The following is a 57671-nucleotide window of genomic DNA, read 5'->3' as shown; positions in this document are numbered from 1 at the left end:
CAGTTCACCGCCCCGCCTGCCGCCGATTGGCCGTTACATTCAGCCGGAGGAGGTCGCGGGACTGGTCGATTTCCTGCTCTCTCCGGCGGCGGCGGCGATCACCGGTCAGCAGCTGGTGATGTGCGGCGGCGCGTCGCTGAGTTAGCGCACAGGCCGGGTGACGCTGGTCGCCCGGCTGTGATTACCGGACAGGTTTACCATACTGATTAACGAACTGGCGATAGGCGGCGATCACCAGCAGGAAGTCTTCGATACCGCAGAACGAGAGGCTCTCTTCGTCGTAGTAGTTCATCCCCTCCTCCATGCCATCATCTTCCAGCGCCAGCAGATTGGCGCGAATCATCACCTCCTCCTCATCCAGCAGAATGGTGTATTCGCTGCCGATGCGCTGCCACTGACGCACGCTGCCTTTAACATCTTCGATGGCCGCTTCCACTTCATCCAGCAGACCCGGATCGTTTTTGACCTCTTCGTTGAACCAGTGGCCGACCGCTTCATGATCCATCGACATGCGGACCTTAATCTGTCCGGTCACATCGCGTAAAAATTCATATTCCATCGCCCGTTCCTCTCAACGTCGTCGCGTCACCTGATAAGTGTCCGTGCTGCCTGTGCAGCAAAGTGTGACACGTCGCGCATTATTACAGGCTGTCTGGCGAAATCCAGCTTTTGATTGTCCTGCTGCCCGATCGTCAGACGTAAAAAAGGGGCGAATCATCGCCCCTTCTCTCACGCTGTCGGGTGAATAATCAGACCGCAGTCTGGAAAATCACGCCGTCAGCTTTCTCGGTGTACTGCGCCAGCTGGTCGAAGTTGAGATAGCGATAAGTGTCGCTGGCCGTTTTATCGACCTGCGCCATAAATTGCTGATACTCGTCCGGCGTAGGCAGTTTGCCCAGCAGAGACGCGACCGCGGCCAGCTCTGCTGACGCCAGATAGACGTTCGCGCCTGTTCCCAGACGGTTCGGGAAGTTACGGGTCGAGGTAGAGACGACCGTCGAACCATCTGCCACACGCGCCTGGTTACCCATGCAGAGTGAACAGCCCGGGATCTCAATACGCGCACCGCTTTTGCCGAAGACACTGTAGTAGCCCTCTTCGGTCAGCTGAGCCGCATCCATCTTGGTTGGCGGTGCCACCCACAGACGGGTTGGCAGCTGGCCTTTGTGGCTGTCCAGCAGCTTACCGGCGGCACGGAAGTGACCAATGTTGGTCATGCAGGAGCCGATAAACACTTCGTCGATCTTCTCACCCTGAACGTCAGAGAGCAGACGGGCATCGTCCGGATCGTTTGGCGCACAGAGGATCGGCTCTTTGATGTCGGCCAGATCGATTTCGATCACGGCCGCATATTCCGCGTCCGCATCGGCTTCCAGCAGCTGAGGATCGGCCAGCCATTTCTCCATGCTCTCAACACGACGCTCCAGCGTACGGCGGTCGCCGTAACCTTCTGCGATCATCCACTTCAGCAGCACGATGTTGGAGTTGAGGTATTCGATAATCGGCGCTTTATCCAGCTTGATGGTGCAGCCCGCAGCGGAGCGTTCCGCTGACGCATCGGACAGCTCAAACGCCTGCTCGACTTTGAGATCCGGCAGACCTTCGATTTCCAGGATGCGGCCAGAGAAGATGTTTTTCTTCCCTTTCTTCTCAACGGTCAGCAGACCCTGTTTGATGGCATACAGCGGAATGGCGTGAACCAGATCGCGCAGGGTGATGCCTGGCTGCATCTTACCTTTGAAGCGCACCAGCACCGATTCCGGCATGTCGAGCGGCATTACGCCCGTCGCGGCAGCAAACGCCACCAGGCCTGAACCCGCCGGGAAAGAGATACCGATAGGGAAACGGGTATGGGAGTCACCGCCGGTGCCCACGGTATCCGGCAGCAGCATACGGTTCAGCCAGCTGTGGATAATGCCGTCGCCCGGACGCAGTGAGACACCGCCACGGTTCATGATGAAGTCTGGCAGGGTGTGATGCGTGTTCACATCGACCGGCTTCGGATAGGCCGCGGTGTGACAGAAGGACTGCATAACCAGGTCGGTCGAGAAGCCCAGGCAAGCCAGATCTTTCAGCTCGTCACGGGTCATCGGGCCGGTGGTATCCTGCGAGCCGACCGAGGTCATCTTCGGTTCGCAATAGGCACCCGGACGCACGCCGGTTACGCCACAGGCGCGGCCAACCATTTTCTGCGCCAGCGAGAAGCCACGGCTGCTCTCTGCCACATCTTTCGCCTGACGGAATACGGTGCTGTGCGGCAGACCCAGCGACTCGCGCGCTTTGCTGGTCAGGCCACGGCCGATGATCAGCGGAATACGGCCACCGGCACGCACTTCGTCGATCAGCACTTCGGTTTTGAGTTCGAAGTTTGCCAGCAGCTCATTGGTTTCGTGGTTGCGGACTTCACCTTTGAACGGATAGATGTCGATGACATCACCCATGTTCAGGTTGTTCACGTCCACTTCAATCGGCAGAGCGCCCGCATCTTCCATCGTGTTGAAGAAGATCGGTGCAATTTTGCTGCCCAGCACCACGCCGCCGCCTTTTTTATTTGGCACGTTCGGGATGTCGTCGCCCATAAACCACAGCACCGAGTTGGTGGCGGATTTACGTGAAGAACCGGTTCCGACCACGTCACCGACGTAAGCCAGCGGGAAGCCTTTGGTCTTCAGTGCTTCGATCTGTTTGATCGGGCCGATGTTGCCAGCTTCATCCGGTTCGATGCCATCGCGGGCATTCTTCAGCATCGCCAGGGCGTGCAGAGGGATATCGGGACGTGACCAGGCATCCGGTGCCGGAGAGAGGTCATCGGTGTTGGTTTCGCCGGTGACCTTGAACACCGTAACGGTGATCTTTTCCGCCAGCTCAGGGCGTGACAGATACCATTCGGCGTCTGCCCATGACTGCATCACCTGCTTCGCGTATTCATTACCCGCTTTCGCTTTCTCTTCGACATCATAGAAGTTGTCGAACATCAGCAGCGTGTGGGAAAGGGCTTTCGCCGCGCCTGGAGCCAGTCGGCTGTCATCCAGCGCCTCGATCAGCGGATGAATGTTGTAACCGCCCTGCATGGTGCCGAGCAGTTCAACCGCTTTTTCAGGAGTAATCAGAGGAGAGGTTGCTTCGCCTTTGGCGACAGCCGCCAGGAAACCGGCTTTGACATACGCCGCTTCATCGACGCCAGGTGGGACGCGGTTGACCAACAGATCGGTCAAAAATTCTTCTTCACCCGCAGGTGGATTTTTCAGCAGTTCAACCAGCGCGGCCATCTGGGAAGCCTCTAAAGGCTTAGGTACAATTCCCTGGGCAGCACGCTCGGCAACGTGCTTACGGTATTCTTCTAGCACGACGTTATCCTCGCTCTCATTATGTAGGGCTTTCCGACCACCTTGCTCACTTATGGAGAACACACTTCCCTTTCTCGTCCAGGTTGAGGTGCCCGGTTTCGCGGAGGGCAGAATAGCAGGATTCCGGCTGTTTGTTAATCTGTTTACAAAAATACAACATAATCTCCTGTGCTCATTCTGCCCTACTCTCTCGATGCATCCGCCCGATCAGCCTGCCGGAACCAACCCGACACCTACCGATGCACCGACCGGAAATTCCCGGGCAGGCCTGTCCGCGATGACGCAATTTTAGTGAACGGATTCAGAGGAATAGATAACCTGCCGGAATGGAAGCTCGCCCGCGCGGCGCTTATCGCAGCGGTGAGCGCAGAAAGATTCGAACCGCGGATATATCAGGAGAACGACGGCGTCAGTTTGGTTTCATGCCATGCTTCCCGGCCTGCGGCAGCAGACTTTCAGAAAACGGGCAGTGCGCCGACCGTTTTTTGCGGGCAGCGCGAAGGGGTCGTCTGAAACAGATAACAGAAGAGGCCGCCCGGGCCTCTTCTGAATGATGATTAGTTTTTCAGGCTGGCTGGCCAGTCGGCTGGCAGCTGGTCAGGCGGGCAGTCCACCACGCTTTCATTGTTTTCACCCACATCACGAATCAGGGTCAGCGTCGCAAACTCATCAATGATTTCGGTGGGATAAGCCGGGCCCGCTTCGCGTAATGCTGCCATCTCTTCCAGATGATCGTTCTGGAAGCAGACTGTTTTTTCAGGATTATTCATTACCCAGCGCGGGAAGAAGATGGTGCCGTGGAAAATTTTGTCGGTCAGGTTAACGGCCAGGCTGACATCCGTACCGGTTGGCTCAGTCCAGGAGACTTTGTAGACGTCCTGCGCCAGACGAACGACATAAACGTGCTGATTTTTAACCCAGCGGTTACCGACCATGCCGCTGTGAATCCGATAGTCGATGGTGCTGGCGTTTTTAATATAAAGCTCGTAGTTCCAGCCGTTGTCATAGGTATAAACCAGATGTTTGCCGACGATGCCTGACAGGTCATGTTTATCAAAAGTGCTCATGATTTATTCCTCATCTGTTTTCGTTGAGAAGATTATTGCGCGTTACAAAAGCGATTAATAACGCTATTTTTAGCACTAAATTATTCAATTTTTAGATGAGTCAGCATGTATAAAACGACGCTTGAGCAGTGGTATCTGCTCGATGAGGTGGTGAATACGGGCAGCTTCGCGCTGGCTGCAGAGAAGAATCATCGCAGCCAGTCCTCGCTGAGCTACCAGCTGGGCCTGCTCCAGCAGCGACTGGGGATGACGCTGCTGGAGCAGGAGGGCCGTCGCGCCGTCCTGAACGCGGAGGGACATCAGCTGCTTGCTCAGGTTCGTCCGCTACTGGTGGGATTCAGTGCGCTGGAGGCCAGGGCGAATGCGCTGCAACGCGGCGAACGTTCGCGCATCGATCTGATGGTTGACGCCACCCTGCCCAAGCCCCTGCTGTTTGATGTGCTCCAGACCTTTCAGCAGCGCTATCCGCATGTCCGCATCTGGTTAAGCGAAATCGTCCGCAGTGAGACGCCGGACAGACTGGCAGAGTATCAGGCCGATCTCTGGCTGGTCGCGCAGTATGGCGCAGAGCCGTTAGCGGGCGAAAGCCTGATGAGCGTCGATTTCGTCGCCGTCGCCCATCGCGACCATCCGCTGCACCGCGAACCGGCCCCGCTGGATGCGGCCACGCTGGCCCGCTGGCCCTGCGTCACCATTCTGGATCGCCAGCAACAGCAGCAGTCAGAGGTTAATGGCGAGCAGGCGGAGAACTGGTCATTTACCACGCTGTCGGCTGCGATTGAAGCGGTTCAGCATCAGTTAGGTTATGGCTGGCTGCCGGAACAGAATATCGCCGCCCTGCTGGAGAGCGGTGAACTCCGCCCTCTGCCGCTGCGCCAGGGCCGCCGGCGCAGCAGTACGCTGGTGATGCATATGAATGAAGAGAGGCTGCCCGGCAACAGCGCCATTGCTGAACTGGCGCAGATGTTTGTTGAACGGGTGGCGCAGGAGAAGCAAAAGGTTAAGCCTTAAATCGCCCTATTTCGGGGTGCGCAAAAGAGAGACGCCACGGTTGCGATTGTTCGGCTACAGCCGCTAACGCGGTGAGGAGAATGTCCTTTTCAGCGCAATATCTTGCCGGGCAGTAGCTGCGTGACTCACCCTCAGATAGCCATTCGCTTTCTCTGTCTTTTTCAGCCGCAGTGCGGAATTACTTTTCAGTCCTGCCGGACTGAGCCGTGATCCGCTCAAGCGCAACCTGCGCTAAAAAGCCCGAACGACTTTTATATTCAGGCTGTGAAGCTACGCAACGATCGATGCGATCAATCAGGGACTTAGGCAGGGTAACATTGATTTTTTCTGAGCCACCCAGCAAACGAATCACATCAACATCGACCAGGGCCCAGATATAACCCTGATAGTCGGGATGGGTTGCCAGCGCCTCAATCGTCGAGACAGCAGGGATCGCATGTCCAAGCTCGACGCATAATTCGATATGCCCGGTTATCGCCTCTTTTGCATTTTTTATCGCTTCATCCAGCGTCTCTCCGGCAGAGAAACATCCGGGTAAATCAGGCACGATGACGCCATAGGCGTGTTCATCATCACCGGCTTCTATTGCAATGGGATAAAACATATCAACCTCTTCGCGCAGGCGGGATTAAATCTTCGCCTGCTTTCTTATGCTTTTTACCGTACCGATGGGTAAGTCCTTTTTGGGGTGAGGCACCGTAACCAGCCCCGGTTTAGCAGGATGAGTAAAATGGTAATGGCTACCGTTTATCCTTATCAGCATCCAGCCATCAGCTCTGATTTATGCAATTAATCTGCTGCTGTCCATTGCGACGTCCTGTCCGTTGCCCGTCAGGATAAAATAACCCCAATAACTCCTCCGGACAACCCCTTAGCAGCACTGCCTCCTGTGTGACCTGAAAAATTTCAGACATCCCGCCCGGCATCCGGCGCAAAAAAAAGCTCCCGTAACGGGAGCTTTTTTTCACTGCGGCAGAAACTTACTTCTTCTTCGCTTTCGCGTTAGGCAGATCGGTGATGCTGCCTTCGAAGATCTCTGCAGCCAGACCGACTGACTCATGCAGGGTCGGGTGAGCGTGGATAGTCAGCGCGATATCTTCCGCATCACAACCCATCTCAATCGCCAGACCGATCTCACCTAACAGCTCGCCGCCGTTGGTGCCGACAATCGCACCACCGATGACACGGTGAGTCTCTTTGTCGAAGATCAGTTTGGTCATGCCTTCTGCACAATCGGAGGCGATCGCACGGCCAGAGGCCGCCCAAGGGAAGGTCGCTGTCTCATAGCTGATACCCTTCTCTTTCGCTTCTTTCTCGGTCAGACCGACCCAGGCAACTTCTGGCTCGGTGTAGGCAATAGAAGGGATTACTTTCGGATCGAAGTAGTGCTTCAGACCGGAGATCACTTCGGCTGCCACATGGCCTTCATGCACACCTTTGTGCGCCAGCATTGGCTGACCGACGATGTCGCCGATAGCGTAGATGTGTGGCACGTTGGTACGCATCTGCTTGTCGACGCGGATGAAGCCACGGTCGTCCACTTCCACGCCCGCTTTACCGGCATCCAGACCTTTACCGTTCGGTACGCGACCGATCGCCACCAGCACGGCATCATAACGCTGCGCTTCGCCCGGTGCTTTTTTCCCTTCCATCGAAACGTAAATGCCATCGTCTTTTGCTTCAACGGCGGTCACTTTGGTTTCCAGCATCAGGTTAAATTTCTTGCTGATTTTCTTGGTAAAGACTTTAACAACGTCTTTATCCGCAGCCGGGATAACCTGGTCGAACATTTCGACCACGTCGATCTCTGAACCCAGCGCATGATACACGGTCGCCATTTCCAGACCGATGATACCGCCACCCATAACCAGCAGGCGCTTCGGCACTTCTTTCAGTTCCAGTGCATCGGTAGAGTCCCAGACGCGTGGATCTTCATGCGGGATGAATGGCAGTTCGATAGGGCGTGAACCCGCAGCGATGATGGCATTATCGAAGTTGATGGTGGTCGCGCCGCCTTCTCCTTCAACCACCAGGGTGTTAGCACCGGTGAATTTGCCCAGGCCGTTAACCACGGTGACTTTACGCCCTTTTGCCATTCCTGACAGGCCGCCAGTCAACTGGTTGATAACCTTCTCTTTCCAGCTGCGAATCTTGTTAATATCAGTAGAGGGCTGACCAAACACAATGCCGTGCTCTTCAAGGGCTTTCGCCTCTTCAATCACTTTGGCAACGTGCAGCAGCGCCTTAGAGGGGATACAACCGACGTTCAGACAAACACCGCCCAGGGTGCTGTAACGCTCAACCAGTACGGTTTCCAGACCTAAATCCGCACAACGGAAGGCTGCAGAGTAACCTGCAGGACCTGCCCCAAGTACCACGACCTGGGTTTTAATCTCTGTACTCATCATGACCTCTTAATTGATATCCGGCGGGTCAGACGTTCTTATAATGCCCTTGTTCCACCGGGACTTTCACCGCAAGAGTTTACAGAATTGTTAACAAACTGCCAACCGCGGCGCGACGAATCGTTAAAGGAAGGCCGGCATCCGCCGGCCTTCTTTACATTTACATAACTAAACGACGAATGTCGGACAGCATATTGCCAATAATGGTGATGAATCTTGCACCATCGGCACCGTCGATTACGCGGTGGTCGAAGGAGAGAGAAATCGGCATCATCAGACGCGGCATAAACTCTTTGCCGTTCCATACCGGTTCCATCGCCGACTTAGAGACACCCAGAATAGCCACTTCCGGCGCGTTCACGATCGGCGCGAAGTGTGTGGTGCCCAGGCCACCCAGGCTGGAGATGGTGAAACATCCGCCCTGCATGTCGCCCGCCGTCAGTTTACCGTCACGCGCTTTCTTCGAAATCGCCATCAGTTCACGGGACAGCTCGGTGATGCCCTTCTTGTTCACGTCTTTAAAGACCGGAACTACCAGGCCGTTTGGCGTATCAACCGCCACACCGATGTTGATATATTTTTTCAGCGTCAGTTTCTGCGCATCTTCAGAGAGTGAGCTGTTGAAACGTGGCATCTGCTCCAGCGCAGCCGCCACGGCCTTCATGATGAACACGACAGGCGTGTACTTCACATCCAGCTTGCGCTTCTCTGCTTCCGCATTCTGCTGCTTACGGAAAGCTTCCAGCTCGGTGATATCGGTTTTGTCGAAATGCGTAACGTGCGGGATCATCACCCAGTTACGGCTCAGGTTCGCGCCAGAGATTTTCTGGATGCGACCCAGTTCGACTTCTTCGACTTCGCCAAACTTGCTGAAGTCCACTTTCGGCCACGGCAGCATGCCTGGCAGACCGCCACCGCTGGCAGCAGCCGGTGCCGCTTCAGCGCGCTTCACCGCCTCTTTCACGTAAGTCTGCACGTCTTCTTTCAGAATGCGACCTTTGCGACCGGTGCCTTTGACTTTCGCCAGGTTTACACCGAACTCACGCGCCAGGCGACGGATCACCGGGGTGGCGTGAACGTAAGCGTCGTTCTCTGCGAACTCACCTTTGCTGTCCGTTTTCGCTGCGGCGGGTGCAGGCGCTGTGGCTTTCGCTTCAGGTTTAGCAGCCGGAGCCGGGGCAGCATCCTGCTTCGCCGCCGCAGGTGCTGCTGGCGCAGCCCCTTCGACTTCGAACACCATGATCAGGGAGCCGGTGCTGACTTTATCGCCGGTCGCGACTTTCAGCTCTTTGACCGTCCCCGCAAACGGCGCAGGCACTTCCATTGAGGCTTTATCGCCTTCCACGACGATCAGTGACTGTTCGGCCTCGACTTTGTCGCCGACTTTCACCAGAACCTCGGTGACTTCGACTTCATCACCGCCGATGTCCGGGACGTTAACCTCTTTCGCGCCTGCGGCGGCGGCAGGTGCCGATGCCGCTTCTTCTTTCATCGCTGGCTTCGCGTCAGAGGCCGGTGCTGCGCCTTCTGCTTCAAAGACCATGATGGGTGAACCGGTGCTGACTTTGTCGCCGGTCGAGATGGTGATCTCTTTGACCACGCCCGCGAACGGTGCCGGGACTTCCATCGACGCTTTGTCGCCTTCGACCACGATCAGTGACTGCTCGGCTTCGACTTTATCGCCGACCTTCACCAGAATCTCAGTGACTTCCACTTCGTCACCGCCGATATCCGGCACCGCCACGTCTTTGCTGGCCGTGGCCGCAGCCGCGGCTGGCGCAGGTGCCGCATCCGCTTTCTTCTCCGGGGCAGCGGCAGGGGCGGCTTCCGCAGCGCCCTCTGCTTCAAACATCATGATCAGCGAGCCGGTTTCAACTTTGTCACCGGTAGAGATCTTAATCTCTTTCACTACGCCAGCCTGTGGCGACGGCACTTCCATTGAGGCTTTGTCGCCTTCCACGGTGATCAGCGACTGCTCGGCTTCCACCTTGTCGCCAACTTTCACCAGAATCTCGGTGACTTCAACTTCGTCAGACCCGATATCCGGTACCTTAATTTCGATAGCCATTACTCTCTTACCTCTTAAGCCAGACGCGGGTTAACTTTATCGGCATCGATATTGAATTTGGTGATCGCATCGGCCACCACTTTCTTCTCGATCTCGCCGCGTTTAGCCAGCTCACCCAGCGCGGCAACCACCACATAAGATGCATCAACTTCAAAGTGATGACGCAGATTCTCACGGCTGTCAGAGCGACCAAAACCATCTGTACCCAGTACGCGATAATCGCTGGAAGGGACATAGCTACGAACCTGCTCAGCGAACAGTTTCATGTAGTCGGTTGAGGCGACTGCTGGCGCGTCGTTCATCACCTGAGCGATGTAAGGCACGCGCGCTTCTTCTGTCGGATGCAGCATGTTCCAGCGCTCACAATCCTGGCCATCACGCGCCAGTTCGGTGAACGAGGTCACGCTGTAGACATCGGAGCCGATACCGTAATCTTTCGCCAGGATCTGCGCCGCTTCACGCACATGACGCAGGATAGAACCTGAGCCCAGCAGCTGCACTTTGCCCTTGCTGCCCTCTACCGTTTCCAGTTTGTAGATACCTTTACGGATACCCTCTTCCGCGCCCTGCGGCATGGCTGGCATGTGGTAGTTTTCGTTCAGCGTGGTGATGTAGTAGTAAATGTTCTCCTGCGCTTCGCCATACATACGCACCAGACCGTCGTGCATGATGACAGCGACTTCATAGGCGTAAGAAGGATCGTAAGAGATACAGTTCGGGATCGTCAGCGACTGAATGTGGCTGTGACCATCTTCATGCTGCAGACCTTCGCCGTTCAGAGTCGTACGACCCGAGGTGCCGCCGACCAGGAAGCCGCGCGCCTGCTGATCGCCTGCCAGCCACATCAGATCGCCGATACGCTGGAAGCCGAACATGGAGTAGTAGATGTAGAACGGGATCATCGGCAGGTTGTTGGTGCTGTAAGAGGTCGCCGCCGCCAGCCAGGATGAACCTGCGCCCAGCTCGTTGATCCCTTCCTGCAGAATCTGGCCTTTCTCATCTTCTTTGTAGTACGCAACCTGCTCACGGTCCTGCGGCGTATACTGCTGGCCGTTCGGGCTGTAGATACCGATCTGGCGGAACAGACCTTCCATACCAAAGGTACGCGCTTCGTCGGCGAGGATCGGAACCAGACGATCTTTGATCGACTTGTTCTTCAGCATCACGTTCAGGGCACGCACGAAGGCGATGGTGGTGGAGATCTCTTTGTTCTGCTCTTCCAGCAGCGCGCTGAACTCTTCCAGCGCCGGCATTTCCAGCTTTTCAGTGAACTTCGGCTGACGCGTTGGCAGGTAACCGCCTAACTTCTCGCGCTGCGCATGCAGGTAAGTGTGCTCTTCTGAGCCTTTTTCGAAGGTCACATATGGCAGTGATTCGATTTTGTCATCAGCAACCGGCACGTTGAAACGATCACGGATATAGCGCACGCCATCCATGTTCATTTTCTTCACCTGGTGGGCAATGTTTTTGCCTTCCGCGGTGTCGCCCATACCATAGCCTTTGATGGTATGCGCCAGGATCAGGACGGGCTTGCCTTTGGTGTCCTGCGCTTTTTTCAGCGCCGCGTAGATTTTCTTCGGATCGTGACCGCCACGGTTCAGTGACCAGATCTCATCGTCGGACATATCTTTAACCAGCGCCGCGGTTTCCGGATATTTACCGAAGAAGTGCTCACGCACATAGGCACCATCACGGGATTTAAAGGTCTGGTAGTCACCGTCGACGGTTTCGTTCATCAGCTGAATCAGCTTGCCGCTGGTATCTTTGCGCAGCAGCTCATCCCAGCGACCGCCCCAGATGACCTTGATCACTTCCCAGCCAGCACCGGCAAAGATACCTTCCAGCTCGTTGATGATCTTGCCATTACCGGTGACCGGGCCATCCAGACGCTGCAGGTTGCAGTTGATGATGAAGACCAGGTTGTCCAGTTTTTCACGGGTCGCGATGGTGATCGCACCTTTTGATTCCGGCTCATCCATCTCGCCGTCACCCAGGAAGGCGTAAACGGTCTGGGCCGAGGTGTCTTTCAGACCACGGTGTTCCAGATATTTCAGGAACTTCGCCTGGTAGATCGCTGACAGCGGACCCAGACCCATAGAAACGGTCGGGAACTGCCAGAATTCCGGCATCAGTTTCGGATGCGGATAAGAAGAGAGGCCTTTGCCATCCACTTCCTGACGGAAGTTATTCATCTGCTCTTCGGTCAGGCGACCTTCAAGGAACGCACGGGCATAGATGCCCGGAGAGATATGGCCCTGGAAATAGACCAGATCGCCGCCATCCTTGTCACTGCGCGCACGGAAGAAGTGGTTAAAGCACACTTCATAAATCGTGGCAGAAGACTGGAAGGAGGACATATGGCCACCCAGTTCCAGATCTTTTTTGGATGCGCGCAGCACCGACATGATGGCGTTCCAGCGGATTGCGGAACGGATACGACGTTCAAGAGAGGTGTTGCCCGGATAGTCGGGTTCATCTTCAACGGCAATAGAGTTGATGTAGTTGCTGATTGCAGACGAACCTGCAGCCACATTGACGCCGCCTTTGCGGGCTGCACCCAGTACCTGATCGATCAGATACTGTGCACGTTCAACACCTTCTTCACGGATGACCGATTCGATCGCCTGTAGCCAGTCACGAGTTTCGATCGGATCCACGTCATTGTGTAAACGTTCTGACATGGGTGTGTTCCTTATCTGTGTCTAATACGTTGAATAATCGGGAGCCTGTTAAAGCAGATGCCGGCAGGCTCGTCTGATGTCAGTACGATCTGTGTCGCACGTTATTCCTTACGTTGCTGTAAACGACGCAGGGAGCGTTCACGACGGCTCTGCTCCCGACTTCTGTCCAGCAAGATTTCCTCTATGAACGCCAGGTGACGGTGTGAAGCCTCGCGCGCTTTTTCTGGCTCACGGGCCACAATCGCCTCAAAGATTCTGGCGCGGTGACCGCTCACTTTTGCCAGCATTTCCCGGCGCGAGTAGAGCAATTCGAAATTCTGACGGACGTTTTGTTCCAGCATAGGGCCCATTGAGCGTAGCAAATGCAAAAGCACAACATTATGGGCCGCTTCTGTGACAGCGATCTGATACTGCATCACTGCGTCCGCTTCGGCGTCTAAATCGCCGCTGTCCTGCGCCTGCTGAATGTGGAGATGACAGTCGCGAATGCGCAACAGATCCTCTTCCGTGCCGCGCAGTGCCGCGTAATAGGCGGCGATACCCTCCAGGGCATGGCGCGTTTCCAGCAGGTCAAACTGTGATTCCGGATGGTCGGCGAGAAGCTCAACGAGTGGATCGCTCATGCTTTGCCAGAGATTCTCCTGCACAAACGTTCCGCCACCCTGTCGGCGTAGCAATAATCCTTTGGCTTCCAGCCGCTGGATCGCTTCACGGAGGGATGGACGTGAGACATCGAATTGTTTGGCGAGTTCGCGCTCAGGGAGCAGCTTCTCTCCCGGACGCAGGGTCCCTTCCATGATCAGGGATTCGAGCTGTTGCTCGATAGCGTCAGAGAGCTTGGGTTGGCGAATCTTACTGTAAGCCATCATCCCTTCTTATTAAACCAATCGTCCGGAGTAAATTGGTAATACCAATTGCCAGGGGGCGCCCGTAAAGTAACAAAGTATTCACCTTGTGTCTATATGGTACCGGCCACATTCACATCTCCCCAGGCCTTGTGCTGCCGCTAACCTGCGGTTAAAAAAATGAAAATTCAGCGTTGCGGCAAATGTTAAACAAATGCACTTTTACCAAACCTTACACCCGGTTAGCGGCCCAGTGCAGCGGCAGCCATAAGTGAAAACTATTCGTCATGCGCGGCATTTCGTGGCAGAAGTTTCTCTGATCAGACGTGACGGGGACGGCGTTTTTTCAGTCAACTCTCAGCACAAAAGGCGAAAGCAGGTGCAAAGCGATTCGCTTATCACTATTCTTGTCGCCAGGGTAGCGCATGGCAGCATTCAGCAGGCCAGATACCGTAAAATTATCAATACGTTATTGTAACCACTTCATTACAGCGAACTGCGCTGCGAACGAAGAATAAAAACATCACGAGGTTTGTATGGAACAACAGCAAGGCGAAGCGCTGAAACGTGGTCTTAAGAACCGCCATATTCAGCTCATCGCGCTGGGTGGTGCAGTGGGAACCGGGCTGTTTCTGGGCAGCGCATCGGTTATCGAATCCGCCGGACCGGCCGTTATTCTGGGCTATGCAATCGCCGGTTTTATTGCCTTTTTAATCATGCGCCAGCTGGGCGAGATGGTGGTGGAAGAGCCGGTCGCAGGCAGCTTCAGCCACTTTGCGTATAAATACTGGGGCAACTTTGCCGGCTTCGCTTCTGGCTGGAACTACTGGGTTCTCTACGTGCTGGTTGCGATGGCGGAGCTGACCGCCGTGGGCAAATATATCCAGTTCTGGTGGCCCGATTTTCCGACCTGGGCCTCGGCCGCTATCTTCTTCGTGATGATCAACGCCATCAACCTGACCAACGTTAAGGTGTTCGGTGAGATGGAGTTCTGGTTTGCCATCATCAAAGTGCTGGCGGTGATTGGCATGATCCTCTTTGGTGGCTGGCTGCTGTTCAGCGGTCATGCAGGTCCGCAGGCGACCGTGCGCAACCTCTGGGAACAGGGCGGATTCTTCCCGCACGGCATCGGCGGACTGGTAACCGTGATGGCGATTATCATGTTCTCATTTGGCGGGCTGGAGCTGGTCGGTATCACCGCAGCCGAAGCGGATAATCCGGAAGTAAGCATTCCGAAAGCGACCAACCAGGTGCTGTGGCGCATCCTGATTTTCTACATTGGTTCGCTGGCCGTGCTGCTTTCTCTGATGCCGTGGAATCGCGTCACCTCTGAAGTCAGCCCGTTCGTCTTTATTTTCCATGAGCTGGGCGATGCGATGGTGGCGAATGCTCTGAACGTCGTGATCCTGACGGCGGCGCTGTCGGTCTATAACAGCTGCGTCTACTGCAACAGCCGTATGCTGTTTGGTCTGGCACAGCAGGGTAACGCACCCAAAGCGCTGCTGAAGGTGGATCGCCGCGGCGTGCCGGTGTTAACCATTCTGGTTTCAGCCGTCGCTACTGCGCTCTGCGTATTGATCAACTATCTGATGCCAGGCGAAGCTTTTGGACTGCTGATGTCACTGGTGGTCTCTGCGCTGGTGATTAACTGGGCGATGATCAGCCTGGCGCACCTGAAGTTCCGTCGTAAGAAAGATCAGCAGGGCGTCACGACCCGCTTTAAAGCGCTGCTCTATCCGGCGGGGAACTGGATTTGCCTGGTCTTCATGGCGGCGATTCTGGTGCTGATGGCGACCACGCCGGGCATGGCGATCTCCGTCTGGCTGATCCCGGTCTGGCTGGTGATTCTGGCTATCGGCTACTTCATTAAGAACAAAACACAGCAAGCCTGATGCGCTGATGCGGAGTGCAACCTTCGGTGAAGGTTGCACTCTTTCTCGCCGCGCAACCCGCCTTTTCTGGCCTGATCCAGTTCACACTTATTTCTCCGCACCTGTTTAATCCATCTTCACGACGAATTACTCCCGTTCATCCCGCTGACATAATGCCAATAATTCCTGTTCACACTGGATGCGCAGGAAAAATCTCATGAAAGATGGAGCCCTCTCGTTTCGGGAAAAACTGGGATATGGCATGGGCGATGCCGGATGCAACATGATTGGCGGGGCCATCATGCTGTTCCTGAACTACTTCTACACCGATGTTTTTGGCCTTGCTCCGGCGCTGGTGGGCACCCTGCTGCTGTCGGTCAGGGTACTGGATGCGGTCACCGACCCGATTATGGGCGCGATCGCCGATCGTACCCAGAGTCGCTGGGGACGTTTTCGCCCCTGGCTGCTGTGGGTTTCCGTGCCCTACGTGCTGTTCAGCATCCTGATGTTTACCACCCCCGACTGGACGTATCACAACAAGGTCATCTGGGCCTTTGTGACCTACTTCCTGATGTCGCTGACCTACACCGCCATCAACATCCCCTACTGCTCGCTGGGCGGCGTGATTACCAACGATCCCGGTGAGCGCGTCTCCTGCCAGTCGTACCGTTTTGTGATGGTCGGTATCGCCACGCTGATACTCTCCATGTCGCTGCTGCCGATGGCGGAATGGTTTGGCGGCGCAGATAAAGCCCGCGGTTATCAGATGGCGATGACAGTCCTCGCTACCATCGGACTGGCGATGTTTCTCTTCTGTTTTGCGACGGTTCGTGAACGTATCCACCCTGCCGTGCCGAGCAACGATGACCTGAAAAAAGATCTGCGTGACGTCTGGAAGAACGACCAGTGGGTGCGTATTCTGCTGCTGACCTTCTGTAATGTCTGCCCCGGCTTTATCCGCATGGCGGCCACCATGTATTACGTGACCTGGGTCATGGGTCAGTCAACGCACTTCGCCACGCTGTTTATCAGCCTGGGAGTGATTGGCATGATGGTCGGCAGCACACTGGCGAAACTCCTCACCGATCGTTGGTGCAAACTCAAAGTCTTCTTCTGGACCAATATCGCGCTGGCTCTCTTCTCCAGTGGTTTTTACTGGATCGATCCTCACGCCACGGTAATGGTGGTCGTCGCCTACTTTGTGCTGAATATCCTGCATCAGATCCCGTCACCGCTGCACTGGTCACTGATGGCCGATGTGGATGACTACGGCGAATGGAAAACCGGTAAACGCATCACCGGCATCAGCTTCTCCGGCAACCTCTTCTTCCTCAAGGTGGGACTGGCCGTCGCCGGTGCGATGGTCGGCTTTCTGCTGTCGATCTATGGCTACAACGCGGGGGCAAAACAGCAGTCGCCGGAGGCGATTAACGGCATCATGCTGTTGTTCACCGTTATTCCGGGCGTCGGCTATCTGATTACCGCTGGCGTGGTCAGGCTGCTGAAGGTTGACCGCAAAATGATGCTTACTATTCAGCAGGATCTCGCCCTGCGCCGCCAGAATTTCCGTGAGTTGCACTCGGTTCGCCTGCGCGACGAGGCGGTCACCCCAACCGGAGAGGTAAAATGATGACAGCCTGGCCAAACCCCTTTATTACGCAGCGCGCCGACCCCTTTATCCTGCACCATGATCAGCACTACTATTTCGTGGCCTCGGTCCCGGAGTATGACCGGCTTGAGATCCGCCGCGCCACCACGCTGGCAGGCCTGCGCAGTGCCGCAGCGGTGGTGGTCTGGCACAAGCCAGAGAGCGGCCCCTGCAGCGAATTAATCTGGGCGCCCGAACTGCACTACATTGAAGGTCAGTGGGTGATCTATTTCGCTGCTGCTCCCACACGCGACATCAAAGAGGGACTGTTTCAGCACCGGATGTACGCGCTGGTCTGTGACGCCGACGATCCCCTGCAGGGGCCATGGCAGCCCTGCCGCCGTGTCTTCAGTCAGTTTGACAGCTTCTCGCTGGATGCCACCCACTTCGTTCATCAGGGCAAAAACTGGTATCTCTGGGCGCAGAAGGATCCCCTGATTCCCGGTAACTCCAACCTCTATCTGGCCGAATTACTGAATCCCTGGACGCTGAAAGGTACGCCGGTCATGCTGAGCCGGCCGGAATATGAGTGGGAGTGTGCAGGGTTTAGCGTCAATGAAGGACCGGCGGCGATCCGTCACGGCGATCGGCTGTTTGTGACCTACTCCGCCAGTGCTACTGATGAGAATTACTGCCTGGGCCTTCTGTCGATTGACGCTGATGCTGACCCGCTGGATGTTTCTGCCTGGCAGAAATCTGCCCGGCCGGTGTTTGCGTCCAGCTGGGACAACCATCAGTATGGGCCGGGTCACAACAGTTTTACCCGCGATGAAGAGGGGCGCGACGTGCTGGTGTACCACGCCCGCAACTACACGGAAATTGAGGGCGATCCGCTCTGGGATCCGAACCGCCATACCCGTCTGAAATATTTCCACTGGCGGGAAGATGGCACACCCGATTTTGGTGTGCCCCCCGCTGATCACACCAGCGTGCCGTAAATCGTCAGCAACGCCACGGCGACCACCAGCACCAGTGAGGTCCGCTTCGCTAACGCCACGGCAACCCGTGGCGTTTCAACTTTGTCGGTATGCGGGTCGCGCGACAGGGAGAACTGAGCCAGCGTCGTCAGCACCTGATACTGAGAGCGATGGCGGTCGGTCAGCGAGGCAAACCAGGCAGGCAGCGCTTTCTCGCCGTGGCCCAGCAGCGCGTAAGCTACGCCCGCCAGCCGCACCGGGATCCAGTCAAGCAGGTGCAGAATCGCATCCACACCTGATTGCGCACGCGCCATCGGCGTGCCCTGCTTTGCCAGCCAGCTTTGCCAGGCGCGCAGAAATGCGTAGCCCACCAGCAGCACCGGCCCCCAGGGGCCGCCCACCACCAGCCAGAACATCGGGGCCAGATAGAAGCGGAAGTTTATCCAGATCAGGGCGTTCTGAAGTTCACGCAGAAATTCGCGTTCGCTGCACTCCACCGGTACACCGTGGATCAGCGTCAGCTCGGCCGCCATCGCCTGATGCGCCGCCTCATCGTCATGACTGGCGGCTTTCAGATAGTGGTGATAGTGCTGACGAACCGAACCGGCACCGATGCAGAGCAGGCCGGTGACGATCCAGAACAGCAGCTGCAGCACGCCGAACAGCAGCCCTTTCAGGCTCCAGATCACCAGTGCGGTCAGCGCCATCGCCAGCACGGTCATCAGCAATGTGCGCACCAGCGAGAAATGACGGCGATGGCGAAAAACCGGCTCCAGCCGATGGTCGAGCTGCCAGTGCTCGCCCAGTTTAAACAGGCGCTCCCAGCCTAAAACTAACAACAAGGTAAACAACGTCATACTGACTCCGCAAAAATCAGGATGTGGGCTGCGTTAACAGCTGTCTGTAATAGTCCCAGTCAAAAGCAGGTCCGGGATCGGTTTTGCGTACCGGTGCGATATCGCTATGCCCCGTGATACGTGAAGGCGTTAATGGATAGTGCTGCAGCAGCAACTGCGTCACCTGCTGCAGGGCCCGATATTGCGCCCCGGTATAAGGCTCACTGTCTGTCCCTTCCAGCTCGATGCCTATTGAGAAGTCGTTGCAGTTTTCACGGCCCTCAAACTGCGATACCCCGGCATGCCAGGCGCGTTTATCAAAAGAGACATACTGCACGATCTCCCCATCACGACGGATCAGGCAGTGTGCCGCCACTTTCAGGGCGGCGATATCGGCAAAGTAGGGATGGGCATCAGGCGGCAGTGTGCCGGTAAAGAGATGATCGATCCACGGCCCGCCAAATTCACCCGGTGGCAGGCTGATATTGTGGATCACCAGCAGCGAAGGCGCCTCATCGTCAGGGCGTTCGTTGCAATGTGTTGAGGGGACGTGACGCACCCCGGTCAGCCAGCCCTGTTTGATTTTCATACCGGATTCCTTGTTCTGCCTGGATGAGAATAGCATGAATAATAAAGGATTCTTGCCTCTTAGTGTGTCCGGGTTGTTACGAACGGGCGCAGCAAGTTAAGTATACTAAACAAAATCAGCGTCAGATCTGGTACAGCGTGGCGGTTCAGGCTATTGTGACCGCCTCTGTTACTGCACTTTTATAAGGTAAAACGACTATGTCATCTCGTGGTTATGATCCGGACAGCCGCCGTCAGGCATTGATTAAACGCGTGAAAAGTGACATCCCGGATGCTGTCGCACTGGCGTTAAAAGAGGATCTCGGCGGCGAGATTGACGCTGATCGCGATATTACCGCCCGCCTATTGCCAGCCGATACCCAGGCTCACGCCCAGGTGATCACCCGCGAAGACGGTGTTTTCTGTGGTAAACGTTGGGTAGAAGAGGTGTTTATTCAGCTTGGCTCCCACGCGACTCTGAACTGGCATGTTGAAGATGGCGATGCGGTGAAAGCCGATCAGCTGCTGTTTGAGATCACCGGTCCGGCCCGGCTGCTGCTGACCGCCGAGCGTACGGCGCTTAACTTTGTGCAGACGCTTTCAGGCGTGGCCACCGAGGTGAGCCGCTACGTAGCTCTGCTGGCGGGCAGCCAGACGCAGTTGCTCGACACGCGCAAAACCCTGCCCGGCCTCCGTACCGCACTGAAATATGCCGTACTCTGCGGCGGCGGTCAGAATCACCGGCTGGGCCTCTCCGATGCTTATCTGATCAAAGAGAATCATATTATCGCCAGTGGTTCGATCCAGCAGGCGGTGGAACGCGCGCAATGGCTGCAGCCTGATGTGCCGGTCGAGGTTGAGGTGGAGTCGCTGGAGGAGTTACGGCAGGCGCTGGAGGCCGGCGCCGATATCGTTATGCTGGATAACTTCAGCCTGGACGACATGCGCGCCGCCGTCGCGCTCAATCAGGGGCGGACACTGCTGGAGGTTTCCGGTAACGTGACGGAAACCACCCTGCCGCAGATCGCCCTGACCGGCGTGGATTATGTGTCGGTCGGTGCGCTGACCAAGCATGTACGGGCGCTGGATCTCTCTATGCGTTTTAGACAGCAGTAACCTGCCCTGCCGTCATCCGGGACGGCAATTTTGCGACCCTGCTTCCGGCGCAGTTTCGACTGCGCTGCAATGCTGAAATCTCTCTGCAGCCCGCTTTCCGGTTCGCTTCTCGCGCACTGTCTTTCATCACCCGTGATTTTTACCCTGTTGTCTTCTTAATCAGGAGACGATGTGATGATGAATCAACGTGGATTTACCCTGGTGGAACTGATGATTGTGGTGGGGATTGTGGCGATCTTAAGCGCCATCGGCCTGCCCGCGTATCAGAACTACCTGCAACGGGCAGCCCTGACCGATATGCTCCAGACGATGGTGCCCTACAAAACGGCAGTAGAGCTGTGTGCAATGGAACACGGCGGCCCTGCACAGTGCCAGGCCGGAGAAGCGGGCATTCCCGCCGCCCGCGGCTCACGCTATGTCTCCGCTCTTAGCGTGGCAAGCGGGGTGATTACCCTGACCGGTCAGGAGAGTCTGAATGGCCTGAGTGTCGAAATGGTGCCGATCTGGGACAGCAGCGAGGGCGGCATCAGCTGGCAGCGGAGCTGCACCAGCAGCAACAGCAGCCTGCGTGACAATTGTCTGGCGCAGTTCCGCTTCGCGGATAAAGGAGCCAGCGATGGAGAAGCCTGATGCCGCAATTGCGGCTCTGTGTCAGCGCTATCGCGCCGTGGTTCTGCACCATGACGCCAGCAATCTGCGCGTTGCCGTGGCGGAGAGTGCGCCGCCGGGCCTGGCTGAAGCCCTTCATTTTGCCAGCCAGTGCCAGATTGAGATCGAATGCTGGCCGCAGGCCCGGCTCGACCAGCGCCAGCATGCGGATACGCCTCTGGTCGCGCGCGAAGCACCACCGGCAGAGTCAGCCGTTAAGGCGACGCAGCTGATCCTGCGTCAGGCCCTGGAGCGTCGTGCCTCGGATATTCATATCGAACCCGGCCGCGAGGGGCTGCGCGTGCGACTGCGTATCGACGGCGTTCTGCATCCTCTCTCCGCCCTGCCCGCCATTCCGCCTGCGGCGCTGCTGGCACGACTGAAAATCCTCGGCGGGCTGGATATCGCCGAACGCCGGTTGCCGCAGGATGGTCAGTTCAGTCTGGAGATCGCCGGAAAACCAGCCTCCTTTCGCCTGGCTACGCTACCCGTCTATGGCGGCGAAAAAGCCGTGGTCCGGCTGCTGCAGAGTGAAGGCGCAGCGCTGTCACTGGATAAGCTTGGCCTCCCCGCGGCCCAGCTCAGGCTGTTCTGCGCCGCGCTTGCCCAGCCGCAGGGGCTGATACTGGTGACCGGCCCGACCGGCAGCGGCAAGACGTTTACGCTCTATAGCGGACTCAGCGCCCTGAATACCCCGGAGAAGAACCTGTGCAGCGTGGAAGACCCCGTTGAGATCCCGTTACCCGGCATTAACCAGACGCAGATCCATACAAAAAACGGCCTCGATTTTAACCGCGTGCTGCGGGCGCTGCTGAGACAGGACCCGGATGTGATTATGGTGGGCGAAATCCGGGATGCAGAAACGGCAGAGATTGCGGTGAAAGCTGCGCAGACCGGCCATCTGGTGCTGTCGACGCTGCACACTAACTCCACTGCCGAAACTCTGACCCGACTGCGTCAGATGGGCATCCCCGGCTATCTTCTGGGCCCGGCGCTGAAACTGATCGTTGCTCAGCGTCTGGTGCGGCGGCTCTGTCCGCACTGCCGCCAGCCTGCTCAGGCCGTGGCGCACTATCCTCCCGACCTCTGGCCCGGCACACTGCAGACCTGGCGCGCGCCCGGCTGCGACCACTGTTTTTCCGGCTATTTTGGCCGACTGGCCCTGTTTGAACTGCTGCCGATCAATGCCCGGTTACAAAATGCGATCGCCGCCGATATGCCGCTGGATAATCTGCTCACGCTGGCAAAACAGCAGGGTCTGCGTACCCTGCTGGTGTCTGGCCTGGAAGCGGTAAGCCGGGGCGATACCTCGCTGGAAGAGATGCAACGGGTGATTGGACTGGATGATGGATAATACCTGTTTATATCGCTGGCAGGCGGTTGATAGCCAGGGTCAGTTGTGCAGCGGCCAGCTGCTGGCGATCGACAGTGATAATCTGCTGCTGATGCTGGCGCAACGTGATCTTCTGCCGGTGAGCTGGAAGAGAGAGAAAGTCTGGCCTCAGAAAGCGTGGAAATGGCAGCCCAGGGTCGACCTGATCAGGCAACTGGCTACCCTGCTTAAGGCGGGCCTGCCGCTGGCAGAGAGCCTCGCTTTGCTGGCGGAAGGCCATCCGCATCCCGGCTGGCGGGCGCTGATGCGTGCGCTGCATCATCGGGTGCTCAGCGGTGCGCCATTTTCACAGGCGTTGCGGGAATGGCCGCAGATCTTCCCGGCGCTCTATCCGGCCCTGATGGAGGTCGGCGAGCTGACCGGTCAGCTGGATGTCTGTTGCAGCGAACTGGCCCGGCAGCAGAGCCGGCAGCAGCAGTTACGTCATCAGGTCACGAAGGCGCTGCGCTATCCGCTGTTTATCCTGCTGGTGGCAATGGCCGTCACCTGCGGCATACTGCTGTTTGTGCTGCCGGAGTTTGTCGCCGTGTATGCCTCTTTCGATGCGCCGCTGCCCGCCTTTACGGCCGCGGTTATGCAGTTATCTGCGGGACTTCAGGCCTGGGGCGCGGTGGCAGCCACCGGCATCTCGCTGCTGCTGGTGGCCTGGCATCAGCTGCGACGGCGCTCTGCGGGCTGGCAACGCCGTGAGCAGGCTATCTTTCTGCGTATCCCCCTGCTGTCCGGGCTGTGGCGGGGCGCACAACTGACGCAGATCTATACCATTCTCAATCTGACACAGCGCGCAGGCCTGACGCTGTTGCAGGGCCTGACCGCCGTAGAAGTGACGCTCTCCTCCCTGCTGTGGCAGGAGGCGATCGCCGGCCTGCAGCAGCACATTGCTCAGGGGAATCCGCTGCATCAGGCGCTCATCCATCATCCCCTGTTCACCCCGTTATGCAGTCAGCTGATACGGGTCGGCGAAGAGGCGGGTGCACTGGATCTGATGCTGGCCCGTCTGGCGGAGTGGCATGAAACGGAAACCCGTGAACGCGCGGATACGCTGGCGGCCTCGCTGGAACCGATGATGATGATAGTGACTGGCGGCATTGTCGGTACGCTGGTGATTGCGATGTACCTGCCGGTCTTCGGGCTGGGCGATGCGATACATTAAGGGGCGCAAGCCTGCGCCCCCCAATCCTACCGGTTGAAAACGCGGTTTTCCTGCTCGTTAACGCGGATAAAGGTGGTGCGCTTGGTTAGCTCTTTCAGGCGCTCCGCTCCGACATACGTGCAGGCGGAACGCAGTCCACCCAGAATGTCGCGGGCGGTGTCATCCACCGGGCCGCGTAACGGCAGCTTCACGGTCTTACCTTCCGCTGCGCGGTACTGCGCGACACCACCGACGTGACGCTTCATCGCTGACTCAGAGCTCATGCCGTAGAAGAGCATAAAACTTTCGCCATTTTCTTCGACGATCTGCCCTTCACATTCATCATGCGCCGCCAGCATTCCGCCCAGCATCACGAAGTCTGCTCCGCCGCCAAACGCCTTGGCGATGTCGCCGGGCACAGAACAGCCACCATCGCTGACGATCTGTCCGCTCAGGCCATGCGCCGCATCAGCACACTCAATAACGGCCGACAGCTGCGGATAACCGACACCGGTTTTTACCCGGGTGGTGCAGACTGAGCCGGGGCCGATGCCAACCTTCACGATATCCGCGCCAGAGAGGATCAGCTCTTCCACCATTTCGCCCGTGACCACGTTACCGGCACAAATCGTTTTGGTCGGAAACATCTCACGCGCCCGCTGCAGAAAATCGACAAAATGCTGCGAGTAGCCGTTAGCGACATCGATGCAGATAAACTGCAAATCCTGAGACAGCGCCATAATTGCTACCAGCTTACTGAGATCGGCCTCTGAGGTCCCGGTCGATACCATGACCTGCTTCAGTATCGCGGCGGGCACGCGCTGAATAAAGGCGCGCCACTCATCGACGCTGTAATGTTTGTGAACCGCGGTGAGGATATTGAAGCTGGACAGCGCCTCGGCCATCGAAAATGTGCCGACGGTGTCCATGTTGGCGGCGATGATCGGCACGCCGCTCCAGCGCAGTCCCGAATGACGGAAGGTAAAGCTGCGTTCCAGCTCAACTTGCGAGCGGCTTTTCAGCGTGGAGCGTTTTGGGCGGATTAACACATCTTTAAAGCCCAGTTTCAGATCTTCTTCGATACGCATAAACAGTGTCCTGGTAAGTGGCAATGAATCGTTCTTCACGAAATAAGCACAGCTCCAGTGACGTTATGATACGCGCCTCCTGCGTTGCGACAAGACTGCGAATTTCACTTTATTTACGCTACAATCCGTTAAATTTAGTTGTGCTTTCCCGGTGTGATCTGTCGCCCATTTTTGCGTTTTTTTGCCAGATCATTACCCTGAACCCCGGTCCGGATGAGAAGTCAGGTGAAAAACATGCCCTATATCGTCGCGCTTACCGGAGGAATCGGCAGTGGAAAAAGTACCATTGCCCGGGCATTTGCCGCATCTGGCGTGAAGATTATTGATGCGGATTTGATCGCCCGTGAGGTGGTCGAGCCGGGTACCCCGGCTCTGCAGGCCATTCAGGCGCGCTATGGTTCATCGATCGTCACGCAACAGGGGGCGCTTGATCGTGCCCGGCTTCGCGACATTATTTTTCAGCAGCCGGAAGAGAAAAGCTGGTTAAACGCGCTGCTCCATCCGTTGATTAATGCCCGGACACGCGCGCTGATCGCGCAGGCCACCTCACCTTATGTGCTCTGGGTCGTGCCGCTACTGGTGGAAAACCAGTTACAGCACCAGGCTGACAGAGTGCTGGTCGTGGATGTCGATGAAGCAACACAGTTAGCGCGCACGCAGCAGCGTGATGGCCTCACCGCCGCGCAGGCACAACGTATTCTTGCCGCACAGGCCACGCGTCAGCAGCGCCTCGCCTGTGCCGATGACATTATTGATAATTGTGGCGAGCCCGATGATGCCTTGCCACAGGTTGCCAGACTTCATCAGTGCTACCTCAGGCTGGCGGCAACGAAACAGGATTAATACCATGAGCACACCCGTTCTGTTTGAACACCCACTGAATGAAAAAATGCGCACCTGGCTACGGGTTGAGTTTCTGATTAACCAGTTGGATGAGACCACCCCGCTGGATAAGACGGTGAATGCGCTGACCTTTTTCCGTGTGATTGCCGAACTGCTCGACATTTTCGAGCGGGGTGACATGCGTACCGAGCTGCTGAAAGAGCTTGAGCGTCAGCAGCAGAAATTACGTGCCTGGGCTGATGTGCCCGGTGTCGATATGACACTGGTTAATGCCCTCAGTGATAAACTGAGAATTCAGTCAACCCAGCTGATGAATGCGCCGCGAATGGGCCAGCAGCTGCGCGAGGATCGTCTTATTGCCCTCGTCCGCCAGCGCCTGAGCATCCCCGGCGGCTGCTGCAGCTTTGATTTACCAGGTCTGCACATCTGGCTGCATCTGCCCCAGGAGACGCGCGATGCCCAGGTCGAAGCCTGGATGCAGACGCTGGAGCCGCTGCATCATGCGCTGGCGATGGTGCTGGATCTGATCCGTCAGTCCGGCACCTTCCATCTGCAGACCAGCCTTAATGGTTTTTATCAGGATAATGCCGAAGGGGCCGATCTGCTGCGGCTGCAGCTGTCACTGGACGATGCGCTCTATCCCCAGGTCTCCGGCCACAAGAGCCGTTACGCCATCCGTTTTATGCCATTTGACAGCGAGCAGGGTGAAGTCCCGGCCCGCCTTAATTTTCAACTGGCCTGTTGTTAGAGGTAACCATGCAGCAAGATGTTATGACCGTTTCCTGTCCGCAGTGCGGCAAAGATGTCATCTGGGATGAGCTGAGCCCGTGGCGTCCCTTCTGCAGTAAGCGCTGCCAGCTTATTGATTTAGGGGAATGGGCCGCTGAAGAGAAGCGGATCCCCAGCAGCGACGACATGAATGACAGTGAAAACTGGAGTGAACAGGATCATTGATTAAAGAATGGGGCGCACCGCCCCATTCCCTCAGAGTTCGCCCGCGACCAGACGCGCAATCAGCGGGTGATTGGCTGGCGGAAACTCATCTGCCACCAGCGCCTGCTGATCGACCCAGCGCTGCGGCTGTCCCTCTTTGCCCCACGGCTCGCCTTTCCACCCCTCCACCAGGAAGAAGTGCAGCGTCACACGCAGGTCTTCATAGGTGTGGTCTGCATGACCCACCGGACGCGCCTCGGTAACCTCAATGCCGGTCTCTTCATGCAGTTCCCTGATCAGTCCCTGTTCGGCGCTTTCGCCCGCTTCAATCTTACCGCCAGGAAACTCCCATTTATTCGCCATGTAAGAACTCGCCGCGCGCTGGGCAAGGAAAATCTGTTTATTGGCATTACGAATGATGCCTACTGCAACCTGCAGGTGCTTCATGAAGAGTATCCGGTTGTAATCAATGAATGAGTGATGATTTTAGAGCATGCCTCTGCGGAAGTTAACCGCTTTAGCCCGGCGCGGCGCTGTCTGCTCAGGCAGTGCCGGTTCAGGGCAAAGGCGTAAAAAAGGAGCCAGCGGCTCCTTTTTATTCAGCGGTCAGTCTCAGGCGATACGGCCATGACACTGCTTGTACTTTTTGCCGGAACCGCATGGGCAGGGATCGTTGCGGCCCACTTTGCGCTCACCGCTCTGCTGCGGCTCTGGCTCCGCCAGCAGATCTTCTTCGACATGGCTCAGCTGCTGCTGCTGTGCCAGACGCTCGGCCTCTTCACGACGCTGCTGCTCCATCGCTTCTACCTCTTCCGGCATACGCACCTGAACCTTGCTCAGCGTGCTGATCACTTCATACTTCAGTGACTCCAGCATCGCCGCAAACATGGCGAAGGATTCACGCTTGTACTCCTGCTTCGGATCTTTCTGCGCATAGCCACGCAGATGGATACCCTGACGCAGATAGTCCATTGCAGCGAGATGTTCTTTCCACAGCGAATCCAGCGTCTGAAGCATCACGCCTTTTTCGAAGTTGCGCATCATCTCGGCGCCCACGATCTCCTCTTTCCCGGCATAGCTCTCGATCGCGCGGGCCATGATGCGTTCACGCAGCACTTCCTCATGCAGATCCGGCTCTTTATCCAGCCACTCCGCAATCGGCAGATCGAGATCAAAGTCCGCGCGCAGACGCTCTTCCAGGCCAGGCACATCCCACATCTCTTCCAGAGACTGCGGCGGAATGTAGGTGTCGATGGTGGCCTTATAGACATCATGACGAATGCTGTTGATGGTTTCGCTCACGTCGGAGACATCCAGCAGCTCATTACGCTGACTGTAGATAGCCCGACGCTGGTCATTCGCCACATCATCATATTCCAGCAGCTGCTTACGAATATCGAAGTTACGGCTCTCTACTTTGCGCTGTGCGTTGGCAATCGCTTTAGTGACCCACGGATGCTCAATCGCTTCACCCGGTTTCATGCCCAGTTTACGCATCATATTGGAGACGCGGTCCGAGGCAAAAATACGCATCAGCGCATCTTCCATTGAGAGATAGAAGCGTGATGAACCGGCGTCACCCTGACGGCCTGCACGACCGCGCAGCTGGTTATCAATACGACGCGATTCGTGACGCTCGGTCCCCACAATGTGCAGACCGCCGGACGCCAGAACCGCATCATGACGGATTTTCCACGCCGCTTTGATCTCTTCAATCTGCGCATCGGTCGGCGCTTCCAGCTCGGCCACTTCCGCGTGCCAGCTTCCGCCCAGCATGATGTCGGTACCACGTCCGGCCATGTTGGTGGCGATAGTGACCGCACCTGGCCGACCCGCCTGTGCCACGATATCCGCTTCGCGGGCGTGGAATTTGGCGTTAAGCACGTTATGTTTGATACCGGCGCGGGTCAGTTCGTTAGAGACCACTTCCGATTTCTCAATCGAGATGGTCCCCACCAGTACAGGCTGGCCGTTGGCGGTGCGCTCGCGGATATCTTCGATAATCGCATCGATCTTCTCTTTCTCGGTCATGTAGACCAGGTCAGCCAGATCTTTACGCACCATCGGACGGTTAGTCGGCACCACGATGGTGTCGAGCTTGTAGATAGAGCTGAATTCGAACGCTTCGGTATCGGCCGTACCGGTCATCCCGGCCAGCTTCTCGTAAATACGGAAATAGTTCTGGAAGGTGATCGAGGCCAGGGTCTGGTTCTCGTTCTGGATCTCTACACCTTCTTTCGCTTCGATCGCCTGATGCAGGCCATCGGACCAGCGACGCCCCTGCATGGTACGGCCGGTGTGTTCATCGACGATCACCACTTCGCCATCTTTCACGATGTAATCCACATCGCGGGTAAAGAGCGCGTGCGCACGCAGGGCCGCCGTAACGTGGTGCATCAGCATGATGTTGGTCGGCGAGTAGAGCGACTCACCCGCTTCCATAATCCCCTGGCTGACCAGCAGCTCTTCCACTTTCACCAGACCACGCTCAGACATGTGGGCCTGACGCGCTTTCTCATCGACCCAGAAGTCACCCTCGCCCTGATGGGTTTCGGAGTCCTCTTTATCCTGACGAACCAGATGCGGGATGATCTTGTTCACTTTGGTGTAAAGATCAGAGCTGTCCTCTGCCGGACCGGAGATGATCAGCGGCGTACGCGCTTCATCGATCAGGATGGAGTCGACCTCATCCACCAGCGCATAGTGGAGTTTACGCTGTACGCGCTCTTCCGGGCTGAAAGCCATGTTGTCGCGCAGGTAGTCGAAGCCATATTCGTTGTTGGTGCCGTAGGTGATGTCTGCCGCGTACGCTTCACGCTTCGCCACCGCTGGCAGGCCCGACATGTTGATGCCGATGCTCAGGCCCAGGAACTCGAACAGCGGACGGTTGTTTTCGGCATCACGCTGTGCCAGATAGTCGTTGACGGTCACGACGTGAACGCCTTTCCCCGACAGCGCATTCAGATAGGCTGGCAGCGTCGCGGTCAGGGTTTTACCTTCACCGGTACGCATCTCTGCGATGCAGCGATCGTTCAGCACCATGCCGCCAATCAGCTGCACGTCGAAGTGTCGCATCCCGAACACACGTTTACTGGCTTCGCGCACGGTGGCAAATGCTTCCGGGATCAGGCTTTCCAGGGATTCCCCTTTTTTCAGGCGCGCGCGGAACTCGTCCGTTTTCGCTTTCAGTTCATCATCAGAGAGCTTTTCGAAGTCAGGCTCCATTTTGTTGATGACGTCCACCACTTTGCGCATACGACGCAGGGTACGATCGTTACTGCTACCAAAAACCTTGGTTAATATTTTGCTTAACATAGTAAATATATTCTCAATTCAGCCGGCATATTGCGGGCTGCGAAATCTAAACAGAGTGAATAAAACCAAAAAGATTAGCAGAACAATCGGGCAGGCCCGGCGCGAATGCCATGCACGCTGGCATGCCACTCGACCCAGGAGCGGGTAACGGCCATAAAAAGCGGGGGAACAGCAAGCTGCTGCGGTGCAGTGTGCAGCGCAGAGTGTGATGTCAGTAAATTGTGCAGGGAGTCGATCAGCGCCAGCTTTTGTGCTGCCAGCGGTAACGGCTGCTGCTCTGCCTGCGCCTGAGGCGCCAGCGTGAAGGAGAGATGACGGATAACGGTGCGGATTGCGTGCTGGTGCCAGTAGTCGACGCTGAAGCTCGGGCGCCGGGACGCTTCCTGAAGCCGGATCAGGTGGTCAAAACGAGTGGCGTTGCCCAGAAACAGGCTGCTGGCAGGCGATTCAGACGAAGCGTTGAGTTCGGAGCTTTGCGCGCAGGCTGGCAGGCCAAAGCTGGCCGCAACCATCCCCAACAGGAGATGAGGCCAGAAGTAGCGTCTACCTAATTGTCGCCAGCGCTGAAGAATCCCGATCACAACCTTTCCATCGCGCACAGAGTGCTGCGCTCTTGTTTTTGTGTACCCGCCGCGAACCGCAACGGATTTTGGCCTGTAAAAGCGCCTCAGATAGTAACATTAATGTGGGGCATCCACACCTGAGATTAAAGTGGCGGTGTGAGAAAACGCGCGTGATTGCTCAGCAATTCAGCAGCGGAAATCGCGTTTTGCGAGTGCGCTCGCAGCGATCGGGGGGAGAAAGAGGGGATAAAAAAACGGCTGGTGCCGCTGACCGGAGAGGGTGTCAGCATAACCAGCCGTTTCACGTTCCGGAGGCGTTACGCCAGAACCAGATTCGGTGCTTTGAATGCCAGCGGCAGTTCCGCTTCGTCTTCGAAGGTTGCCCATTCCCAGGCTTCCTGCTTCGCCAGAACCGCCTGCAGCAGCTTGTTGTTCAGCGCATGGCCCGATTTGAACGCAGTGAATGCGCCAATGATGTTGTGGCCACACATAAACAAGTCGCCAATGGCGTCCAGCATTTTGTGACGGACAAACTCGTCTTCAAAACGCAGGCCTTCTTCATTCAGTACGCGGAAATCATCCAGGCCTATCGCACAATCTAAGCTACCGCCCAGGCACAGGCCTTTAGACTGCAGATATTCGATTTCACGCATAAAGCCAAATGTACGCGCCCGGCTGATTTGACGAACAAAGGCGTCAGCAGAGAAGTTCATCGCATAGCGCTGTGAGCTGGAGTCGATCGCCGGGTGTTTAAAGTCGATGGTGAAATCGAGCGAGAAACCGTTATAAGGTTTGATCTCGGCCCATTTGTCACCCTCTTCCACACGCACGGCCTGCTTAACGCGCACAAATTTCTTCGCGCTGTTGAGCTGCTCGATACCCGCATCCATCAGCAGATAGATAAACGGTGCTGCGCTGCCGTCCATGATCGGGATCTCTGGCGCATCAACTTCAACAATAATATTGTCGATACCCAGACCCGCAAGGGCGGCATTGAGGTGTTCAACCGTTGAAATACGTACGCCTTCATCATTCACCAGGCAGGTGCTCAGCATGGTGTCGCGCACGTATTTTGCATCAGCCGGAAAATCTACCGGTGGATTCAAGTCGGTGCGACGATAGATGACCCCGGTGTTAGCCGACGCAGGGCGTAAGGTCAGGGTGACTTTCTTGCCGGTATGCAAACCGACGCCAGTCGCCTGAACAATACGTTTTAATGTCCTTTGTTTGATCATCGCATTATCTCGCAGTATCACCTTTCCGACCGCCAGTATACTTTACCAGCGGGCAGACACTTTAGCACAAAGAGCGGAGAATCCCAATTATCGGGTTAATCCTAATCGGCCTGCTTACGTAAAAAGGCCGGAATATCAAGATAATCAGGCTCTTTGTTCGACTGTGCAGGCTGCTCGTTAACCACTTTAGCCGCCGGTTTCTGCTCCTGCGGCAGCGGTGACATACCGTGCTGCTGATAGCGATGATCCATCACTGGCTGGCTGGCTGGCTTGTTGGTCACCAGCGTGATTTCAGGACGCTTGTCCATGCCGATACCGGTTGCCACCACGGTGACGCGCAGTTCGTCATTCATTTCCGGATCCAGTGAGGTACCGATCACGACGGTCGCGTTATCAGACGCGAAGGCGCGGATGGTGTTACCCACGGTTTCGAACTCATCCAGACGCAGATCGAAGCCCGCCGTGATGTTGACCAGCACGCCGCGCGCGCCAGAGAGATCGATATCTTCCAGCAGTGGGCTTGAGATCGCCATTTCAGCCGCTTCTTCCGCACGATCTTCACCGCACGCAACGCCGGAACCCATCATCGCATAGCCCATTTCGGACATCACGGTGCGCACGTCAGCAAAGTCGACGTTCATCAGGCCCGGACGGGTGATCAGCTCGGCGATACCCTGGACAGCGCCTTTCAGCACGTCGTTCGCCGCACCAAATGCATCCAGCAGAGAGATGCCACGACCCAGCACTTTCAGCAGCTTGTCGTTTGGAATGGTGATCAGGGAATCCACATGTTTAGAGAGTTCAGCGATCCCCTGCTCGGCAAACGCCATGCGCTTTTTGCCTTCGAAGTTGAACGGCTTGGTAACCACAGCCACCGTCAGGATACCCAGATCCTTAGCCACTTCAGCGACTACAGGTGCTGCACCGGTTCCGGTACCGCCGCCCATGCCGGCTGCGATGAACACCATGTCTGCCCCTTCCAGCGCAGAACGCAGTGCTTCGCGATCTTCTTCTGCAGAGTTACGGCCCACTTCCGGGTTCGCACCCGCACCCAGACCCTTGGTAATGTTATTACCGATCTGGATGGTCTGGCCGACAGCTGTTTTACGCAGCGCTTGCGCGTCGGTATTCACAGCAAAGAATTCCACACCTTCGATACGCTCGCGTACCATGTGCTCTACGGCGTTACCGCCGCCGCCACCGACGCCGATGACTTTAATCACCGCGTCGTTGGTTAATTCCATAGGTTCAAACATGATTTCTCTCCGTTATGTGCCTGTCGCCTGGAGATCACAAAAGAAAACAGCATGATCCCCTTTCACAAAAATTAAAACTCTTTTTTTAACCAACTGTTAATACGCTTGAACCAGTTGCCTACTGAGACACGTTTTTCGGTCTCTGCATCACCGTTCATGTGCGACTCTTTGCCGTAGTGCAACAGTCCCACTGCGGTGGAGTAGTACGACTCCTGCGCATAGTCAGTCAGGCCGGTAATATTCAGCGGCTGTCCGATACGCACCTGCGTATGGAATACGCGTTGCGCACAGGCCGCCAGTCCTTCGATTTGCGCGGCACCCCCGGTCAGGACAATGCCTGCGGCCAGATGATGCTTCACGCCCTGCTGACGCAGTTGTTCCTGTAACTGCAGAATCTCGTCATTGACCAGATTCAAAAGTTCGGTGTAACGCGGCTCAATCACTTCTGCCAGCGTCTGACGCTGCAGGCTGCGCGGTGGACGTCCGCCCACGCTCGGCACTTCAACGTTCTCATCTTTGCCGACAATCGAACCCAGTGCGCAGCCATGGCGCACTTTGATCGCTTCAGCGTCCGTCGGCGGTGTACCAAACGCATAGGCGATGTCGCTGGTCACGACGTTACCTGCATATGGAATCACCTTAGTGTGCCGTAAAGCGCCGCCGGTATATACGGCAATGTCCATTGTACCGCCACCAATGTCGACAACACATACGCCCAGCTCACGTTCATCTTCAGTCAGTACGGCAAAACTGGAGGCGAGACCGGCAAAAATCAGCTGATCGACCTTCAGTCCGCAGCGCTCAACGGCTTTGACGATGTTCTTCGCCATGTCGTTGTGGCAGGTGATCAGGTGCACTTTCGCCTGCATACGCACGCCGGACAGACCCACCGGGTTTTTGATCCCTTCCTGGTAGTCGATGGCGTACTCCTGAGGGATGACATGCAGGATGCGATGCTCGTCGCGCACACGAACCGACTTCGCGGTATGGACGACGTTCTCCACATCATCCTGAGTCACTTCCTCTTCGGAAATCGGAACCATCCCGATTTCGTTCTGACAACTGATATGTTTGCCCGATAAAGCAAGGTAGACGGAGGAGATCTGGCAGTCTGCCATCAGCTCAGCCTGGTCGATGGCGCGCTGAACGCATTTCACCACCGACTCAAGGTCGTTTACGCCACCTTTATCCATACCACGGGACGGGCAGCTGCCCACCCCAATAATGTTGACCATACCATCGGGCAGAATTTCCCCAACCAGGGCGGCAACCTTCGCAGTGCCGATTTCGAGTCCAACTACCAGTTTTCTGTCCGTTGCCTTGATCATTGTTGTTTAGCCTGTGCCTGGTTCTGTTGCTGATTACTGTCCTGTGGCTCCATCACGACCGGTGTCCAGCCCACAGAAGCACCAGAGTCGTATCGCAAATCCACGTAGCTGATACGTTTGCTCTCGTTCTGACCTTGCTGCTGCAGCACCGGATAGAGCTCAATAAAGCGATTCAGTCGTTTCATCGTGTCGCTGCGTCCCAGTTCGATGCGGATATCATCGCTGGTGACCAGTTGCCATGAACGCCGGGCCGTCATCGACGCCACCTTCAGCGTAAACTTCCGGGCTTTCAGCACATCATCCATGCTGTGATAGCCCGCCAGGACCTCTTTCTCACTCCCTTCCGGCCCATACAACATCGGCAGTACCTCTTTGCCGACATGACTGGCGGGTACGCTGAAGGAAACGCCTTCCGCGTCCACCATATGCAAATCGTTCCAGCGCGCCACCGGCGTGTACTCGACCAGATGGATTTTCAGCTCATCCGGCCACTGCTTACGCACGCTGACCTGCTTAATCCAGGGCAGCCGCTCAATCTGCTGCTGCAGGATATCCACATTCTGAGACATAAACGTGCCGGGCGGACCCAGCGACAGAATCGCCTGGCGGATATCATCGTGCGTGGTGTAGTGCGTCTGCCCTGTCACCACCAGTTTCGATAACGGCAGCCGGGACGCATCATTCATCCACTTCAGCACCGCCAGTCCGCCAGCCACCATAATCCCGATAACGGTCAGCAAAAAAATGATGCCGAACAGTCGGGCTCCGTTACTGCGGCCGGTGCGAATACGCTCCTGCGGTTCACGGTTTCGAACTCTCATCGCCGCCTGTGACATATCAGTCGGCCAGCTCCAGAATATGGGCAACCAGCTGCGGGAAACTCATGCCCGCCTGTTTTGCCGCCATCGGCACCAGGCTATGACTGGTCATACCCGGCGAGGTGTTCGCCTCCAGGAGCTGGAAGTGCCCTGCCCCATCGGTCATCACATCTATCCGTCCCCAGCCGCTGCATCCCAGCGCACGCCAGGCGGCCAGCACCAGCTGCTGTAGCTCCGCCTCGCGTTCAGGGCTTAAATCTGCCGGACAGAGGTACTGAGTATCGTCAGAAATGTATTTTGCTTCATAATCATAGAACTCGCTGGCGCTCTTTATTTCGATGGCCGGCAGGATGCGGTCGCCCACAATCGCCACGGTATACTCCGCGCCGCTGAGAAACGCCTCAACCAGCACATCGTTGTCGTGCTTAAACGCCAGTTCCAGCGCCGCAGGCAGCGCGCTCAGATCGTTGACCCGGCTGATACCCACGCTGGAGCCTTCACAGGCGGGCTTAACAAACAGCGGCAAGCCCAGCGCCGCAATCTCCGCGTGACACGCGGCATCCAGTCCGGCATCACACTGCTGACGTGTCAGCCAGACAAAGCGGCCTGAAGGTAAGCCACGACCCTGCCACAGCAGTTTGGTACGCAGCTTGTCCATAGTCACCGCCGAGGCCATCACGCCGCTGCCGGTATAGGGCAGTTGCAGAAACTCCAGGACGGCCTGCAGCGTGCCATCCTCTCCGCCCCGGCCATGCAGCGCGATAAAGGCTTTGGTGAAGCCCTGCTCTTTCAGCGTCAGCACAGAGACGTCGCGGGTGTCGATGCCCTCGGCATCAATCCCCATTTCCCGTAATCCGGCGACAACGGCCTGACCTGAATTCAGCGAAACCTCGCGCTCTGCCGAGGTGCCGCCCATTAATACAGCCACTTTATCAGCCATGACGATCCTCCGCTTCAGGCGCTGGCTGGAGTTTGATCTCAGCCAGTTTACGCGCCACTTTGCCGACGTTTCCGGCACCCTGAACCAGAATCAGGTCGTTACCTGACAGCAGCGGCGCCAGCATCTCCGGCAGGGCCTCATGTTCCGTGACCAGGATCGGATCGACCTTGCCACGGTTACGGATCGCCCGGCACAGCGAACGGCTGTCAGCCCCCGGAATGGCGGTTTCACCGGCCGAGTAAACATCCAGCATCAGCAGTACATCCACATGGGACAGCACATTGGCAAAATCGTCGAACAGGTCGCGGGTCCGGCTGTAGCGGTGCGGCTGAAACACCATCACCAGCTTTTTATCCGGCCAGCCTGCGCGTGCGGCTTTGATCGTCGCATCCACTTCGGTAGGATGATGGCCATAGTCATCCACCAGCATCGCGCTGCCTGGCTGACCATTGACCGGCTCTGTCGGGAACTCACCCAGCAGATCAAAGCGACGACCGGTACCCTGGAAACTCTCCAGCGCAGCCAGAATTGCATTGTCTTCAATGCCCTCTTCGCTGGCGACGGCGACGGCGGCGGCCGCGTTCAGGGCGTTGTGACGGCCCGGCGCGTTCAGCGTAATCTTCAGCGGCGCTTTATCCTGACGGATCAGGGTGAAATGGCCCTGGGCACCCAGCTGCTCGTAGTTCTCGATCCGCAGATCCGCATCGTCGCTGAAGCCGTAAGTGGTGATATGGCGTCCCACGCGCGGGATCAGGTCACGGATCACCGCATCATCCACGCACATCACTGCGCGACCATAAAACGGCAGGTTGTGCAGGAAGTTAATAAACGTCTGCTTCAGGTTCCCGAAATCGCCCTGATAAGTGTCCATGTGATCGGCTTCGATGTTGGTCACAATCGCCACCATCGGCTGCAGATGCAGGAACGACGCATCGCTCTCATCCGCTTCGGCAATCAGATAGCGGCTGTGACCCAGGCGCGCATGGGTGCCTGCGGCTTTCACCAGGCCGCCGTTAACGAAGGTCGGATCGAGACCCGCTTCCGCATAAATACTTGAAACCATCGCCGTGGTGGTGGTTTTGCCATGCGTCCCGGCAACGGCGATGCCGTGACGGAAGCGCATCAGCTCAGCCAGCATCTCCGCACGGCGGATCACCGGGATACGCTGTTCGCGGGCCGCCACCAGTTCAGGGTTATCCTGCGAAACGGCGCTGGACACCACGACCACGCTGGCATCGGTGACGTTCTCAGGGCGATGGTTAAAATAAATGGTGGCACCCAGTCCGGTCAGATGCTGTGTCACCGGGTTAGGGGCCAGATCTGAACCGCTGATATGGTATCCTTCATTTGCTAACACTTCGGCAATACCGCCCATGCCCGCACCACCGATGCCGACAAAGTGGATGTGCCGGACGCGACGCATCTCGGGCACAATAGAACGCAGTTTTGCCAATTGTTGTGTATTCATCGCTCTCAATTACCTGCTCTTTCAGTTTGTACCCGCTCCGGGTACAGGTCAGACGCGCTGACCGGAATGATTACTTTGCGGCGCGAGCCACTTCCTGAGCGACCCGTTCGGTCGCATCGGGGATCGCCACCTGACGGGCCTGTTCAGCCATCGTCAGCAGTGTTGCGCGATCCCAGTGGCGGAGCTGATCCGCGACGGCCTCCGCCGTAAACTGCGGCTGCTCAAAAATTCTGGCGGCGCCCGCTTTCTCCAGCGGCAGCGCGTTCCAGTACTGCTGGCGATCTTTATGCTGAAACGGCACAAAAATCGCCGGTAAACCTGCGGCAGCGACTTCGCTCACGGTTAACGCACCAGAGCGACACACCACCAGGTCCGCCCAGGCGTAGGCGGCCGCCATATCATCAATAAACTCGGTCACCTTGTGCCGGGTCTGACCGGCCTGCTGATAGGCTTTCTCGGTTTCGGGCAGCGCCCCTTTACCGGTCTGGTGCCACAGGGTGATCTCATCACCCACCCGCGCCGCGACCTGCGGCAGGGTCTGATTCAGTATCCGTGCGCCCTGACTGCCGCCAATCACCAGCACCCGCACGGGGCCGTGACGACCAGCCATCCGCTGCGCAGGCAGCGGCAGCGCCAGAACATCGGTACGCACCGGGTTTCCTACCACATCAGCGGCGGGGAAGGCGCCCGGGAAAGCCTGCAGCACTTTGGTGGCGATTTTCGACAGCCACTTGTTAGTCAATCCGGCGATGCCATTCTGCTCATGCAGCACCACCGGAATGCCGCAACTCCAGGCCGCCAGACCGCCGGGGCCCGAAACGTAGCCGCCCATGCCCAGCACCACATCCGGCTGCCAGGCTTTCATGATGCGGCGCGCCTGACGCCATGCGTTGAAAATGCGCAGCGGGGCCTGCAGGAGGGCTTTCAGGCCTTTGCCGCGTAACCCGCTGATGCGGATAAAGTCGATGTCGATGCCATGCTTTGGCACCAGATCGGCTTCCATACGGTCGGCCGTACCCAGCCAGCGCACCTCCCAGCCCTGCTCCATCAGATGATGGGCGACAGCCAGACCGGGAAAGACATGTCCACCGGTTCCGCCTGCCATCACCATCAATCGCTTACCGCTCATCGACCACCTCGGGTAAACGCCTGCGCTTTCGCCAGGCGCGTTTCATAATCTATGCGTAATAAAAAGACGATGGCCGTCGACATAATGATCAGACTCGACCCACCGTAGCTGATCAGCGGTAACGTCAGACCTTTGGTCGGCAGCATACCGGCGGCGGCCCCGACATTAACCAGCGCCTGGAAGCTGAACCAGACCCCGATCGAACAGGCCAGAAAGCCGGAGAAACGCTGATCCAGCTCCAGTGCACGGCGACCAATCGACATCGCACGAAAAGCGACGAAGAATACCATTAAAAGTGCCAATACCACACCGACGTAGCCGAGTTCTTCCCCTATGATGGCGAAAATAAAGTCGGTATGCGCTTCCGGCAGATATTCCAGCTTTTGTACGGAGTTACCCAGCCCCTGGCCCCAGAATTCGCCGCGACCAAATGCCATCAGCGACTGCGTCAGCTGATAGCCGCTACCAAAGGGATCTTCCCACGGATTCCAGAACGAGGTCACACGGCGCATACGGTAAGGTTCGGCGATAATCAGCAGGATCACCGCGAAAATACCGGAGCCGATGATGGCCATGAACTGCCACAGTTTGGCGCCCGCCAGAAACAGCATCGCCAGCGTGGTCACAAAGAGTACGACGACCGTTCCGAGGTCGGGCTGCGCCAGCAGTAAAACCGCCAGTACCACCATCACGCCCATCGGCTTACAGAAGCCCCAGAAGTTGTTACGCACCTCCTCTACCTTGCGCACCAGGTAGCTGGCGAGATAGCAGAACAGGGAGAGCTTCGACAGCTCGGCAGGCTGAATACGCAGTGGCCCCAGCGCGATCCAGCGCGAGGCCCCGTTAACCGAGCTACCGACCACCAGAACAATCAGCAGCATCGCTACCGTCACCATCAGCATCACGTTGCTGTAACGTTGCCAGAAATCCATCGGCACCCGCAGCGTGACCAGCGCCATACCAAAGGCCAGCGCAATATAGAACGCATCACGCTTGGCAAAGTAGAACAGGTCATCGTTGAGACGCTGACCGACCGGCATTGAGGCCGATGTCACCATCACAAAACCGATCACCGCCAGGCCCAGCGTCAGCCATAGCAGCGTGCGGTCATAGAGCACCAGCGACGTGTCATCGCTCTCGCGTGCGCCCATGACCCAGTCTTTCAGGCGTCCGCCAAAGAATTGCGCCACACCGGCACCAGGAATACGCATCAGCTCAGCTCCTTCGCCAGTTGCGCGAACTGCTCACCGCGCTGCTCAAAGTTACGGAACTGGTCAAGGCTGGCGCAGGCGGGCGACAGCAGCACCATGTCGCCGGACCGGACCTGTGGCGCAATCTGCTCCATCGCCTGACGCAGCGTCTCCGTGCGCACAGCAATCTCCGGACGCAGTGCCGCCAGCGCATCACCATCGCGGCCAAAGCTGTAGAGGCGGATATGGTCGCCCTGCAGCCAGGGAAGCAGCGGCGAGAAGTCGGCAGACTTTCCGTCCCCGCCCATCAGCAGCCACAGAGTTCCCTCTACCTGCAGGCCGTTCAGCGCCGCTTCGGTGCTGCCGACGTTGGTGGCTTTGGAGTCGTTAATCCAGCGCACGCCCTGATGTTCATGGACCAGCTGAAAACGGTGCGCCAGGCCGCTGAACTGCGTCAGGGCAGCCAGACTGGAGGCGCGAGGCAGACCGACCGCATCGGCCAGCGCCAGCGCCGCCAGCGCGTTCGCGTAGTTGTGCTGTCCCACCATCTTCATTTCGGCCGTGTTCAGCACTTTCTCGCCCTTCACCCGCAGCCAGATACTGCCCTGCTGCTTGTTAAGGTGGTAGTCGCCAAAGTCGATACCGAAGCTGATGCAGCGGTTATCTGCGCCGCGCACCGGCATCGTCAGCGCATCATCGGCGTTAACGACGCAGGTTCGGGCGTTCTCGTAGATCCGCAGTTTGGCCGCGCGATACTGCTGCATGCCCAGCGGATAACGATCCATATGATCTTCGCTGACGTTCAGCACGGTGGCCGCCGCCGCTTTGAGGCTGCTGGTGGTCTCCAGCTGAAAACTGGAGAGTTCCAGCACATAGAGCTGTGCCGGAGTCTGCAGCAGGCTCAGCGCAGGCAGGCCGATATTGCCGCCGACGCCCACCTGCCAGCCCGCCGCTTTCGCCATCTCGCCGACCAGCGTGGTGACGGTGCTTTTGCCGTTAGAGCCGGTAATCGCCACGATCGGGGCCTGCGCCTCGCGGCAGAACAGCTCAATGTCACCGACGATTTCGATACCGGCGTCTGCCGCTTCACTGAGCACCGGGTGCGCCAGCGCGATACCCGGGCTGGCCACAATCAGGTCGGCGGCCAGCAGCCAGTCGCCGTTGAGTCCGCCCAGATGACGTTCAACCTGGCCGGGCAGTTTTTCCAGCCCCGGCGGCGAGACACGGGTGTCCATCACGCGAGGCGTTACGCCCTGCGCTAAAAAGAAATCAACACAGGAGAGCCCGGTCAGGCCCAGCCCGATGATGACAACTTTTCTACCCCGATAGTCAGCCATGATTAACGCACCTTCAGCGTGGCCAGGCCAATCAGCACCAGCATTAGCGAAATGATCCAGAAGCGCACAATCACGCGCGGTTCCGGCCAGCCCTTGAGTTCATAGTGGTGATGGATCGGCGCCATGCGGAAAATACGCTGGCCGCGTAACTTGAACGATCCCACCTGCAGGATCACCGACAGCGTTTCAACCACAAACACGCCGCCCATGATCACCAGCAAAAATTCCTGACGCAGCAGTACGGCGATGGTGCCCAGTGCGCCGCCCAGCGCCAGCGAGCCGACGTCGCCCATAAAGACCTGAGCCGGATAGGTGTTAAACCAGAGGAAGCCCAGCCCTGCCCCAACGATGGCAGTACAGACGATCACCAGTTCACCCGCGTGACGCAGATAAGGGATGTGCAGGTACTCCGCAAATTTGACGTTACCGGTGGCCCAGGCGACCAGCGCAAAGCCCGCCGCGACAAATACGGTTGGCATGATAGCCAGACCATCCAGGCCATCGGTCAGGTTGACCGCGTTACCGGTGCCGACAATTACAAAGTAGGCCAGCAGCACATAGAACAGGCCCAGCTGCGGCATGATGTCTTTAAAGAAAGGCACCACCAGCTGGGTCGCGGGTGTATCTTTGCCCGCCGCATAGAGTCCGAAGGCCACGCCCAGCGAGATCACTGACATCCAGAAATATTTCCAGCGGGCGATCAGGCCTTTGGTGTCTTTGCGCACGACTTTGCGGTAGTCATCGACAAAGCCGATGATGCCGAAGCCAATCAGGACGAACAGCACACACCAGACGTACGGATTAGAGGGATAGGCCCACATCAGCACGGAGACGGTGATGGAGGTCAGGATCATAATGCCGCCCATCGTAGGCGTGCCGCGCTTGCTGAAGTGTGACTCCGGGCCATCGTTACGGACAACCTGGCCAATCTGTAATTTCTGCAGCCAGGCGATCAGGCGCGGTCCCATCCAGAGCGAGAGAAATAACGCGGTCAGCAGGCTGACGATGGCGCGAAACGTCAGATACGAAAAGACGTTAAAGCCGGAATAAAAAGCGACCAGATGCTCGGCCAGCCAGACTAACATGTTCCTTTCTCCTTTAAGCTCTGTACTACCTGCTCCATGGCGGCACTACGTGAACCTTTTATCAAGACTGTAATTTCTGAGTGTTCGGACAACAACTGACGCAAACGTTCAGTCAGCGCCGTCTTATCGCTGAAATGTTCGCCAACTCCGCTGCTTTCGCCGATAAAATGGCTGAATCTGCCGGTGGTCAGTACGCGATCGATACCGGCATCACGCGCCGCTTCTCCGACTTCGCGGTGACATTTTTCTGTTTCGTCACCCAGTTCCGCCATGTCACCCGCGACCAGCACCCGGTAGCCTGGCATCTCTGAGAGCACCTGCGCGGCGGCGGTCATCGACCCGACGTTGGCGTTGTAGCTGTCATCCAGCAGCAACTGATTCGCAGAGAGGCGAACCGGGAACAGGCGACCCGGCACCGACTGCAGGTTTCTGAGTCCCTGCTGAACGGCACTGAGCGGAGCGTCCACCGACAGCGCCAGCGCCGCGGCCGCCAGGGCGTTAGCGATGTTGTGACGTCCCGGCAGCGGCAGCACGATGTCGATCGTGCCGCGCGGCGTCTTCATCACGAAATGGGTGCCATCCTGCGCGATGCGGATATCGTGGGCGGAAAAATCACACTCTGCCGCCTGCGGCGAGAAGCGCCACACTGTTTTATCCTGCAGTGTGCGCTGCCAGTTGGGCCAGTCATTGCTTTCGGCATTCAGAATGGCGATCCCCTGAGCCGGTAAGCCCTGAAAAATCTCGCCTTTGGCTTTGGCAACACCTTCCAGTGAACCAAAACCTTCCAGATGGGCAGCGGCCAGGTTGTTTACCAGCGCGCTTTCCGGCTTCACCAGATCGGTGGTGTAGGCGATTTCGCCCTGATGATTCGCACCCAGTTCGATCACCGCATACTGATGCTCTGCGGTCAGCCGCAGCAGCGTCATCGGCACGCCATAATCGTTGTTCAGGTTGCCCGCCGTGTAGAGCGTTTCGCCGCACTGACGCAGAATCGCGGCCGTCATCTCTTTAACTGAGGTCTTGCCGGAGGAGCCGGTCAGTGCCACCACGCGCGCGGTGGACTGCTGACGCACCCACGCGCCCAGTCTGCCAAAGGCGAGGCGGGTATCCGCAACCACGACCTGCGGCACAGCGACAGGTAAATGCTTACTCACCAGCAGCGCCTGCGCGCCACTGGCAATCGCATCGGCGGCGAAGTCGTGAGCATCAAAGCGTTCGCCGACCAGCGCCACAAACAGGCTGCCTGCGGTCACGCGGCGGGTGTCAGTGGTCACCTCATTCAGCGTCAGATCGCTGCCGTGCAGCGTGCCGCCGGTGATCTGCGCCAGCGTCTGTAATGAAACCGGGATCATGCTACGCCTCCCAGCAGTGCCGCAACGGTGGCACGATCGGAATAGTCGAGACGGTGATTACCGATGATCTGATAATCTTCATGGCCTTTGCCAGCCACCAGCACGATATCGTCGGGCTGCGCCTGCATAATGGTGTTAGTGACCGCCTGCGCACGGCCGGCGACCACGCGTGCGCGGCCGGGGTCCAGCAATCCGGTCAGAATGTCGTTTACAATCGCCTGAGGATCTTCGCTGCGCGGGTTGTCATCCGTAATGACCACGACATCCGCATACTGCTCAGCGATCGCGCCCATCAGAGGACGTTTGCCTTTGTCGCGATCGCCGCCACAGCCAAACAGGCACCAGAGTTTGCCTTTGCAGTGCAGGCGGGCCGCTTCCAGCGCCTTTTCCAGCGCATCCGGTGTGTGGGCATAATCCACCACCACCGTGGGTTTTCCTGCGGCGCTGAAGACTTCCATGCGCCCGTTGACCGGCTGCAACTGCGAAGCCACACTGACCAGCGTGGTCAGCGGATAATCCAGCGACAGCAGCGTTGCCAGCGCCAGCATCAGGTTGCTGACGTTGAAGGCGCCCATCAGCGGGCTGTCGATCTCGCCATCGCCCCAGCTGGAGCTGAAGCGGATGTGCGCACCGTTGTCGTGATAGGTCACCGCATCGGCTTTCAGCCAGCGGCCCCGGCAGCCCGGCTGCAGGTTATCTTCCAGCGTTACGGCGACGGCATCAGGCAGGCGCGCCAGCCAGCGACGGCCGACCTCATCATCCGCGTTCAGGATCGCCTGGCCGACCTGGTGTTCAGAAAACAGCAGCCACTTGGCTGACTCGTAGCCCTGCATATCGCCGTGATAATCGAGATGATCGCGGCTGAGATTGGTAAAGACCGCGGCGGCAAACGGCAGCGCCGCCACGCGATGCTGCACCAGGCCGTGCGACGAGACTTCCATCGCGGTCAGGGTCGCCCCTTTTTCGGCCAGATCGTGCAGCAGATGCTGAACATCGACCGCCGAACCGGTGGTGTTTTCCGCCGCCGATAAGTGACCGACCAGCCCATTGCCGACGGTGCCCATGACCGCGCTGGTTTCACCCAGCAGCGTTGCCCACTGCGCCAGCAGCTGTGTGGTCGTGGTTTTACCGTTGGTGCCGGTGACACCAATCAGCGTCTGCTTTTCGCCCGGCTGCTGATAAAAGCGGCCTGCCAGCGCCGACAGACGCTGAGGCAGCTGGGCCAGATAGATGACCGGCACCCCGTGCATTTCACGGATCTCGCCGTCAGCCGCTTCACCCTCGGCTTCCGCCACCACCGCCGCCACGCCCTGCGCGATCGCCTGTGGAATAAAACGGCGTCCGTCGACCTGGTGGCCTGCAACCGCGACAAACAGATCGCCAGAAGCCGCCAGGCGGCTGTCCAGGGTCATGTCGCGCAAAGGGCGCGCCGGCGCGCCTGGCACCCAGGGGCCGAGTAAGTCGCGCAGGTTACGATCTGTCACTTGTTTCCTCACTTCTGTTAGTCACCAGCTCGTTCTTGTCATTTGTCGGTAACGCATCCGGCTCAATGTTCATGGTGCGCAGTACGCCGCCCATGATGGCACCAAACACCGGTGCGGAAACCGCACCGCCGTAATACTTGCCGGCCTGTGGATCGTTGATCACCACCACCAGCGCGAATCGGGGATGACTCGCAGGCGCCACGCCTGCGGTATAAGCAATGTATTTATTGACGTAACGTCCGTCCGGACCGACCTTTTTCGCCGTACCGGTTTTTATCGCAATCCGGTAGCCCTTGATGGCCGCTTTGACGCCGCCGCCGCCGGGCAGCGCCACGCTTTCCATCATATGCATCACGGTTTTAACCAGTGATTCATCGAAGACGCGCTGACCCGCGACGGGGGGATCGACTTTGGTGATCGACAGCGGACGGTTAATGCCATAGCTGCCAATCGTTGCGTAGACCCGCGCTAACTGTAACGGCGTTACCATTAGCCCGTAGCCAAAAGAGAAGGTGGCCCTCTCTATGTCAGACCACCGTTGTTTTTTAGGGTATAAGCCACTGCTTTCCCCGACCAACCCCAAATTGGTCGGTTTACCCAGGCCAAAGCGCGCGTAAGTTTCTACCAGCGCTGAGGAGGGCATCGCTAACGCCAGACGTGAAACACCGACGTTACTCGACTTCTGCAAAACCCCTGTCAGGGTCAGTTCGTTGTAGCGCGCCACATCCTTGATCTCATGACCATTGACGCGGTACGGCACGGTATTCAGGACGCTGTTCTCTCTGACCACGCCACGCTGCAGCGCCGTCATCACCACCATCGGCTTCACAGTCGAGCCTGGCTCAAAGATGTCGGTGATCGCGCGGTTGCGCATCAGATCTTTCGGCGTGTTGCTGAGGTTGTTCGGGTTGTAAGCCGGGCTGTTGGCCATCGCCAGCACTTCGCCGGTGTTCACGTCCACCAGCACCGCTGTTCCCGACTCCGCTTTGTTAAAGGCGACAGCGTTGTTGAGTTCACGGTAGACCAGCGCCTGGAGCCGCTCATCGATGCTGAGCGTCAGGTTGTGGGCGGCGCGGCTGTCCACGGAAGAGATATCTTCAATGACCCGACCATAGCGGTCTTTACGCACCGTTCTTTCGCCCGGCGCGCCGGTGAGCCACTTATCAAAGCTCTTTTCGATGCCTTCAATGCCCTGGCCATCGATGTTGGTGAAGCCAATCAGATGGGAGGTCACCTGCCCGGCAGGATAGTAGCGGCGCGACTCTTCGCGCAGATGAATACCCGGCAGTTTGAGTTTTTTAACATAGTCGCCGATGGCCGGATTGACCTGGCGCGCCAGATAGACAAAGCGGCCTTTGGGATTGGCATTAACGCGGGCTGCCAGCTGATCGAGCGGAATCGAGAGCGCATCGGAGAGCGCCTTCCAGCGGCTGTCCAGCGTCACGCCGCCCCCGGCGTGCAGCTCTTTGGGATCGGCCCAGATCGCATTCACCGGCACACTCACCGCCAGCGGGCGTCCGGCGCGATCGCTGATCATCCCGCGCGACGTCGGCACCGCCTGAACGCGCAGTGAGCGCAGATCGCCCTCTTTGACCAGCTTGCCCGGATTAATCACCTGCAGCCAGGCCACCCGCGACAGCAGGCCTCCCAGCGCCAGCAAAATACAGCCGCACAGCAACGCAAAACGCCAGCTTACAAAGCTGGCCTTATCTTCCGGTTTCTTTAACTTCAGCGTTCTGCCTGTACCGCTCATTCGCTATCTGAAATCCTTATTTCTGCACCACGATATTTTCTTGTGAAGGATCAACGTGCTGCAGTTGCAGCTTCTCGGTGGCAATGCGTTCGACACGACTGTGGTCGCCCAGGGCATTCTCTTCCAGAATCAGGTTGCGCCACTCAATGTCCAGCGCGTCACGCTCCAGGACCAGCTGCTCACGCTGTGCGGTAAGCAGGCGTGTTTTGTGGGTAGTGGTCACCACCAGCACAGCCGACACCACTACGGCGATCAGCAACAGCACCGGAATCTTGCCCTTTCGCAGCAGATCCCCGCCGATGACGGCGGGCAGACTGTGACGCTCGTTACCGATCATGCGTCGGTTTTCTCCGCGATACGTAATACCGAGCTGCGGGCGCGTGGGTTTTCGGCAACTTCTGCATCACCCGGCGACATTTTGCCGAGCAGTTTCAGTTCCCGGCCACCCAGGGCGCGCAGCTGATGTTCGGTCATCGGCAGCCCGGCAGGCACCTGCGGCCCGCGACTCTGGTCGCGCATAAAGCGTTTAACCAGCCGATCTTCCAGGGAATGGAAGCTGATCACCGAGAGACGCCCCTGCGGAGCCAGCACCTCAACCGCACCTTTCAGGGCAGTGTCGATCTCTTCCAGCTCACTGTTAATCCAGATACGAATGGCCTGGAAGCTGCGCGTGGCCGGATGCTTGAACTTATCTTTTACCGGTGTGGCGACGGCAATAACTTCAGCCAGTTCCCGGGTGCGGGTCATCGGCTGTTCGCGATTGCGTTCGACGATGGCCCGGGCGATGCGCTTAGCGAATCGCTCTTCACCGTAGGTTTTCAGGACGAAGGCGATGTCAGCCTCTTCCGCATTCAGCAGCCACTCTGCGGCAGACTGACCCCGGGAAGGGTCCATGCGCATATCCAGCGGCCCGTCACGCATAAAGGAAAAGCCGCGTTCCGCATCATCCAGCTGCGGCGAGGAGACGCCCAGATCCAGCAGGATGCCATCAATTTTCCCGACCAGATCCCGTTCTGTCACATACTCTGCGAGGGCGGAAAAAGGACCATGAATAATGGAAAAGCGCGGGTCAGTGATGTCGGCAGCGGCAGCAATCGCCTGCGGGTCCCGATCGATAGCGATCAGCCTGCCCTTCTCTCCCAGCTGAGAAAGAATCAGGCGTGAATGACCACCGCGACCAAAGGTGCCGTCGATGTAAATACCGTCTTCCCTGATATTGAGGCCGTTAACCGCCTCGTCCAACAGTACGGTGGTATGTTTGAAATTTTCCTGCATAGCTATAGCGACAAGTCCTGCAACCGCTCAGATAAAGGCTCCTGAGCCGACTGTTCTGCGTCAATATCGTCCCTGACTTGTTGATACCAGGTCTGTTCATCCCACAGCTCAAACTTGTTGAACTGTCCAACCAGCATCACTTCTTTGGTTAATTTTGCATGCTGCCGAAGCGTGTTCGCCAGCAGCAGGCGGCCCGCGCTGTCCATCTGACATTCACTGGCATGGCCCAGCAGCAAACGCTGCACACGACGCTCAAGTGGATTCATACTGGAAAGGCGTGCCAGCTTTTTTTCAATGATTTCCCATTCGGGCAGGGTATAAAGCAACAGGCATGGCTGGTGGAGGTCGATGGTACAGACCATCTGCCCCTGAGACTCCCCGATCAGCAAATCGCGATAGCGCGTCGGTACGGCGAGCCGCCCTTTGCTGTCGAGATTGACTAACGTTGCTCCGCGGAACATGCCAGTCTCTCCTCCTGGTCACCCGTTTACACCACTTTATCCCACTTTTTACCACGAAACGAGTTTAAGGACCCGGGGAAATCGTTGTCAAGCCGGAGCGGTAGCTGAATATCACTCTTTACAGAGCGCAAAATTAATCTCTGGCGACGATATAATCGAATGAAAGAGAAAAGTAAAAATTAAGCCAATGAATATCTGAATAAAAAAAACGACCTGTGAAAAAACGCTTAAAAATGAAACAATGTGACCGACTTAATATTTATCGCAGTCCGGCATAAAGCTGCGGCATTTTAGGGGATTTCTGAAAGGAAGCCCAGCGGGTTCAGGGGCTACGGGGCCGGGAAGTTTGTTGAAGTTGTAAGCAGATAATAAAATTCGTGCTTTCTGCTTTGTTAGATTTGATGAGGAGAATTTACGCTTTTTTACGCCGACCTGTTTATTTAATCAGTTAAATCGTGAAATAAAGCGGGCGGGCATGGTAATACCCGCCTGAGATTCATTTCACTCTTCGGCTTAATTGTCCGCGCCGGTATAAATTACGCCGGATGCGGGTTAAACCCGGTTTCGGTTTTCTGGGTTCATCCAGCGAGGCTAAAACTAATTCCAGCACGCGCTCTGCCACGTCGCGATGACGCTGCCCGACGGCCAGCACCGGACACTCAAGAAAATCGAGCAGTTCGTGGTCGCCAAAGGTGGCAATCGCCAGCTCGGTCGGCAGGCGCCCGTCTCGTTTCAGCGTCACATCCATCACCCCCTGCAGCAGACCAAAGGAGGTGGTAAACAGCGCCTCCGGCATCGGGTGATCTTCAAGATAACGTTCAAACAGCGCGGCGGCGGCGGTCCGCTCAAAACTGTTGCAGTAGATGTAGTCTATCGGGCGGGAATCGCCTTTCCAGGCGTCACGGAAGCCCATTTCGCGCAGGAAACTCACGGAGAGCTCAGGTAACGCCCCCAGGAAAAGTACATTTTTGACATCCAGCTGACGCAATTCAGCGGCCAGCGTCTGCGCATCGTCCTGGTCGGCACCGACGACGCTGGTGAAGTGCTCACGATCCAGCGCCCGGTCTAACGCGATGATCGGCAGCGGATCGTTGATCCAGCGCTGATAGAAAGGGTGTTCCGGCGGTAACGAGGTTGAGACGATGATCGCATCGACCTGCCGCTGGAGCAGATGCTCGATGCAGCGCATCTCGTTATCGGGCTGATCTTCTGAACAGGCGATCAGCAGCTGGTAGCCGCGCTGGCGCGCCTGCCGCTCAAGATAGTTGGCAATACGGGTGTAACTGGTGTTTTCCAGATCGGGAATCACTAATCCAATCGAGCGCGTGCGCCCGGCGCGCAGCCCGGCGGCCACCGCATTAGGGTGATAATTATGCTCACGAACCACCGCCATCACTTTCTCAACGGTTTTGTCGCTGACACGATACTGCCGCGCTTTGCCATTGATGACATAACTGGCCGTGGTGCGCGATACGCCTGCTAAACGCGCGATTTCATCCAGCTTCACGATAACCCCACCATCAACTCCGCGTTGCGGCAGAATAGCCGCAGTTACGCTATGGATAACCTATGACTCTCATCTAACAGCAGAAAAGTGCGCGGAGCAACCGCTTTTCTGAATGTAATCCGCCTGGCGCATAAAAAATAAAAAAACCCGGCATTTCGCCGGGTTAGGTCAGGATCGATGATCACGCTGCGTGATTAACGCATGATGCGATCGCCGCGTGAAACGCCCACGATACCGGAGCGCGCCACCTCAACGATTTCAGCCACCTCGCGCACGGAGTTCAGGAAGGCGTCCAGTTTGTCGCTGGTGCCTGCCAGCTGAACCGTGTACAGCGTTGGCGTCACGTCGATAATCTGACCGCGGAAGATCTCGGCATTCCGCTTCACCTCTTCGCGGCCATAACCGCTGGCCTGAATCTTCACCAGCATGATTTCGCGCTCAACGTAAGCACCCTGGCCCAGTTCGGTAACGCGCAGGACATCGACCAGCTTGTGCAGCTGCTTCTCGATCTGCTCCAGCACCTTCTGATCGCCCACAGTCTGGATAGTCATCCGCGACAGGGTCGGATCGTCAGTCGGTGCCACGGTCAGGCTTTCGATGTTGTAGCCACGCTGCGAGAACAGGCCGACGACACGGGATAATGCGCCGGATTCATTCTCCAGCAGAACTGATAAAATACGACGCATAATTATGTCCTCTCCGTTTTGCTTAACCACATCTCATCCATGCTGCCACCGCGAATCTGCATCGGGTAGACGTGTTCGCTACCGTCAACGGTGACATCCACAAAGACCAGACGCCCCTTCGCCAGGGTTTCCAGCGCCAGCGTCAGCTTCTCTTCCAGCTCTGCCGGATGCTCAATGGCGATCCCGATGTGGCCATAGGCTTCTGCCAGGCGGACGAAATCAGGCAGCGACTCCATATAAGACTGAGAGTGACGGCCCGAGTAGATCATATCCTGCCACTGCTTCACCATGCCCAGCACCCGGTTATTCAGGTTCAGCACCAGCACCGGCAGATCGTACTGCAGCGCGGTCGACAGCTCCTGAATATTCATCTGGATACTGCCATCGCCCGTGACGCAGATAACCGTCTCTTCCGGCAGCGCCATCTTCACGCCCAGCGCGGCAGGCAGGCCGAAGCCCATCGTGCCGAGACCGCCGGAGTTGATCCAGCGACGCGGTTTATCGAACGGATAATAGAGCGCCGCAAACATCTGGTGCTGGCCCACATCCGAAGTCACATAGGCCTCGCCTTTGGTCAGGCGGCTGATGGTTTCGATCACGGCCTGCGGCTTGATTTTGTCGCTGGTGCGATCAAACTCCAGACAGTGACGGCTGCGCCAGCCTTCAATCGCCTGCCACCAGTCGTGCAGGCTCTCGCTGCCCGACGGGCTGTCGCTCTGCGCCTGCAACTCCAGCATCTGCTGCAGTACCTGCTTCGCATCACCCACAATCGGAATATCGGCCGCCACCGTTTTGGAGATAGAGGTCGGGTCAATGTCGATATGCATTATCGTGGCGTTGGGGCAATATTTCGCCAGATTGTTGGTGGTGCGGTCATCGAAGCGGACGCCGACGCCAAAAATCAGATCGGCGTTGTGCATCGTCATATTGGCTTCGTAGGTGCCGTGCATGCCCAGCATACCGACACACTGACGGTGGGTGCCCGGAAACGCCCCCAGTCCCATCAGCGAGGTCGTCACCGGCACGTTCAGGCTTTCGGCCAGCTGCAGCAGTTCTGCTTCGCAGCCTGCGGTAATGGCACCGCCACCGGCGTAAATCACCGGCTTCTTCGCGGCCAGCAGTGTAGTCAGGGCGCGTTTGATCTGCCCTTTGTGCCCCTGAATGGTTGGGTTGTAAGAGCGCATGCTGACCGTCTCAGGCCAGTGATAAGGCAGCTTATTCGCCGGGTTCAGAATATCTTTTGGCAGGTCGATCACCACCGGGCCTGGCCGTCCGCTGGCGGCCAGCCAGAACGCCTTCTTCAGGACGCCGGGGATCTCTTCAGTGCTTTTCACCAGGAAGCTGTGCTTCACCACCGGGCGGGAGATGCCGACCATATCGCACTCCTGAAAGGCGTCATAACCAATCAGGGACGAAGGAACCTGGCCCGACAGAATCACCAGCGGAATCGAATCCATATAGGCGGTGGCGATACCGGTAATCGCATTGGTCGCGCCGGGGCCGGAGGTGACCAGCACCACGCCGACTTCGCCGGTCGCGCGCGCCAGGCCATCTGCCATATGCACCGCACCCTGCTCGTGGCGTACCAGAATGTGATCGATACCTCCGACGGTTTGCAGCGCATCGTAAATATCCAGCACTGCGCCACCCGGATAACCGAATACCTGCTTAACGCCCTGATCGATTAACGAACGGACGACCATTTCGGCTCCTGACAACATCTCCATCTTCTGCCTCCAGGCTGCAGAACCTGACGCTGCGGACAGGCCCGCTGGGCCTGTCACATCGCGCCGGTAACTGCTTTGCCAATCTAAAACGTATGTTTATTCACGACAGCGACACAGCGGTCGCGGTCCGGTTACAGAGAAATCTGCTGCGTTCATTGTTCTGAGAGTAGGTCGATTACCATAACCGCACTTAACCGGGCAGGCAAACCGCAAACCCACGTAAATTAAATGGCGGGGGCGTAAAGGCTCTGCCCGAAAAGAATTGGCTGCGCGGATTAAACTAATTGCGCCGCAGAACCGCAGCGGAAAATGCTGAGGAAGAAATTATTTTCAGCGTGATCTAAGAAATAAAGAAAACTTATTACTCCTGGCTCCAGCCCACAATCGTCTGACATTTTTCTTTTCTGGCGTAATTAACCATTAAATCAGTCATGCACATGCGATTATGCTAACCCGGAGGTGATAAATTCTGTGCTTAGCCTGAGTCAGGCCAGGATTAAATGCCTTTTATTTCATGAATATAAACGCATAAAGGAGCTGAATAAGCCGCGCAGCACAAGGGCGTGACTGCTGCCGCCGTTACCCTGCTGTTTAATCCGCTGCCTGACCGTTAAATAACAGAATATCTTCCTTCCGCACCGCGCAGAATAACCCTGCATTGAAGGTTGACATCCCCCGGTGATTCCAGTACCAATATGTGCAGCACAACATTCTATAAGGTTTGAATCCATGTTTCGTTTTGCTCGCCTTCTCGGTCTACTACTAAACGCACACAGCTTGCGCGGTAGACTTGTGGGCGGAATCAGACACTGATTCAAACCTGCTGAAAGTTAAAAACCCGCGCCTGTCGCGGGTTTTTTTATGCTCGTTGCCAGGCCAGAAAACGCATAAGGATGATTACGATGAGTCAGCAAGTCATTATTTTCGATACCACTCTGCGCGACGGTGAACAGGCTTTGCAGGCCAGCCTGAGTGTGAAAGAAAAATTGCAGATCGCGTTAGCGCTGGAGCGCATGGGCGTGGATGTGATGGAAGTCGGTTTCCCGGTCTCCTCACCTGGCGACTTTGAGTCCGTACAGACTATCGCGCGGACCATTAAAAACAGCCGGGTCTGCGGTCTGGCGCGCTGCGTCGAGAAAGATATCGATGCCGCGTATGAATCGCTGCGCGTGGCCGAGGCCTTCCGCATTCATACCTTTATCGCCACCTCGCCGATGCATATCGCGACCAAACTGCGCAGCACACTGCCGGAGGTGATTGAGCGCGCGGTGCATATGGTGAAGCGGGCGCGTAACTACACCAGCGACGTAGAGTTCTCCTGCGAAGATGGCGGCCGTACCCCGATTGATGACCTGTGCCGGATGGTGGAAGCCACGATTAACGCCGGTGCCACCACCATTAATATCCCGGACACCGTCGGCTACACCCTGCCGGGCGAATATGCCCATATCATCAGCGAGCTGATGAACCGCGTACCGAACATTGATAAAGCGATCATCTCTGTGCATACCCATGACGATCTGGGGATGGCAACCGGCAACGCCCTGGCGGCGGTTCAGGCGGGCGCGCGTCAGGTTGAGGGGACGATGAACGGCCTGGGCGAACGTGCAGGTAACTGTGCGCTGGAAGAGGTGATCATGGCGATTAAAACCCGTCAGCAGATCATGAACGTCCACACCAATATTCATCATCAGGAGATCTATCGCACCAGCCAGATGGTCAGCCAGATCTGCAACATGCCGATCCCGGCCAATAAAGCGGTGGTCGGTTCCAACGCCTTCGCTCACTCCTCCGGTATCCATCAGGATGGCGTGCTGAAAAATCGCGAAAACTACGAGATCCTGACGCCGGAGTCGATCGGCTTACATAAAATTCAGCTGAACCTGACCTCGCGTTCCGGTCGTGCGGCGGTAAAACATCGCATGGAAGAGATGGGCTATGCCGAGCAGGATTACAACCTGGATACCCTGTATGACGCCTTCCTGAAGTTGGCCGACAAGAAAGGTCAGGTCTTCGACTACGACCTGGAGGCGCTGGCCTTTATCAACAAACAGAACGAAGAGCCGGAGCATTTCCAGCTGCGTGAATTCAACGTCCAGACCGGCTCCGGCATCACCGCCACCGCCTCCGTTAATCTGGGCTGCGGTGATGAGGCCAAATCCGATGCGGCAACCGGTAACGGTCCGGTGGATGCGGTTTATCAGGCGATTAACCGGATCACCCAGTTTGACGCGGAGCTGGTGGACTACAAACTGACCGCCAAAGGCCATGGTGAAAATGCACTGGGCCAGGTCGATATCGTGGTCGCCTATAACGGCCGCAAGTTTCACGGCGTCGGTCTGGCGACCGATATCGTCGAATCCTCCGCCAAAGCAATGGTCAACGCTCTGAACAACATCTGGCGTGCCCGTCAGGTCGAACAGGAATTGCAGCGCAAATTTAAAGATCAGAAGGAAACCGTATAACCATGTCCAGCTCCTCTCATATCGCAGTTTTACCCGGTGACGGCATCGGCCCGGAAGTGATGGCGCAGGCGATGAAAGTGCTGGATGCCATCCGCCAGCGTTTTGATCTGCAGATTACTACTCAGGAATTTGCGGTCGGCGGCATCGCTATCGATCAGTATGGCGAACCTCTGCCACCCGCGACCGTGGCCGGCTGCGAGCAGGCCGACGCGATCCTGTTTGGCTCTGTTGGCGGCCCGAAATGGGAACACCTGCCGCCCGCCTCACAGCCGGAGCGCGGTGCCCTGCTGCCGCTGCGTAAGCACTTTAAGCTGTTCAGTAACCTGCGTCCGGCGGCGCTCTACAGCGGACTGGAAGCATTCTGCCCGCTGCGTAGCGACATCGCCGCGAAGGGCTTCGATATTCTGTGCGTACGTGAACTGACCGGCGGCATCTACTTTGGTCAGCCGAAAGGACGTGAAGGCAGCGGCCCGGAAGAGCGCGCCTTCGATACTGAGGTCTATCACCGCTTTGAGATCGAGCGCATCGCCCGCATCGCCTTCGAGTCCGCCCGCAAGCGTCGCAATAAGGTCACATCGGTCGATAAAGCGAACGTGCTGCAGACCTCGGTCATGTGGCGTGAGATTGTCAACGAGGTGGCTAAAGAGTACCCGGACGTACAGCTGAGCCACATCTATATCGACAACGCCACCATGCAGCTGATCAAAGATCCTTCGCAGTTTGATGTGCTGCTCTGCTCCAACCTGTTTGGTGACATTCTCTCTGACGAATGCGCCATGATCACCGGCTCGATGGGGATGCTGCCCTCCGCCAGCCTGAACGAAGCGGGCTTTGGCCTGTTCGAACCGGCCGGTGGCTCCGCGCCGGATATCGCGGGTCAGAATATTGCTAACCCGGTCGCCCAGATCCTGTCGCTGTCGCTGCTGCTGCGTTACAGCCTGAATGCTGATGCGGCTGCCGACAGTATCGAACGCGCCATCAGCCGTGCGCTGGAACAGGGCTACCGCACCAAAGATTTAGCCGGTGATGGCCCTGCGGTCAGCACAGATGAGATGGGCAGCATCATTGCCCGCTTTATCGCCGAGGAAAAATAAAACAATGAAAACCTTATACCAGAAGTTATTTGATGCTCATGTCGTTCACGAAGCGCCGAATGAAACGCCGTTACTCTACATCGATCGTCACCTGATCCATGAAGTGACCTCGCCCCAGGCTTTCGACGGGCTGCGCGCGCACGGGCGTAAAGTCCGTCAGCCGGGCAAAACCTTTGCCACCATGGATCACAACGTCTCGACGCAGACCAAAGACATCAATGCCTCCGGCGAGATGGCGCGTATTCAGATGCAGGAGCTGATGAAGAACTGCGCAGAGTTTGGCGTCCAGCTGTATGACCTGAACCACCCTTTCCAGGGCATCGTCCACGTTATCGGCCCTGAGCAGGGCATGACGCTGCCGGGCATGACCATCGTCTGCGGCGACTCGCACACCGCGACGCACGGCGCCTTTGGCTCGCTGGCCTTTGGTATCGGCACCTCTGAAGTCGAGCATGTGTTTGCCACTCAGACGCTGAAACAGGGTCGGGCTAAAACCATGAAGATCGAAGTGCTGGGTCAGGCTTCCACCGGCATTACCGCAAAAGATATCGTGCTGGCGATCATCGGCAAAACCGGCAGCGCAGGCGGTACCGGCTATGTGGTTGAATTCTGCGGCCCGGCGATCCAGGCGCTGAGCATGGAAGGCCGTATGACCCTGTGCAACATGGCGATCGAAATGGGCGCGAAAGCGGGCCTGGTCGCACCGGATGAGACGACCTTCAGCTATCTGAAGGGTCGCCAGTTCTCGCCGCAGGGTGAGAAATGGGATCAGGCCGTAGAGTACTGGCGCACGCTGAAGTCTGACGACGGCGCGCACTATGATGCGGTGGTGACGCTGCAGGCGGAAGAGATTGCGCCGCAGGTGACCTGGGGCACCAACCCGGGCCAGGTGATCGCAGTCGATCAGCTGATCCCGAATCCGGCCTCGTTTGCCGATCCGGTTGAGCGCGCCTCTGCGGAAAAAGCGCTGGCCTACATGAACCTGCAGCCGGGCATCCGTCTGACCGACGTCGCGATTGATAAGGTGTTCATCGGCTCCTGCACCAACTCCCGTATTGAAGACCTGCGTGCGGCGGCCGCGATCGCCAAAGGCCGCAGGGTCGCGCCGGGCGTGATTGCGATGGTGGTGCCGGGCTCCGGTCCGGTGAAGGCGCAGGCTGAAGCGGAAGGTCTGGATAAAATCTTCCTGGAAGCGGGCTTTGAATGGCGTCTGCCGGGCTGCTCGATGTGTCTGGCGATGAATAACGACCGTCTGAATCCGGGCGAGCGCTGCGCCTCCACCAGCAACCGTAACTTTGAAGGCCGTCAGGGCCGCGGTGGCCGGACGCATCTGGTCAGCCCGGCGATGGCCGCAGCGGCGGCCGTGACCGGCCACTTTGCCGACATCCGTGAACTGACGACAGGAGCTTAAGTCATGGCGAATAAATTTACTCAGCACACCGGCATTGTTGCGCCGCTGGATGCCGCGAACGTGGATACCGACGCGATCATCCCTAAACAGTTTTTGCAGAAAGTCACCCGCACCGGCTTTGGCCAGCATCTGTTCCATGACTGGCGTTTTGAAGATGACGCCGGTACGGTGCCGACCCCCGGCTTTGTGCTGAACAAACCCGAATTCAAAGGCACCAGCATCCTGCTGGCGCGCGAGAACTTTGGCTGTGGCTCCTCACGCGAGCATGCCCCCTGGGCGCTGACCGATTTTGGTTTTCACGTCGTCATCGCGCCGAGCTTTGCAGATATCTTTTACGGCAACAGCTTCAACAACCAGCTGCTGCCGGTGAAGTTAA

General features: G+C 57.3%; 51 protein-coding genes (2 of these 51 only partly in view). 17 read left to right on the top strand and 34 right to left on the bottom strand.

Features of this window, described 5'->3' with window-relative positions; genetic code table 11:
• Positions 1-145, top strand: the end of a protein-coding gene (locus ACNY69_RS16650) for an SDR family NAD(P)-dependent oxidoreductase (RefSeq protein ID WP_111140847.1). 539 nt of this gene lie to the left of the window's left edge; the window shows 145 of its 684 coding nt (coding positions 540-684); its start codon lies beyond the left edge, outside the window; its stop codon occupies positions 143-145.
• A 36-nt stretch (positions 146-181) separates the two neighbouring features.
• On the opposite strand, the gene yacL is transcribed toward ACNY69_RS16650, so the two are convergent.
• The 3 genes from yacL to ACNY69_RS16635 all read right to left on the bottom strand — a co-directional run bounded on the left by yacL (position 182) and on the right by ACNY69_RS16635 (position 4414).
• Positions 182-559 (bottom strand): protein YacL, encoded by a 378-nt coding sequence (gene yacL / locus ACNY69_RS16645; protein WP_061061620.1) that lies wholly within the window; start codon positions 557-559, stop codon positions 182-184.
• A gap of 190 nt (positions 560-749) precedes the next feature.
• Positions 750-3347, bottom strand: a complete 2598-nt coding sequence (gene acnB / locus ACNY69_RS16640) for a bifunctional aconitate hydratase 2/2-methylisocitrate dehydratase (protein ID WP_111140846.1) — start codon at positions 3345-3347, stop codon at positions 750-752.
• A gap of 557 nt (positions 3348-3904) precedes the next feature.
• Positions 3905-4414 (bottom strand): phenolic acid decarboxylase, encoded by a 510-nt coding sequence (locus ACNY69_RS16635; RefSeq protein WP_111140845.1) that lies wholly within the window; start codon positions 4412-4414, stop codon positions 3905-3907.
• Positions 4415-4519: 105 nt separating this feature from the next.
• Between ACNY69_RS16635 and ACNY69_RS16630 the strand changes: the two genes are divergently transcribed.
• Positions 4520-5425: a LysR family transcriptional regulator gene (locus ACNY69_RS16630; RefSeq protein ID WP_293774803.1), complete on the top strand. Its 906-nt coding sequence runs from the start codon at positions 4520-4522 to the stop codon at positions 5423-5425.
• Between the two features lie 178 nt (positions 5426-5603).
• Here ACNY69_RS16630 and ACNY69_RS16625 read toward each other — a convergent pair whose 3' ends face one another.
• The 6 genes from ACNY69_RS16625 to pdhR all read right to left on the bottom strand — a co-directional run bounded on the left by ACNY69_RS16625 (position 5604) and on the right by pdhR (position 13445).
• The gene (locus ACNY69_RS16625) at positions 5604-6029 is read right to left on the bottom strand and encodes a type II toxin-antitoxin system HicB family antitoxin (RefSeq protein ID WP_111140843.1); all 426 of its coding nucleotides are present in this window, start codon (positions 6027-6029) and stop codon (positions 5604-5606) included.
• 24 nt (positions 6030-6053) lie between these two features.
• On the bottom strand, positions 6054-6206 hold the full coding sequence (locus ACNY69_RS16620; protein WP_418799284.1) for a type II toxin-antitoxin system HicA family toxin: 153 nt from the start codon (positions 6204-6206) through the stop codon (positions 6054-6056).
• A gap of 199 nt (positions 6207-6405) precedes the next feature.
• On the bottom strand, positions 6406-7830 hold the full coding sequence (gene lpdA, locus ACNY69_RS16615; RefSeq protein WP_111140842.1) for a dihydrolipoyl dehydrogenase: 1425 nt from the start codon (positions 7828-7830) through the stop codon (positions 6406-6408).
• Positions 7831-7990: 160 nt separating this feature from the next.
• The gene (aceF, locus tag ACNY69_RS16610; RefSeq protein WP_111140841.1) at positions 7991-9898 is read right to left on the bottom strand and encodes a pyruvate dehydrogenase complex dihydrolipoyllysine-residue acetyltransferase; all 1908 of its coding nucleotides are present in this window, start codon (positions 9896-9898) and stop codon (positions 7991-7993) included.
• Positions 9899-9912: 14 nt separating this feature from the next.
• Complete coding sequence (aceE, locus tag ACNY69_RS16605) at positions 9913-12579, bottom strand: pyruvate dehydrogenase (acetyl-transferring), homodimeric type (RefSeq protein ID WP_293774796.1); 2667 nt, start codon at positions 12577-12579, stop codon at positions 9913-9915.
• A 101-nt stretch (positions 12580-12680) separates the two neighbouring features.
• Positions 12681-13445 (bottom strand): pyruvate dehydrogenase complex transcriptional repressor PdhR, encoded by a 765-nt coding sequence (gene pdhR, locus ACNY69_RS16600; protein WP_111139429.1) that lies wholly within the window; start codon positions 13443-13445, stop codon positions 12681-12683.
• 515 nt (positions 13446-13960) lie between these two features.
• Between pdhR and aroP the strand changes: the two genes are divergently transcribed.
• The 3 genes from aroP (at position 13961) to ACNY69_RS16585 (ending at position 17881) form a co-directional block, all read left to right on the top strand.
• Entirely contained in the window at positions 13961-15316 is a 1356-nt protein-coding gene (gene aroP / locus ACNY69_RS16595) for an aromatic amino acid transporter AroP (protein WP_111139428.1), read from the top strand.
• A gap of 196 nt (positions 15317-15512) precedes the next feature.
• Positions 15513-16925 carry a glycoside-pentoside-hexuronide (GPH):cation symporter gene (locus ACNY69_RS16590; protein WP_111139427.1) on the top strand — a complete coding sequence of 471 codons (1413 nt, stop codon included), beginning with the start codon at positions 15513-15515 and terminating at the stop codon, positions 16923-16925.
• Positions 16922-17881 (top strand): glycoside hydrolase family 43 protein, encoded by a 960-nt coding sequence (locus ACNY69_RS16585; protein ID WP_293774792.1) that lies wholly within the window; start codon positions 16922-16924, stop codon positions 17879-17881. The genes ACNY69_RS16590 and ACNY69_RS16585 overlap by 4 nt, the downstream gene beginning before the upstream one ends.
• On the opposite strand, the gene ampE is transcribed toward ACNY69_RS16585, so the two are convergent.
• Both ampE and ampD read right to left on the bottom strand, forming a co-directional pair.
• Positions 17863-18717 (bottom strand): beta-lactamase regulator AmpE, encoded by an 855-nt coding sequence (gene ampE / locus ACNY69_RS16580; RefSeq protein WP_111139425.1) that lies wholly within the window; start codon positions 18715-18717, stop codon positions 17863-17865. The genes ACNY69_RS16585 and ampE overlap by 19 nt on opposite strands.
• A gap of 16 nt (positions 18718-18733) precedes the next feature.
• Complete coding sequence (ampD, locus tag ACNY69_RS16575) at positions 18734-19285, bottom strand: 1,6-anhydro-N-acetylmuramyl-L-alanine amidase AmpD (RefSeq protein ID WP_111139424.1); 552 nt, start codon at positions 19283-19285, stop codon at positions 18734-18736.
• Positions 19286-19482: 197 nt separating this feature from the next.
• Here ampD and nadC point away from each other — a divergent pair, with 197 nt between their 5' ends.
• The 4 genes from nadC (at position 19483) to hofC (ending at position 23573) form a co-directional block, all read left to right on the top strand.
• Complete coding sequence (nadC, locus tag ACNY69_RS16570; protein WP_111139423.1) at positions 19483-20379, top strand: carboxylating nicotinate-nucleotide diphosphorylase; 897 nt, start codon at positions 19483-19485, stop codon at positions 20377-20379.
• Positions 20380-20553: 174 nt separating this feature from the next.
• Positions 20554-21009 carry a prepilin peptidase-dependent pilin gene (gene ppdD / locus ACNY69_RS16565; protein ID WP_111139422.1) on the top strand — a complete coding sequence of 152 codons (456 nt, stop codon included), beginning with the start codon at positions 20554-20556 and terminating at the stop codon, positions 21007-21009.
• Positions 20996-22381: a type II secretion system protein GspE gene (gene gspE / locus ACNY69_RS16560; protein ID WP_418799222.1), complete on the top strand. Its 1386-nt coding sequence runs from the start codon at positions 20996-20998 to the stop codon at positions 22379-22381. Before ppdD ends, gspE begins: the two co-directional genes overlap by 14 nt.
• Positions 22374-23573 (top strand): protein transport protein HofC, encoded by a 1200-nt coding sequence (gene hofC / locus ACNY69_RS16555; RefSeq protein WP_418799282.1) that lies wholly within the window; start codon positions 22374-22376, stop codon positions 23571-23573. Before gspE ends, hofC begins: the two co-directional genes overlap by 8 nt.
• Positions 23574-23599: 26 nt before the next feature.
• On the opposite strand, the gene ACNY69_RS16550 is transcribed toward hofC, so the two are convergent.
• Complete coding sequence (locus ACNY69_RS16550; RefSeq protein WP_418799220.1) at positions 23600-24640, bottom strand: GMP reductase; 1041 nt, start codon at positions 24638-24640, stop codon at positions 23600-23602.
• Between the two features lie 234 nt (positions 24641-24874).
• On the opposite strand from ACNY69_RS16550, the gene coaE reads away from it, so the two are divergent.
• The 3 genes from coaE to yacG are packed head-to-tail and all read left to right on the top strand — an operon-like array spanning position 24875 to position 26437.
• The gene (gene coaE / locus ACNY69_RS16545) at positions 24875-25483 is read left to right on the top strand and encodes a dephospho-CoA kinase (protein ID WP_418799218.1); all 609 of its coding nucleotides are present in this window, start codon (positions 24875-24877) and stop codon (positions 25481-25483) included.
• A 4-nt stretch (positions 25484-25487) separates the two neighbouring features.
• Positions 25488-26231 (top strand): cell division protein ZapD, encoded by a 744-nt coding sequence (zapD, locus tag ACNY69_RS16540; RefSeq protein ID WP_111139417.1) that lies wholly within the window; start codon positions 25488-25490, stop codon positions 26229-26231.
• Between the two features lie 8 nt (positions 26232-26239).
• On the top strand, positions 26240-26437 hold the full coding sequence (gene yacG, locus ACNY69_RS16535; RefSeq protein ID WP_111139416.1) for a DNA gyrase inhibitor YacG: 198 nt from the start codon (positions 26240-26242) through the stop codon (positions 26435-26437).
• A 30-nt stretch (positions 26438-26467) separates the two neighbouring features.
• Here yacG and mutT read toward each other — a convergent pair whose 3' ends face one another.
• From mutT to ilvI, 22 genes are all read right to left on the bottom strand, one after another.
• Positions 26468-26863, bottom strand: a complete 396-nt coding sequence (mutT, locus tag ACNY69_RS16530) for an 8-oxo-dGTP diphosphatase MutT (RefSeq protein ID WP_367396080.1) — start codon at positions 26861-26863, stop codon at positions 26468-26470.
• A 165-nt stretch (positions 26864-27028) separates the two neighbouring features.
• Positions 27029-29731: a preprotein translocase subunit SecA gene (gene secA, locus ACNY69_RS16525; protein WP_293774781.1), complete on the bottom strand. Its 2703-nt coding sequence runs from the start codon at positions 29729-29731 to the stop codon at positions 27029-27031.
• Positions 29732-29805: 74 nt separating this feature from the next.
• Positions 29806-30312 (bottom strand): secA translation cis-regulator SecM, encoded by a 507-nt coding sequence (gene secM / locus ACNY69_RS16520; RefSeq protein ID WP_242281335.1) that lies wholly within the window; start codon positions 30310-30312, stop codon positions 29806-29808.
• A gap of 299 nt (positions 30313-30611) precedes the next feature.
• Positions 30612-31529 (bottom strand): UDP-3-O-acyl-N-acetylglucosamine deacetylase, encoded by a 918-nt coding sequence (gene lpxC, locus ACNY69_RS16515; protein ID WP_111139412.1) that lies wholly within the window; start codon positions 31527-31529, stop codon positions 30612-30614.
• Positions 31530-31630: 101 nt separating this feature from the next.
• Positions 31631-32785, bottom strand: a complete 1155-nt coding sequence (ftsZ, locus tag ACNY69_RS16510; RefSeq protein WP_111139411.1) for a cell division protein FtsZ — start codon at positions 32783-32785, stop codon at positions 31631-31633.
• 71 nt (positions 32786-32856) lie between these two features.
• The gene (gene ftsA / locus ACNY69_RS16505; protein WP_003854739.1) at positions 32857-34113 is read right to left on the bottom strand and encodes a cell division protein FtsA; all 1257 of its coding nucleotides are present in this window, start codon (positions 34111-34113) and stop codon (positions 32857-32859) included.
• On the bottom strand, positions 34110-34949 hold the full coding sequence (gene ftsQ, locus ACNY69_RS16500) for a cell division protein FtsQ (protein WP_111139410.1): 840 nt from the start codon (positions 34947-34949) through the stop codon (positions 34110-34112). Before ftsQ ends, ftsA begins: the two co-directional genes overlap by 4 nt.
• Position 34950: 1 nt before the next feature.
• Complete coding sequence (locus tag ACNY69_RS16495; RefSeq protein ID WP_111139409.1) at positions 34951-35871, bottom strand: D-alanine--D-alanine ligase; 921 nt, start codon at positions 35869-35871, stop codon at positions 34951-34953.
• On the bottom strand, positions 35864-37339 hold the full coding sequence (gene murC / locus ACNY69_RS16490; protein ID WP_111139408.1) for a UDP-N-acetylmuramate--L-alanine ligase: 1476 nt from the start codon (positions 37337-37339) through the stop codon (positions 35864-35866). Before murC ends, ACNY69_RS16495 begins: the two co-directional genes overlap by 8 nt.
• 70 nt (positions 37340-37409) lie before the next feature.
• The gene (murG, locus tag ACNY69_RS16485) at positions 37410-38468 is read right to left on the bottom strand and encodes an undecaprenyldiphospho-muramoylpentapeptide beta-N-acetylglucosaminyltransferase (RefSeq protein WP_111139407.1); all 1059 of its coding nucleotides are present in this window, start codon (positions 38466-38468) and stop codon (positions 37410-37412) included.
• On the bottom strand, positions 38465-39679 hold the full coding sequence (ftsW, locus tag ACNY69_RS16480) for a cell division protein FtsW (RefSeq protein ID WP_111139406.1): 1215 nt from the start codon (positions 39677-39679) through the stop codon (positions 38465-38467). The genes murG and ftsW overlap by 4 nt, the downstream gene beginning before the upstream one ends.
• On the bottom strand, positions 39679-40995 hold the full coding sequence (gene murD, locus ACNY69_RS16475; protein ID WP_418799213.1) for a UDP-N-acetylmuramoyl-L-alanine--D-glutamate ligase: 1317 nt from the start codon (positions 40993-40995) through the stop codon (positions 39679-39681). The genes ftsW and murD overlap by 1 nt, the downstream gene beginning before the upstream one ends.
• Positions 40996-40997: 2 nt before the next feature.
• The gene (gene mraY, locus ACNY69_RS16470) at positions 40998-42080 is read right to left on the bottom strand and encodes a phospho-N-acetylmuramoyl-pentapeptide-transferase (protein ID WP_111139404.1); all 1083 of its coding nucleotides are present in this window, start codon (positions 42078-42080) and stop codon (positions 40998-41000) included.
• A complete protein-coding gene (gene murF / locus ACNY69_RS16465) occupies positions 42074-43432 on the bottom strand; it encodes a UDP-N-acetylmuramoyl-tripeptide--D-alanyl-D-alanine ligase (RefSeq protein WP_111139403.1) in 1359 nt (452 codons plus the stop codon). The genes mraY and murF overlap by 7 nt, the downstream gene beginning before the upstream one ends.
• Positions 43429-44916, bottom strand: coding sequence for a UDP-N-acetylmuramoyl-L-alanyl-D-glutamate--2,6-diaminopimelate ligase (murE, locus tag ACNY69_RS16460; protein WP_111139402.1), 1488 nt, complete (start codon positions 44914-44916; stop codon positions 43429-43431). Before murE ends, murF begins: the two co-directional genes overlap by 4 nt.
• The gene (locus tag ACNY69_RS16455; RefSeq protein WP_111139401.1) at positions 44903-46669 is read right to left on the bottom strand and encodes a peptidoglycan glycosyltransferase FtsI; all 1767 of its coding nucleotides are present in this window, start codon (positions 46667-46669) and stop codon (positions 44903-44905) included. The genes murE and ACNY69_RS16455 overlap by 14 nt, the downstream gene beginning before the upstream one ends.
• Positions 46670-46685: 16 nt before the next feature.
• Positions 46686-47006, bottom strand: coding sequence for a cell division protein FtsL (gene ftsL / locus ACNY69_RS16450; RefSeq protein ID WP_003854764.1), 321 nt, complete (start codon positions 47004-47006; stop codon positions 46686-46688).
• Positions 47003-47944, bottom strand: a complete 942-nt coding sequence (gene rsmH / locus ACNY69_RS16445; protein WP_111139400.1) for a 16S rRNA (cytosine(1402)-N(4))-methyltransferase RsmH — start codon at positions 47942-47944, stop codon at positions 47003-47005. The genes ftsL and rsmH overlap by 4 nt, the downstream gene beginning before the upstream one ends.
• A 2-nt stretch (positions 47945-47946) precedes the next feature.
• Positions 47947-48405 carry a division/cell wall cluster transcriptional repressor MraZ gene (gene mraZ, locus ACNY69_RS16440; protein ID WP_111139399.1) on the bottom strand — a complete coding sequence of 153 codons (459 nt, stop codon included), beginning with the start codon at positions 48403-48405 and terminating at the stop codon, positions 47947-47949.
• A gap of 496 nt (positions 48406-48901) precedes the next feature.
• Positions 48902-49912 carry a catabolite repressor/activator gene (gene cra, locus ACNY69_RS16435; RefSeq protein ID WP_111139398.1) on the bottom strand — a complete coding sequence of 337 codons (1011 nt, stop codon included), beginning with the start codon at positions 49910-49912 and terminating at the stop codon, positions 48902-48904.
• Positions 49913-50106: 194 nt separating this feature from the next.
• Complete coding sequence (ilvN, locus tag ACNY69_RS16430) at positions 50107-50598, bottom strand: acetolactate synthase small subunit (RefSeq protein WP_009092152.1); 492 nt, start codon at positions 50596-50598, stop codon at positions 50107-50109.
• 2 nt (positions 50599-50600) lie between these two features.
• Positions 50601-52325 carry an acetolactate synthase 3 large subunit gene (gene ilvI / locus ACNY69_RS16425; protein ID WP_111139397.1) on the bottom strand — a complete coding sequence of 575 codons (1725 nt, stop codon included), beginning with the start codon at positions 52323-52325 and terminating at the stop codon, positions 50601-50603.
• Positions 52326-53054: 729 nt separating this feature from the next.
• On the opposite strand from ilvI, the gene leuL reads away from it, so the two are divergent.
• The 5 genes from leuL to leuD form a co-directional block, all read left to right on the top strand.
• Positions 53055-53138, top strand: coding sequence for a leu operon leader peptide (gene leuL / locus ACNY69_RS16420; protein ID WP_111139396.1), 84 nt, complete (start codon positions 53055-53057; stop codon positions 53136-53138).
• 89 nt (positions 53139-53227) lie between these two features.
• The gene (gene leuA, locus ACNY69_RS16415; protein WP_111139395.1) at positions 53228-54790 is read left to right on the top strand and encodes a 2-isopropylmalate synthase; all 1563 of its coding nucleotides are present in this window, start codon (positions 53228-53230) and stop codon (positions 54788-54790) included.
• Positions 54791-54792: 2 nt separating this feature from the next.
• Positions 54793-55884 carry a 3-isopropylmalate dehydrogenase gene (gene leuB / locus ACNY69_RS16410; RefSeq protein WP_418799208.1) on the top strand — a complete coding sequence of 364 codons (1092 nt, stop codon included), beginning with the start codon at positions 54793-54795 and terminating at the stop codon, positions 55882-55884.
• A 4-nt stretch (positions 55885-55888) separates the two neighbouring features.
• Positions 55889-57295, top strand: coding sequence for a 3-isopropylmalate dehydratase large subunit (gene leuC, locus ACNY69_RS16405; protein ID WP_111139393.1), 1407 nt, complete (start codon positions 55889-55891; stop codon positions 57293-57295).
• 3 nt (positions 57296-57298) lie between these two features.
• A protein-coding gene (gene leuD / locus ACNY69_RS16400; RefSeq protein ID WP_111139392.1) for a 3-isopropylmalate dehydratase small subunit crosses the window boundary here: on the top strand, positions 57299-57671 show its 5' portion. The gene runs 233 nt beyond the window's last position; the window shows 373 of its 606 coding nt (coding positions 1-373); its start codon is at positions 57299-57301; the stop codon falls past the right edge of the window.

The sequence above is a fragment of the Pantoea graminicola genome (genome assembly GCF_048452665.1).
In the GTDB taxonomy this organism is placed as follows: Bacteria; Pseudomonadota; Gammaproteobacteria; order Enterobacterales; family Enterobacteriaceae; genus Pantoea.
This window is presented reverse-complemented; position numbering and strand designations above follow the sequence as displayed.

Coding starts and splice junctions, on each gene's coding strand:
- yacL (WP_061061620.1), bottom strand. CDS start 559: ATGGAATATGAATTTTTACGCGATGTGACCGGACAGATTAAGGTCCGC.
- ACNY69_RS16635 (WP_111140845.1), bottom strand. CDS start 4,414: ATGAGCACTTTTGATAAACATGACCTGTCAGGCATCGTCGGCAAACAT.
- ACNY69_RS16630 (WP_293774803.1), top strand. CDS start 4,520: ATGTATAAAACGACGCTTGAGCAGTGGTATCTGCTCGATGAGGTGGTG.
- ACNY69_RS16625 (WP_111140843.1), bottom strand. CDS start 6,029: ATGTTTTATCCCATTGCAATAGAAGCCGGTGATGATGAACACGCCTAT.
- lpdA (WP_111140842.1), bottom strand. CDS start 7,830: ATGAGTACAGAGATTAAAACCCAGGTCGTGGTACTTGGGGCAGGTCCT.
- aceF (WP_111140841.1), bottom strand. CDS start 9,898: ATGGCTATCGAAATTAAGGTACCGGATATCGGGTCTGACGAAGTTGAA.
- aceE (WP_293774796.1), bottom strand. CDS start 12,579: ATGTCAGAACGTTTACACAATGACGTGGATCCGATCGAAACTCGTGAC.
- pdhR (WP_111139429.1), bottom strand. CDS start 13,445: ATGGCTTACAGTAAGATTCGCCAACCCAAGCTCTCTGACGCTATCGAG.
- aroP (WP_111139428.1), top strand. CDS start 13,961: ATGGAACAACAGCAAGGCGAAGCGCTGAAACGTGGTCTTAAGAACCGC.
- ACNY69_RS16590 (WP_111139427.1), top strand. CDS start 15,513: ATGAAAGATGGAGCCCTCTCGTTTCGGGAAAAACTGGGATATGGCATG.
- ACNY69_RS16585 (WP_293774792.1), top strand. CDS start 16,922: ATGATGACAGCCTGGCCAAACCCCTTTATTACGCAGCGCGCCGACCCC.
- ampE (WP_111139425.1), bottom strand. CDS start 18,717: ATGACGTTGTTTACCTTGTTGTTAGTTTTAGGCTGGGAGCGCCTGTTT.
- ampD (WP_111139424.1), bottom strand. CDS start 19,285: ATGAAAATCAAACAGGGCTGGCTGACCGGGGTGCGTCACGTCCCCTCA.
- nadC (WP_111139423.1), top strand. CDS start 19,483: ATGTCATCTCGTGGTTATGATCCGGACAGCCGCCGTCAGGCATTGATT.
- ppdD (WP_111139422.1), top strand. CDS start 20,554: ATGATGAATCAACGTGGATTTACCCTGGTGGAACTGATGATTGTGGTG.
- gspE (WP_418799222.1), top strand. CDS start 20,996: ATGGAGAAGCCTGATGCCGCAATTGCGGCTCTGTGTCAGCGCTATCGC.
- hofC (WP_418799282.1), top strand. CDS start 22,374: ATGGATAATACCTGTTTATATCGCTGGCAGGCGGTTGATAGCCAGGGT.
- ACNY69_RS16550 (WP_418799220.1), bottom strand. CDS start 24,640: ATGCGTATCGAAGAAGATCTGAAACTGGGCTTTAAAGATGTGTTAATC.
- coaE (WP_418799218.1), top strand. CDS start 24,875: ATGCCCTATATCGTCGCGCTTACCGGAGGAATCGGCAGTGGAAAAAGT.
- zapD (WP_111139417.1), top strand. CDS start 25,488: ATGAGCACACCCGTTCTGTTTGAACACCCACTGAATGAAAAAATGCGC.
- yacG (WP_111139416.1), top strand. CDS start 26,240: ATGCAGCAAGATGTTATGACCGTTTCCTGTCCGCAGTGCGGCAAAGAT.
- mutT (WP_367396080.1), bottom strand. CDS start 26,863: ATGAAGCACCTGCAGGTTGCAGTAGGCATCATTCGTAATGCCAATAAA.
- secA (WP_293774781.1), bottom strand. CDS start 29,731: ATGTTAAGCAAAATATTAACCAAGGTTTTTGGTAGCAGTAACGATCGT.
- lpxC (WP_111139412.1), bottom strand. CDS start 31,529: ATGATCAAACAAAGGACATTAAAACGTATTGTTCAGGCGACTGGCGTC.
- ftsZ (WP_111139411.1), bottom strand. CDS start 32,785: ATGTTTGAACCTATGGAATTAACCAACGACGCGGTGATTAAAGTCATC.
- ftsA (WP_003854739.1), bottom strand. CDS start 34,113: ATGATCAAGGCAACGGACAGAAAACTGGTAGTTGGACTCGAAATCGGC.
- ftsQ (WP_111139410.1), bottom strand. CDS start 34,949: ATGTCACAGGCGGCGATGAGAGTTCGAAACCGTGAACCGCAGGAGCGT.
- ACNY69_RS16495 (WP_111139409.1), bottom strand. CDS start 35,871: ATGGCTGATAAAGTGGCTGTATTAATGGGCGGCACCTCGGCAGAGCGC.
- murC (WP_111139408.1), bottom strand. CDS start 37,339: ATGAATACACAACAATTGGCAAAACTGCGTTCTATTGTGCCCGAGATG.
- murG (WP_111139407.1), bottom strand. CDS start 38,468: ATGAGCGGTAAGCGATTGATGGTGATGGCAGGCGGAACCGGTGGACAT.
- ftsW (WP_111139406.1), bottom strand. CDS start 39,679: ATGCGTATTCCTGGTGCCGGTGTGGCGCAATTCTTTGGCGGACGCCTG.
- murD (WP_418799213.1), bottom strand. CDS start 40,995: ATGGCTGACTATCGGGGTAGAAAAGTTGTCATCATCGGGCTGGGCCTG.
- mraY (WP_111139404.1), bottom strand. CDS start 42,080: ATGTTAGTCTGGCTGGCCGAGCATCTGGTCGCTTTTTATTCCGGCTTT.
- murF (WP_111139403.1), bottom strand. CDS start 43,432: ATGATCCCGGTTTCATTACAGACGCTGGCGCAGATCACCGGCGGCACG.
- ACNY69_RS16455 (WP_111139401.1), bottom strand. CDS start 46,669: ATGAGCGGTACAGGCAGAACGCTGAAGTTAAAGAAACCGGAAGATAAG.
- ftsL (WP_003854764.1), bottom strand. CDS start 47,006: ATGATCGGTAACGAGCGTCACAGTCTGCCCGCCGTCATCGGCGGGGAT.
- rsmH (WP_111139400.1), bottom strand. CDS start 47,944: ATGCAGGAAAATTTCAAACATACCACCGTACTGTTGGACGAGGCGGTT.
- mraZ (WP_111139399.1), bottom strand. CDS start 48,405: ATGTTCCGCGGAGCAACGTTAGTCAATCTCGACAGCAAAGGGCGGCTC.
- ilvN (WP_009092152.1), bottom strand. CDS start 50,598: ATGCGTCGTATTTTATCAGTTCTGCTGGAGAATGAATCCGGCGCATTA.
- ilvI (WP_111139397.1), bottom strand. CDS start 52,325: ATGGAGATGTTGTCAGGAGCCGAAATGGTCGTCCGTTCGTTAATCGAT.
- leuL (WP_111139396.1), top strand. CDS start 53,055: ATGTTTCGTTTTGCTCGCCTTCTCGGTCTACTACTAAACGCACACAGC.
- leuA (WP_111139395.1), top strand. CDS start 53,228: ATGAGTCAGCAAGTCATTATTTTCGATACCACTCTGCGCGACGGTGAA.
- leuB (WP_418799208.1), top strand. CDS start 54,793: ATGTCCAGCTCCTCTCATATCGCAGTTTTACCCGGTGACGGCATCGGC.
- leuC (WP_111139393.1), top strand. CDS start 55,889: ATGAAAACCTTATACCAGAAGTTATTTGATGCTCATGTCGTTCACGAA.